This window comes from Brevundimonas sp. ZS04 (assembly GCF_001956865.1).
In the GTDB taxonomy this organism is placed as follows: Bacteria; Pseudomonadota; Alphaproteobacteria; order Caulobacterales; family Caulobacteraceae; genus Brevundimonas; species Brevundimonas diminuta.
Genome location: NZ_MTHE01000005.1, coordinates 167937 through 221486, shown reverse-complemented (window position 1 = coordinate 221486; position 53550 = coordinate 167937). Strand labels below are relative to the sequence as shown.

At 69.6% G+C, this 53550-nt stretch carries 59 protein-coding genes, 1 pseudogene and 1 riboswitch (2 of these 61 running past the window's edge); of the genes and pseudogenes, 19 read left to right on the top strand and 41 right to left on the bottom strand.

The annotated features are described in order from the left end of the window. A protein-coding gene (locus tag BJP32_RS09040; RefSeq protein ID WP_076223716.1) for a uracil-DNA glycosylase family protein crosses the window boundary here: on the top strand, positions 1-132 show its end. The gene continues 678 nt to the left of window position 1, outside the view; only the last 132 of its 810 coding nucleotides appear in the window; the start codon falls outside the window, past its left edge; the stop codon is at positions 130-132. A 95-nt stretch (positions 133-227) separates the two neighbouring features. Then, complete coding sequence (locus BJP32_RS09035) at positions 228-1943, top strand: lytic transglycosylase domain-containing protein (RefSeq protein ID WP_046652065.1); 1716 nt, start codon at positions 228-230, stop codon at positions 1941-1943. 196 nt (positions 1944-2139) lie between these two features. On the opposite strand, the gene BJP32_RS09030 is transcribed toward BJP32_RS09035, so the two are convergent. From BJP32_RS09030 to BJP32_RS17825, 6 genes and pseudogenes are all read right to left on the bottom strand, one after another. Further along, positions 2140-2796: a glutathione S-transferase gene (locus tag BJP32_RS09030; RefSeq protein WP_003165888.1), complete on the bottom strand. Its 657-nt coding sequence runs from the start codon at positions 2794-2796 to the stop codon at positions 2140-2142. A gap of 27 nt (positions 2797-2823) precedes the next feature. After that, on the bottom strand, positions 2824-3144 hold the full coding sequence (locus BJP32_RS09025; RefSeq protein ID WP_003165889.1) for a multidrug efflux SMR transporter: 321 nt from the start codon (positions 3142-3144) through the stop codon (positions 2824-2826). A 219-nt stretch (positions 3145-3363) separates the two neighbouring features. Continuing rightward, positions 3364-5739, bottom strand: coding sequence for a TonB-dependent receptor (locus tag BJP32_RS09020; RefSeq protein WP_046652067.1), 2376 nt, complete (start codon positions 5737-5739; stop codon positions 3364-3366). Positions 5740-5856: 117 nt separating this feature from the next. Next, entirely contained in the window at positions 5857-6081 is a 225-nt protein-coding gene (locus BJP32_RS09015; protein ID WP_223850897.1) for a hypothetical protein, read from the bottom strand. A 46-nt stretch (positions 6082-6127) separates the two neighbouring features. Beyond that, positions 6128-6604, bottom strand: a complete 477-nt coding sequence (locus BJP32_RS09010) for a hypothetical protein (protein ID WP_046652069.1) — start codon at positions 6602-6604, stop codon at positions 6128-6130. Positions 6605-7038: 434 nt separating this feature from the next. Further along, positions 7039-7167 (bottom strand): annotated as a pseudogene (locus tag BJP32_RS17825) (helix-turn-helix transcriptional regulator); the annotation flags it as partial. Between the two features lie 177 nt (positions 7168-7344). Here BJP32_RS17825 and BJP32_RS09000 point away from each other — a divergent pair. Further along, positions 7345-8136: an A24 family peptidase gene (locus tag BJP32_RS09000; RefSeq protein ID WP_046652073.1), complete on the top strand. Its 792-nt coding sequence runs from the start codon at positions 7345-7347 to the stop codon at positions 8134-8136. Here the strand turns inward: BJP32_RS09000 and BJP32_RS17345 are convergent. Continuing rightward, complete coding sequence (locus BJP32_RS17345) at positions 8133-9002, bottom strand: hypothetical protein (protein WP_046652074.1); 870 nt, start codon at positions 9000-9002, stop codon at positions 8133-8135. The two genes, BJP32_RS09000 and BJP32_RS17345, sit on opposite strands and share 4 nt — an antisense overlap. Before the next feature lie 320 nt (positions 9003-9322). On the opposite strand from BJP32_RS17345, the gene BJP32_RS08990 reads away from it, so the two are divergent. Next, complete coding sequence (locus tag BJP32_RS08990; protein ID WP_081461950.1) at positions 9323-9883, top strand: OmpA family protein; 561 nt, start codon at positions 9323-9325, stop codon at positions 9881-9883. A gap of 102 nt (positions 9884-9985) precedes the next feature. On the opposite strand, the gene BJP32_RS08985 is transcribed toward BJP32_RS08990, so the two are convergent. From BJP32_RS08985 to BJP32_RS08910, 16 genes are all read right to left on the bottom strand, one after another. Then, on the bottom strand, positions 9986-10471 hold the full coding sequence (locus BJP32_RS08985; protein WP_076223714.1) for a DUF411 domain-containing protein: 486 nt from the start codon (positions 10469-10471) through the stop codon (positions 9986-9988). A gap of 2 nt (positions 10472-10473) precedes the next feature. Beyond that, positions 10474-10671, bottom strand: a complete 198-nt coding sequence (locus BJP32_RS08980; RefSeq protein ID WP_003165896.1) for a heavy-metal-associated domain-containing protein — start codon at positions 10669-10671, stop codon at positions 10474-10476. A gap of 60 nt (positions 10672-10731) precedes the next feature. Beyond that, entirely contained in the window at positions 10732-11151 is a 420-nt protein-coding gene (gene cueR, locus BJP32_RS08975) for a Cu(I)-responsive transcriptional regulator (protein WP_003165897.1), read from the bottom strand. Further along, positions 11151-13646 carry a heavy metal translocating P-type ATPase gene (locus tag BJP32_RS08970; protein ID WP_076223713.1) on the bottom strand — a complete coding sequence of 832 codons (2496 nt, stop codon included), beginning with the start codon at positions 13644-13646 and terminating at the stop codon, positions 11151-11153. Before BJP32_RS08970 ends, cueR begins: the two co-directional genes overlap by 1 nt. A gap of 73 nt (positions 13647-13719) precedes the next feature. Beyond that, a complete protein-coding gene (locus tag BJP32_RS08965) occupies positions 13720-14097 on the bottom strand; it encodes a DUF1636 domain-containing protein (RefSeq protein WP_076223711.1) in 378 nt (125 codons plus the stop codon). Next, positions 14097-14714 carry a cob(I)yrinic acid a,c-diamide adenosyltransferase gene (gene cobO / locus BJP32_RS08960; RefSeq protein WP_076223710.1) on the bottom strand — a complete coding sequence of 206 codons (618 nt, stop codon included), beginning with the start codon at positions 14712-14714 and terminating at the stop codon, positions 14097-14099. The genes BJP32_RS08965 and cobO overlap by 1 nt, the downstream gene beginning before the upstream one ends. Further along, positions 14711-15229 carry a tyrosine phosphatase family protein gene (locus BJP32_RS08955; RefSeq protein WP_046652081.1) on the bottom strand — a complete coding sequence of 173 codons (519 nt, stop codon included), beginning with the start codon at positions 15227-15229 and terminating at the stop codon, positions 14711-14713. The genes cobO and BJP32_RS08955 overlap by 4 nt, the downstream gene beginning before the upstream one ends. Further along, positions 15226-15993, bottom strand: a complete 768-nt coding sequence (gene cobS / locus BJP32_RS08950) for an adenosylcobinamide-GDP ribazoletransferase (RefSeq protein WP_052747958.1) — start codon at positions 15991-15993, stop codon at positions 15226-15228. Before cobS ends, BJP32_RS08955 begins: the two co-directional genes overlap by 4 nt. Next, entirely contained in the window at positions 15990-17033 is a 1044-nt protein-coding gene (gene cobT, locus BJP32_RS08945) for a nicotinate-nucleotide--dimethylbenzimidazole phosphoribosyltransferase (protein ID WP_046652082.1), read from the bottom strand. Before cobT ends, cobS begins: the two co-directional genes overlap by 4 nt. Further along, complete coding sequence (locus tag BJP32_RS08940) at positions 17030-18502, bottom strand: cobyric acid synthase (RefSeq protein WP_076223708.1); 1473 nt, start codon at positions 18500-18502, stop codon at positions 17030-17032. Before BJP32_RS08940 ends, cobT begins: the two co-directional genes overlap by 4 nt. Beyond that, positions 18490-19437: an adenosylcobinamide-phosphate synthase CbiB gene (gene cbiB, locus BJP32_RS08935; protein ID WP_233126785.1), complete on the bottom strand. Its 948-nt coding sequence runs from the start codon at positions 19435-19437 to the stop codon at positions 18490-18492. The genes BJP32_RS08940 and cbiB overlap by 13 nt, the downstream gene beginning before the upstream one ends. Next, complete coding sequence (locus BJP32_RS08930; protein ID WP_076223707.1) at positions 19427-20203, bottom strand: ABC transporter ATP-binding protein; 777 nt, start codon at positions 20201-20203, stop codon at positions 19427-19429. Before BJP32_RS08930 ends, cbiB begins: the two co-directional genes overlap by 11 nt. Beyond that, the gene (locus tag BJP32_RS08925) at positions 20200-21183 is read right to left on the bottom strand and encodes an iron ABC transporter permease (protein ID WP_076223705.1); all 984 of its coding nucleotides are present in this window, start codon (positions 21181-21183) and stop codon (positions 20200-20202) included. The genes BJP32_RS08930 and BJP32_RS08925 overlap by 4 nt, the downstream gene beginning before the upstream one ends. Further along, the gene (locus tag BJP32_RS08920; protein ID WP_076223703.1) at positions 21180-22031 is read right to left on the bottom strand and encodes an ABC transporter substrate-binding protein; all 852 of its coding nucleotides are present in this window, start codon (positions 22029-22031) and stop codon (positions 21180-21182) included. Before BJP32_RS08920 ends, BJP32_RS08925 begins: the two co-directional genes overlap by 4 nt. Beyond that, positions 22028-23038 (bottom strand): threonine-phosphate decarboxylase CobD, encoded by a 1011-nt coding sequence (cobD, locus tag BJP32_RS08915; RefSeq protein WP_076223702.1) that lies wholly within the window; start codon positions 23036-23038, stop codon positions 22028-22030. Before cobD ends, BJP32_RS08920 begins: the two co-directional genes overlap by 4 nt. Before the next feature lie 4 nt (positions 23039-23042). Beyond that, positions 23043-25001: a TonB-dependent siderophore receptor gene (locus tag BJP32_RS08910; protein WP_076223700.1), complete on the bottom strand. Its 1959-nt coding sequence runs from the start codon at positions 24999-25001 to the stop codon at positions 23043-23045. A 131-nt stretch (positions 25002-25132) separates the two neighbouring features. Further along, positions 25133-25342: riboswitch (cobalamin riboswitch) on the bottom strand. Positions 25343-25381: 39 nt separating this feature from the next. On the opposite strand from BJP32_RS08910, the gene cobU reads away from it, so the two are divergent. After that, positions 25382-25903, top strand: coding sequence for a bifunctional adenosylcobinamide kinase/adenosylcobinamide-phosphate guanylyltransferase (gene cobU, locus BJP32_RS08905; protein WP_076223698.1), 522 nt, complete (start codon positions 25382-25384; stop codon positions 25901-25903). A gap of 10 nt (positions 25904-25913) precedes the next feature. Here cobU and BJP32_RS08900 read toward each other — a convergent pair whose 3' ends face one another. The 4 genes from BJP32_RS08900 to BJP32_RS08885 form a co-directional block, all read right to left on the bottom strand. Next, complete coding sequence (locus BJP32_RS08900; RefSeq protein ID WP_198935272.1) at positions 25914-26486, bottom strand: HNH endonuclease; 573 nt, start codon at positions 26484-26486, stop codon at positions 25914-25916. A gap of 152 nt (positions 26487-26638) precedes the next feature. Next, a complete protein-coding gene (locus tag BJP32_RS08895; RefSeq protein ID WP_076223694.1) occupies positions 26639-27037 on the bottom strand; it encodes an ASCH domain-containing protein in 399 nt (132 codons plus the stop codon). Positions 27038-27058: 21 nt separating this feature from the next. Beyond that, positions 27059-27721: a trimeric intracellular cation channel family protein gene (locus BJP32_RS08890; protein ID WP_003165917.1), complete on the bottom strand. Its 663-nt coding sequence runs from the start codon at positions 27719-27721 to the stop codon at positions 27059-27061. A gap of 61 nt (positions 27722-27782) precedes the next feature. Further along, entirely contained in the window at positions 27783-28436 is a 654-nt protein-coding gene (locus BJP32_RS08885; RefSeq protein WP_076223693.1) for a DNA-3-methyladenine glycosylase, read from the bottom strand. Between the two features lie 139 nt (positions 28437-28575). Between BJP32_RS08885 and BJP32_RS08880 the strand changes: the two genes are divergently transcribed. Genes BJP32_RS08880 through gluQRS form a run of 3 tightly spaced genes read left to right on the top strand, consistent with a single transcriptional unit; the run spans position 28576 to position 29959 of the window. Beyond that, entirely contained in the window at positions 28576-28827 is a 252-nt protein-coding gene (locus BJP32_RS08880; protein WP_076223691.1) for a type II toxin-antitoxin system ParD family antitoxin, read from the top strand. After that, positions 28824-29111, top strand: a complete 288-nt coding sequence (locus tag BJP32_RS08875; RefSeq protein WP_076223689.1) for a type II toxin-antitoxin system RelE/ParE family toxin — start codon at positions 28824-28826, stop codon at positions 29109-29111. The genes BJP32_RS08880 and BJP32_RS08875 overlap by 4 nt, the downstream gene beginning before the upstream one ends. Next, positions 29108-29959, top strand: coding sequence for a tRNA glutamyl-Q(34) synthetase GluQRS (gene gluQRS / locus BJP32_RS08870; RefSeq protein WP_076223688.1), 852 nt, complete (start codon positions 29108-29110; stop codon positions 29957-29959). The genes BJP32_RS08875 and gluQRS overlap by 4 nt, the downstream gene beginning before the upstream one ends. 13 nt (positions 29960-29972) lie before the next feature. Here the strand turns inward: gluQRS and fliE are convergent, their stop codons facing one another. From fliE to flgB, 3 genes are read right to left on the bottom strand one after another with little or no spacing between them, the layout of a single operon-like run. Next, the gene (fliE, locus tag BJP32_RS08865) at positions 29973-30296 is read right to left on the bottom strand and encodes a flagellar hook-basal body complex protein FliE (RefSeq protein ID WP_003165922.1); all 324 of its coding nucleotides are present in this window, start codon (positions 30294-30296) and stop codon (positions 29973-29975) included. A gap of 13 nt (positions 30297-30309) precedes the next feature. Beyond that, complete coding sequence (gene flgC, locus BJP32_RS08860) at positions 30310-30744, bottom strand: flagellar basal body rod protein FlgC (protein ID WP_233126784.1); 435 nt, start codon at positions 30742-30744, stop codon at positions 30310-30312. 13 nt (positions 30745-30757) lie between these two features. Next, entirely contained in the window at positions 30758-31162 is a 405-nt protein-coding gene (flgB, locus tag BJP32_RS08855; RefSeq protein WP_046652102.1) for a flagellar basal body rod protein FlgB, read from the bottom strand. Between the two features lie 152 nt (positions 31163-31314). Here flgB and BJP32_RS08850 point away from each other — a divergent pair, with 152 nt between their 5' ends. From BJP32_RS08850 to BJP32_RS08840, 3 genes are all read left to right on the top strand, one after another. Then, a complete protein-coding gene (locus BJP32_RS08850; protein WP_046652103.1) occupies positions 31315-31593 on the top strand; it encodes a flagellar biosynthetic protein FliO in 279 nt (92 codons plus the stop codon). After that, positions 31590-32405: a flagellar type III secretion system pore protein FliP gene (gene fliP, locus BJP32_RS08845; protein ID WP_046652104.1), complete on the top strand. Its 816-nt coding sequence runs from the start codon at positions 31590-31592 to the stop codon at positions 32403-32405. The genes BJP32_RS08850 and fliP overlap by 4 nt, the downstream gene beginning before the upstream one ends. A gap of 122 nt (positions 32406-32527) precedes the next feature. After that, complete coding sequence (locus BJP32_RS08840; protein ID WP_003165927.1) at positions 32528-32806, top strand: HU family DNA-binding protein; 279 nt, start codon at positions 32528-32530, stop codon at positions 32804-32806. A 75-nt stretch (positions 32807-32881) separates the two neighbouring features. Here the strand turns inward: BJP32_RS08840 and BJP32_RS08835 are convergent, their stop codons facing one another. Further along, the gene (locus BJP32_RS08835) at positions 32882-35725 is read right to left on the bottom strand and encodes a lipopolysaccharide assembly protein LapB (protein ID WP_076223686.1); all 2844 of its coding nucleotides are present in this window, start codon (positions 35723-35725) and stop codon (positions 32882-32884) included. Positions 35726-35965: 240 nt separating this feature from the next. On the opposite strand from BJP32_RS08835, the gene BJP32_RS08830 reads away from it, so the two are divergent. Then, complete coding sequence (locus tag BJP32_RS08830) at positions 35966-36337, top strand: DUF983 domain-containing protein (protein WP_083673950.1); 372 nt, start codon at positions 35966-35968, stop codon at positions 36335-36337. Between the two features lie 27 nt (positions 36338-36364). Here BJP32_RS08830 and BJP32_RS08825 read toward each other — a convergent pair whose 3' ends face one another. Continuing rightward, entirely contained in the window at positions 36365-37681 is a 1317-nt protein-coding gene (locus tag BJP32_RS08825) for an amidohydrolase family protein (protein ID WP_003165931.1), read from the bottom strand. A 126-nt stretch (positions 37682-37807) separates the two neighbouring features. Here BJP32_RS08825 and BJP32_RS08820 point away from each other — a divergent pair, with 126 nt between their 5' ends. Then, positions 37808-38509 carry a murein L,D-transpeptidase catalytic domain-containing protein gene (locus BJP32_RS08820; protein ID WP_076223685.1) on the top strand — a complete coding sequence of 234 codons (702 nt, stop codon included), beginning with the start codon at positions 37808-37810 and terminating at the stop codon, positions 38507-38509. 16 nt (positions 38510-38525) lie between these two features. Here BJP32_RS08820 and purD read toward each other — a convergent pair whose 3' ends face one another. From purD to BJP32_RS08805, 3 genes are all read right to left on the bottom strand, one after another. Continuing rightward, complete coding sequence (gene purD / locus BJP32_RS08815; RefSeq protein WP_046652109.1) at positions 38526-39803, bottom strand: phosphoribosylamine--glycine ligase; 1278 nt, start codon at positions 39801-39803, stop codon at positions 38526-38528. Positions 39804-39875: 72 nt separating this feature from the next. Then, on the bottom strand, positions 39876-40295 hold the full coding sequence (locus BJP32_RS08810; protein ID WP_052747959.1) for a hypothetical protein: 420 nt from the start codon (positions 40293-40295) through the stop codon (positions 39876-39878). A gap of 15 nt (positions 40296-40310) precedes the next feature. After that, a complete protein-coding gene (locus BJP32_RS08805; RefSeq protein ID WP_233126782.1) occupies positions 40311-40583 on the bottom strand; it encodes a hypothetical protein in 273 nt (90 codons plus the stop codon). On the opposite strand from BJP32_RS08805, the gene xseA reads away from it, so the two are divergent. After that, on the top strand, positions 40582-42180 hold the full coding sequence (xseA, locus tag BJP32_RS08800) for an exodeoxyribonuclease VII large subunit (RefSeq protein WP_046652770.1): 1599 nt from the start codon (positions 40582-40584) through the stop codon (positions 42178-42180). The two genes, BJP32_RS08805 and xseA, sit on opposite strands and share 2 nt — an antisense overlap. 63 nt (positions 42181-42243) lie before the next feature. Here xseA and BJP32_RS08795 read toward each other — a convergent pair whose 3' ends face one another. Beyond that, positions 42244-43419: a P1 family peptidase gene (locus tag BJP32_RS08795; RefSeq protein ID WP_046652110.1), complete on the bottom strand. Its 1176-nt coding sequence runs from the start codon at positions 43417-43419 to the stop codon at positions 42244-42246. Between the two features lie 85 nt (positions 43420-43504). Here BJP32_RS08795 and BJP32_RS08790 point away from each other — a divergent pair, with 85 nt between their 5' ends. Both BJP32_RS08790 and BJP32_RS08785 read left to right on the top strand, forming a co-directional pair. Next, complete coding sequence (locus tag BJP32_RS08790) at positions 43505-43714, top strand: DUF2093 domain-containing protein (RefSeq protein WP_003165936.1); 210 nt, start codon at positions 43505-43507, stop codon at positions 43712-43714. A gap of 59 nt (positions 43715-43773) precedes the next feature. After that, on the top strand, positions 43774-44271 hold the full coding sequence (locus BJP32_RS08785; protein WP_003165937.1) for a response regulator: 498 nt from the start codon (positions 43774-43776) through the stop codon (positions 44269-44271). Here BJP32_RS08785 and BJP32_RS08780 read toward each other — a convergent pair. Beyond that, positions 44268-45170, bottom strand: coding sequence for a lysophospholipid acyltransferase family protein (locus BJP32_RS08780; RefSeq protein ID WP_003165938.1), 903 nt, complete (start codon positions 45168-45170; stop codon positions 44268-44270). The genes BJP32_RS08785 and BJP32_RS08780 overlap by 4 nt on opposite strands. 46 nt (positions 45171-45216) lie before the next feature. Beyond that, positions 45217-45987, bottom strand: a complete 771-nt coding sequence (locus BJP32_RS08775; protein ID WP_076223683.1) for an SDR family NAD(P)-dependent oxidoreductase — start codon at positions 45985-45987, stop codon at positions 45217-45219. A 109-nt stretch (positions 45988-46096) separates the two neighbouring features. Here BJP32_RS08775 and BJP32_RS08770 point away from each other — a divergent pair, with 109 nt between their 5' ends. Together BJP32_RS08770 and BJP32_RS08765 are read left to right on the top strand one after the other, a co-directional pair. Continuing rightward, positions 46097-47365: an EAL domain-containing protein gene (locus BJP32_RS08770; protein ID WP_076223682.1), complete on the top strand. Its 1269-nt coding sequence runs from the start codon at positions 46097-46099 to the stop codon at positions 47363-47365. Between the two features lie 184 nt (positions 47366-47549). Further along, positions 47550-48239 (top strand): 2OG-Fe(II) oxygenase, encoded by a 690-nt coding sequence (locus BJP32_RS08765; protein ID WP_046652117.1) that lies wholly within the window; start codon positions 47550-47552, stop codon positions 48237-48239. Positions 48240-48453: 214 nt separating this feature from the next. Here BJP32_RS08765 and ileS read toward each other — a convergent pair whose 3' ends face one another. Continuing rightward, positions 48454-51375 (bottom strand): isoleucine--tRNA ligase, encoded by a 2922-nt coding sequence (gene ileS / locus BJP32_RS08760; RefSeq protein WP_046652119.1) that lies wholly within the window; start codon positions 51373-51375, stop codon positions 48454-48456. A gap of 285 nt (positions 51376-51660) precedes the next feature. On the opposite strand from ileS, the gene BJP32_RS08755 reads away from it, so the two are divergent. Beyond that, positions 51661-52227, top strand: coding sequence for a DUF3828 domain-containing protein (locus BJP32_RS08755; protein WP_046652121.1), 567 nt, complete (start codon positions 51661-51663; stop codon positions 52225-52227). A gap of 4 nt (positions 52228-52231) precedes the next feature. On the opposite strand, the gene BJP32_RS08750 is transcribed toward BJP32_RS08755, so the two are convergent. Together BJP32_RS08750 and BJP32_RS08745 are read right to left on the bottom strand one after the other, a co-directional pair. After that, positions 52232-52726 (bottom strand): hypothetical protein, encoded by a 495-nt coding sequence (locus BJP32_RS08750; RefSeq protein ID WP_233126781.1) that lies wholly within the window; start codon positions 52724-52726, stop codon positions 52232-52234. Positions 52727-52805: 79 nt separating this feature from the next. After that, positions 52806-53550, bottom strand: the 3' portion of a protein-coding gene (locus tag BJP32_RS08745; RefSeq protein ID WP_046652124.1) for a bifunctional riboflavin kinase/FAD synthetase. It continues 185 nt past the right edge of the window; the window shows 745 of its 930 coding nt (coding positions 186-930); its start codon lies beyond the right edge, outside the window — the gene reads right to left on this strand; the stop codon is at positions 52806-52808.

The following is a 53550-nucleotide window of genomic DNA, read 5'->3' as shown; positions in this document are numbered from 1 at the left end:
GCCGCCCCCGTCATGGCCACCCTTCACCCCGCCTTCCTGCTGCGACAGCCGCAGGCCAAGGGTTTGGTTTGGAAAGACATTCTAGATTTGTCCGCTCGCCTGCGCGGCGAAGTGGTTGAGCCGGGCGCCTGATTCAGGCATCCTGAACTCTTGGAGACCAGTCCGCAGAGCGTCGTAGAATCCCGAATCGAGACGGGACCGACGCCGACGAAGGGGGCCGCCGCGTCATGTATTCTTTCCGCCGGACGCGTCGTGCGTCTCTGTTCGCCTTCGCGCTTTGCGCCCTTGCTGCGACCGCAGCCCAGGCTGAAGATGTCGATACCTCCCGCCCCTATGCCGCCGCTGGCGCAGATTCCGGCGCAGATTCTGGCGCAGACGCCTCGCCGTCGCCCACGGCGCTGAGCAGCGAGGACCGGCTCAGCTACACCACCGCCTTCGACGCCCTGCGGCGCGGCGATCTGGAGCTGGCCCGCAACTCGGCGCGTCAGGCCAAGGACCGCGTCCTGCTGGGTCAGGTCGAGTTCGAGCGCCTGTTCCACCCCAGCCACGTCGCCACCTATGACGAACTCGCGGCCTGGCTCGAGACCTATTCCGACCTGCCGATGGCCGAGCGGGTCTATACTCTGGCGATGCGACGCCTGCCCGACGGCGCGGCCGAGCCCAAGCGCCCCGGCGGCTTGCTGACCCGCACCTGGGCCAGCCTGACCAATCCCGGCGACGGCGGCGTCAACGATCCAGCCAAGGCCGCGCGCGTGGCCCTGAACAACGACGACCTGCCCGGCGCCTACACGATGGGCCAGCAGATCGGCGACTGGTGGACGGCGGGTCTGGCCGCCTGGCGCATGGAGCAGCACGCCGACGCCTTCCAGGCCTTCGAGCACGTCGCCCAGGATCCGACCGAGGATCCGTGGGTCCGCTCGGGCGGCGCCTTCTGGGCGGCGCGGGCGGCGGGCCAGTCGGGCCGACAGGACCGCGTGAACGAATATCTGCGCCAGGCCGCGCGCTGGCCGGCCACCTTCTACGGCCAGATCGCCCTGCGTCAGCTGGGCGAGGAGCCGGTGATCGAGAACCAGGGGCCGCGCCCCTATGAGGCGACGCTGCAACGCGCCTCATTCACGCCCGAGCCGATCGGCGTGGATACGCGCGCGCTCAACGCCTTCATCCGCTCGGACGAGGACGCCCGCCGCACCGTCGCCCTGTACGAGGTCGGCCGCCGCAACGATGCTGAACTGGCCGCCCGCAACGGCCTGCGCGCCGCCAGCGGCGACAGCGCCGCGCGCCAGATGTGGGTCGGCCTGTATCGCCTGGTCGCGCCCGGCCGCGCCGCCCAGTCCGAGGCCAGCCGCATCGACGCCGTCCGCTATCCGATGCCGGACCTGCAGCCCATGGGCGGCTTCACCATCGAGAAGGCCCTCGTCTACGCCATCGCGCGCAAGGAGACGGACTTCAACGCCAACGCCCGTTCCGGCGCCGGCGCCTATGGCCTGATGCAGGTCATGCCGACCACGGCCGCGCACATGACCGGCGACCAGGGCTATGTCCGCACGCCCCAGCGCCTGCTGGACCCGGCGGTGAACATGAAGCTGGGCCAGGACTATGTGAACCGCCTGTTCCAGATCGAATCCTTCCAGGGCGACCTGCTGAAGGCGGTGGCCTCCTACAACGCCGGGCCGGGGCCGATGCTGGCGGCGATCCGCAAGCTGGGCGCCGACGCCGATCCCCTGCTGCTGATCGAGACCATCGACGTGCCCCAGGCGCGCGAATACGTCGAGAAGGTCGTCGCGGCCTACTGGATCTATCAGCGCATGATGGGCGGGCCGGTGAAGACGCTGGACGCCGTGGCATCGGGCGCGCGCGCCGTGCCGATCCGCCTGGATTACGTCGCGCCGCCCCCCGCCCCCTTGCAGGTGGCAGAGGCCGTGCTGGGCGGCGGCTCGCGCTGAAGCGCGATTAAGACGCCTCAGACCATCAAGGTCAGAAGCGACGTCCACACCAGGGCCATGACCACCGCCGCCAGGGCGTAGGCTCTGGCCGTGCGGCCCCAGTCGGTGTTCCTGCTGATCGTACGCATGGCTCCGCCCCTCCGAGAACAAGCTGGACTATAAGTCCGCTCTCTTAAACCCGCGTTCTCAGGATCGGTTAATCAACGTTAGATGACAGGGCCGCCGCCTCCCACTCGCGGAAGTGCGGCTGGGCCAGAAGGGCGGCGACATAGGCGGCGGCCGTCCCGTCGTCGCCGTGAGCCGACAGGTCGATCTGATAGTGGCGCACCCGCGCCGCCACGGGCGTGAAGAAGGCGTCGGCGATCGACCAGTCGCCGAACAGCCACGGCCCGTCCGCGCCGAAGCGGTCACGCATCTGTCGCCACAGCACGACCAGACGCGCCAGGTCGCGGTCCAGGCCCGGATCGGACGGCGCCGGGCTGCGCGCATCCCCGGCCATCGGATGATCCGGCCCCATGCCGCACAGGTCGCGCAGGGCGTGGAAGCCGGAGTGCATCTCGGCCGTCGCCGAACGGGCCAGGGCGCGCGCGATCGGATCGACCGGCCATAGATGCGCCTCGGGATAGCGTTCGGCCGCCCATTCGCTGATAGACAGGGTGTCCCAGATCGTCTCGCCCTCGACCTTCAGCAGCGGCACGAAGCCCGAGGGCGACAGGCGCCGCAGTTCAGCCTTTTCAGCCTCGGAGCGATACCAGACCTCGCGCGTGTCGAAGACGGCGCCCGCGCGCCTCAACACCAGCCACGGCCGCAAGGACCAGGTGGAGAAGAGGCGCGGTCCGACGATCAATTCCATGGCGAAGCTCCGAGGCTGTCGCCGTGATTAATGGCTGGAGGCGAGCTTCAGCACAACCAGGCCGCTGACGATCAGGACGGCGCCGATGACGCGCATCGGCGTGACGGGCTCGCCCAGCACGGCGATGCCGACCACGAAGGCCCCGACGGCGCCGATGCCGGTCCAGATCACATAGGCGGTGCCCAGCGGCAGGGTCTTCATCGAGATCGACAACAGGCCGAAGCTGACGATCATGAAGCCGATGGTGCCGATCGTCGGCCAGGGCTTGGTGAAGCCCTCGGAGGCCTTCATCAGGAAGGCCCAGACGATCTCGAACAGACCGGCGAGAAGAAGGAAGATCCAGGCCATGACTTGCTCCCTTGCATGGCGTGCCGGGTCGTCCCAGCGTCATGCCCAAGATGGGAGAGGTCGTCCTCTGACCCCGCCTATCTGGGACAGGCGGGTCTCAAGTCAAGGCTTGCCGCCCTCGGGGGCTTTCGCAGACGCAATATGCCATCAGGTGGAGGCCATTTTGCATCAGTGGAAGGGGGGAGCGGGCGATCCCTCGCCTGCTCCCCTCGCCCATCATCAGCGCATGATCCGCAGGGTCACGCCCACCGTGCGCGGCGCCCCCAGGAAGGCGCCCAGCGTCCCCGTCTGGAACGGCGCGCCGAAGGCCACCTGGCGATAGTCTTGATCGAACAGGTTGCGGCCCCACAGCTCGACGCTCCAGGCGTCATCGCGGGCTAGCGCGACGCGGCCGTCGACCAGCCAGAAGCCCGGCTGGCTCTTGGCCGGGTCCAGGTCCGAGCCGGTGTTGTATTCCGACGAATATTTGGCCGCCAGCGTCACCCGCCCGGTCAGCCCCGCCGCCACCGGCCGCTCATAGGTTCCAGCCAGAGACCCGCTCCACAAGGGCGCGAAATTCATCCGCCTGCCCGCCAGCAGCGGCAGGCCCGGCACCGCGTCGTCGCCATACTCCGTCTGAGCGTAGGTCAGGCCGCCCTGCAGCGACAGGCCCTCGAACGGCAGGAACATGAAGTCCGCCTCGACGCCCTTGGCCCGCACCTCGGGGATGGAGCGGACCAGGAAGGTCGTGCCCAGGAAGGTGTTCAGCTGGAAGTCGTCATAGGTCTGGCGGAAGGCGGCGGCCGAGACCAGCAGGCGCCGGTCCAGCATCACGCTCTTGATCCCCGCCTCGAAGGCGTCGGCGCTCTCGGCCGGGAAGGCGCGCGAGGCGTCGGGGACCAGATTGGTCTGCCCGCGATCCAGGTTGAAGCCGCCGTTCTTGCGGCCCCGCGACCAGGAGGCGTAGAGGCGCGTGCCCTCGGTCGCCTTAAACTCGGCGCGGGCCATGCCGGTCCAGGCCTCGTCCTTGACCGTCTCGGACTGGCTCAGGCCGTTGAAGGCCGGGTTCGACCACGGCAGGCACAGGATGGCGTTGCTGACGCCGTTGGCCAGCGCCGCCGCGCAGGCCCGGCCGCCGTCGGTGTTGTGATAGGCGGCCGTCATCTCCTTCTTCTCATGGGTGCGGCGCAGGCCCCCGGTCAGGGTCAGGCGGTCGGTCACGGCGTAAGACACCTGACCGAACAGGGCGGCGCTGCGAGCGGTCTGCCAGTAGCGATCCAACTGGCCCTCGCCCTCGACGAAGCTCTGGCCGACGGGAAGCCCCGTGATGCTCGACACGAAGGCCGGATCGCCCAGCGGGTTCGACGCCGAACGCGACAGCAGGCGGCTGACATAGCCTTCGTAATCTGCGCCGTAGAACAGGCTGTCGCGACGGGTCAGCTTCTCATCGGCGAAGAAGGCGCCGGCCGACCAGTCCAGCTTTCCGCGCTGGCCCGACAGGCGGAACTCCTGCGTCAGGGTGCGGAAGCGGTTCGACCAGCTGCCGTCGTCCGGGCGATAGGCCAGGTCGGCCGAGGTGAAGTCCCAGTCCTGGCTGATGACGCCGCGCCAGTCGCGCACCGCCGAGGTGCTGTCCAGCCTCGCCCAGCCCAGATCGGCGCTCAGATGCAGGGCCAGGCCCTTGTCGCGGATGCGGGTGTTGGTGTCGCGGTTGGAATAGGCTGTGCGATCCCACGGCTTCGGCGTCGCCGCCACGCCGCCGTCGGGCGCAAAGGTCGCCAGCAGGGGCGCGGTGGTGCCCGTGACCAGTTGCACGCCGACGCAGCAGCGTTCGTCCCGCTCGGTCCAGTCGGCGGTCAGGCGGGCGGTCAGGTTCGGCGTGGCGCGCCACAGCAGCTGACCGCGCACGGTGTCGTAGTGTTCGGTCTGATCGTCGGTCGAGGTGCGCGGGCCCTCCCCGATCTTCACGTCATAGAGGCCGTCGCGGCGACGCGCGGCGACATACAGCCGCCCGGCCAGAACCTCGTCCACGATCGGGCCGGTCAGGGAGACCGAGCCGCCGTGCGTTCCATAGTCGCCGAAGGTCGCCTCGCCCGCCATGCGCGCGTCGAACGAGGGGGCGGCGGTGACGACGTTGATGACGCCCGCCGAGGTGTTCTTGCCGAACAGGGTCGCCTGCGGGCCCTTCAGCACCTCGACGCGCTCGACCTCGCCCAGATCGCCCAGGGCCGCGCCGTTGCGGGGGCGATAGACGCCGTCGATCATGACGCCGACCGAGCTTTCGACGCCCGGATTGTCGCCCACCGTGCCGACGCCGCGGATGCGGGCGGTGGTGAAGGTCTGGTTCGAGGTCGAGGCCACGATCAGGCCCGGCGCCAGGATCTGCAGATCCTTGATGTCGCGCACGCCGACGCCGTCCAGCAGGGGCTGGCTCGCCACCGTCAGCGACAGCGGCGTCGCCGCCAGAGGCGCCTCGCGCCGCTCGGCCGTCACCACGATCTCGGACACCTGGGTCGGTCCTTCGTCAATGGCCGCCTCGGCCATGACGGGCGCGGCCAAAGCGAGCACGGACAAGGAGGCGGACGCGAGAGACGCGGCGCGAACAGCAGAAATCATGGGAGGAAAAACCGCTTTGCGGAGCGACGGCGCAAGGCTTCGTCGCGGACTGTCAGCGGATGTAACAGCCCCGTCGGCGGGGCGGAACCCCGGCCGACGATCATCAAACGATGACTTTCAGGCCCGCCCGGCCAGCGGTCCCGAAGCGCGCGGAGCGAAGCTGTGCTCCACCCGGCTGCGGTGGAAATCAACGTCATTGCGGACCGCGCCGCCGACCCGGCAGAGCTGCTCCAGGCCCCGGCCGCCGCCGCTCTGATGCGACGTGATCAGATCCAGAAGACGCTCGGCTTCGGCCAAGGTCTCCGGCCGCTGCTCCAGAAGCCAGACCTCAAGCGCGCCCAATTCAACCGTCAGCCCTCCTTCACGAACGGAGGCCTCCAGCCGATTGTCATTCCATTGACGGAGCAGCGCGCGCGCGGCCTCCATCGTCCAGTGTCGAGCCATCTCGCCCCCCCAGGGCGTAGCGCCGGTCGGCCTCGACCTCCCAGACGCCAAAAAATAATGTGAGCACGATCAGGAACCACAGCCCCCAGATCAGCGTGAACAGCGCCCATGCCAGAGGCTCCGACGACAGGAGCGGGGCGCAGTAGGCCAGAACACCCACAAGCTGAAACGCAGACGCCAGAACGATCCACCAGCGACCCGCACGCTCTGCGATCAGCCACAGCGCCACGAAGGCCAGGCTGTCGACGAGCATCAGACCGAAGTAGAGCCCGTTCCATGTCAGATCCTCGACGGCATAGGAGGCGGCTACGGTCATCAGCATGACGGCGGCGGCCGCACGGTCGCCAGGACCGCCTCGCCACAACAGCAGGCCCAGCCCCGCGAAACCGAGGAACAGCAAAGCCAACTGAACCAAGTCCATCAACGCCTCCCGCAGGCCGGCCTAACCAGGCGCCTAGCCGCTATTTCCCATCATTCACGCGCTCCTTCGCCTTATTTGAAGCGTCAGCGCAGGCTGTGGATCATCTCCAGGACGGGAAGCACCAAAGAGGCGGCGACCACGGCGATCAGGATCCAGGCGAAAGCCCACCCCAAGATCAGCCACAAGACCGAGCCTCCGATCTTTCGAGGCCGCCGCCAAGCTCTGAGACTCGCATATGACCGAAAGAAGGGTGTCGGCCACGGCGTTTTCCCGTCCCCGACATGTTCCGCGGAACCTGCAAGGACGCCCCTTTCTGCCGATACGGCGGGGGGCGGCGACAGTGGGATTGATCCCCCTGAGTAATGATCACTCAGGAGCCGCGCCGCCTGAATCCGGTTGGAGACGCCCAGCTTTTCATAGGCTCGGTGCAGGTGGTTCTGAACCGTCCGGGGCGAGAGGTTCAGCTGCTGCGCGATCTCCTTGTCGCCCAGACGGCTGGCGGCGAGGCGCAGGATTTCAAGCTCGCGCGGCGTCAGGCTGTCGATGGGAGAAGGGCTTTTCACAACAGTTGACTATCTACGACACGCGCCTGGCGTCCAGTCCCCCGTCCCCGGCGCGCGCCGATCGGGCCAGGGTGTCACCGCGACGCGACACAACTCGCGCGCGAGGCGGCATTTTGATTGCGTCCCTTCGGTTCGGCGTCGCATTAGGGGATCATTCAAACGGGGGAACCGACTTCTATGTTGCTGGCGCTTCTGATGGGCGGGCTGGGGCTGATCGTCGGCAGCTTCCTGGGTCTGGTCAGCCTGCGCCTGCCGCGCGGCGAGGATATCGTGGTCAGCCGGTCGCGGTGCGGCGGCTGCGGGCGCCCGCTCAAGCCCTGGCGGATGATCCCGGTGGTCAGTTGGGCGTTGTCACGCGGCAAGTGCGGCGACTGCGGCGCCGTCATTCCCCTGCGCTATCCCTTGATCGAACTGGCGTCCGGCGCCGTCGGCGTCTGGGCGGCCTTGTGCTTTCCCGATCCGGCCTGGGCGCTGGCCGGGGCCGTGCTGGGCTGGCAGTTGCTGCTGATCGCCGTGATCGACGCCGAGCATTTCTGGCTGCCCGACGCCCTGACCCTGCCCCTGTTCCTCAGCGGCCTGTTCGCCGCCGTGGCCCTGGACCCGGCGAATGTGCAGAGCGGGCTGCAATGGTCGCTGATCGGGCCCCTGAAGACGCCCCTGATTGGGGCCGCCGCCGGTTTCGGCGGACTGTGGCTGCTGGCCTTCCTCTACAAGCGACTGCGCGGACGCGACGGTCTGGGCGGGGGCGACCCCTTCCTGCTGGGCGCGATCGGCGCCTGGGTCGGGTGGATGGGTCTGCCCAGCGTGCTGCTGTGGGCGTCGCTGACCGGCCTCAGCCTTGTGGCGGCCAAGCTTGTGCTGCGTCGCCCCGTCGCCTCCACCGACCGCCTGCCGTTCGGCGTCTTCCTGGCCGTCGGCGCCTGGCTGACCTGGCTCTATGGCCCCTTGGGTCTGGGCTTCGGCGCCTAGAGCGACAGCAGGTCGGACCAGCGCCAGCGCCCGCCGCCCAGCGCCACGCGCGGCGCGCCCGGCTGGTCGCTGAGCGTCAGCAGCACATAGCCGTTGACGGTCTCGGCCTTGCAGGCGCGCGACGAGAAGCCGACCGTCACGGCGATGGCCTGACGCACCCCGGCCAGACCCTTGCCCTCTTCGCCGGGGCTTTGCAGCCAGTCGCCGTTCCACATCAGGATGGCGCGGCCCGAGGCGCCGGAGGTGCGATAGGCCTGGCCGATGGCGGCGTTGATCCGCGCGTCGTTGCGCAGGGCGTCCTGGATGCGCTTGACCATATCGCATCCCTGACCCGAGCCGCCGCCCACGCCCGAACCGGACCCGCCGCCGCTGCCGCCGCCGACGCCCGCCCCTGCGCCGCCGCCCCCGCCTGAGCCTTGTCCTGCGGTCAGGGCGCCGCTCAGAGCCCCCTCGCCCAGCAGGACGAAGGAGACGCTGGGCTCCGGCGCGGAGATGGGCAGAGGCTCGATCGGCGCCGGGCGCGGCGTCGGACGGCTGGGCCGCGGGGTCGGCGGCGTCGGCGCGGTGCGCCGCGCCTTCTCGGGCGTCTGAGCGGGAACGGGCGCGGGCGCGGCGGGCGCCGGTTCCGGCTTGGGCGCCGGCGCAGGCTCCGAGCCGCCCGCAGGCGCGTCGCCCGGCGCAGGTTCTGAAGGCGGCGGCGGCGGAGGCGGCTCGACCAGCATCACCTCGACCACCGGCGGAACCGGAGCCAGCGGCGGCCGTTCAACCGGCGCAGCAATGATCAGCGCCAGGATCAAACCGTGCGCGATCAGGCTGCCCAGGATCGGGCCGACCTTGTTCCGACGGCGACGAGGCCCCGCCTTCACCTAAAGGCTCCCCAAGCCTTGCCGTCATGGGCCTTATAGTTGTCGGCGGCCGCAAACACCAAAGCTTTCAATAGATTCTCCTCGCCCTTTGATATTCGACAATGACCATCCCAGCACGTCAGGAAAATGGCGCCAACAAGCCAGACCATAAATCGGCGTAGAACAGCAAAAACGCCGATTGTTGAAATTTTTTTACAGTCAAGCTGAACCTTTTCACTTCTTCGCGCGTCTTTGCTCCGCCGTTTTGCAACCGACACCGGTGCGGCGCGTAACATCCCCCGGAGTTGGGCCGGGCACGAAGGAGACTGAATTTGATCAAATTGGCATCTAGGACCGCTGTCATCGGCGCCGTCGCCGTTCTCGGCATCGCCGTCAGCGGCTGCGCCAGCCACCGGTTCGTCCGCGACAACGTTCAAGTCGTGAATGAGCGTGTCGACGGCGTCGACGCTCACGTCACCCGGGTTGAAGGCACGGCGGGCGAAGCCCTGGCCCGCGCCAACGCCGCGCATAAACTGGCCCAAGGCAAGTTCCTGTACGAGGTCGTGCTGTCGGACGACTCGGTGAAGTTCCCGGTCAACCACACCGAGCTGTCGCCGGAAGCCGAGCAGCGTCTGGCCGAACTGGTCCAGCGCCTGCGCGCCGAGAACGCCAACGTCTATCTGGAAATCCAGGGCCACACCGACTCGACCGGCAACGACCAGATCAACGAGCGTCTGGGCCAGGAGCGCGCTGAAGCTGTGCGTCGTTTCCTGAGCGATCAGGGCATCGCCTTGAACCGCATGGCGACCATCTCCTACGGCGCCTCCAAGCCGGTGGCTCCCAACAACACCCGTGAAGGCCGCGCCCAGAACCGCCGCGTCGCCATCATGGTGCTGGCCTAACGGCCGAAGGCTTTCGTTCCGGCCTCATGCCCCGGCCGGAACGAAAAACGGCGGCGTCCCGCAGGGGGCGCCGCCGTCGTCGTCTTCAGCTCAGAACCGACGTCAGGCCGGATCAGCGCCCACGAAGGTCATGAAGCGCGCCGGCGCGCCCTCGCCGAAGGTCATGACGTCATAACGGTCCGGCGCATAGCCGGGCGCTTCCATGCCGGGCGAGCCGGTCGGCATGCCGCCCACGCCGATGCCCCGCGCCTGGCCGGGCTTTTTCAGGAAGGCCTTCACGCCCGCCGCCGGGACGTGGCCCTCGATGACCTTGCCGTCGATCACGGCCGTATGGCAGCTCCACAGCGACTGCGGGACGCCCAGCCGCTGCTTGACCGGCGCCAAGTCGTCGGTTGCGACCACATTCACCTCTATGCCCGAGCGCCGGATGTGATCGACCCAGCCGCCGCAGCAACCGCAGGAATCGCTCTTGTAGACGGTCATCTCGGCCGCCTCGGCGGGCCGGGCGAAGCCCTCGGCCAGAAACACGCCGCCGCCGACGGCCAGCGCCCCGACAGCGATCGCCGCCAGCTTAACAGGCATCTTCATCTTCAGTTCTCCTGAACGGGATAGCCGGCCGCCGCCAGGGCGTCGGCCAGGGATTGAGGGGACGCCGTCGTCTCGACCTCGACCCGGCGCGCCGGAATATCGGCCGTGATCTTGGCCGCCGGATCAACGGACAGGACGGCCTTCTCGACCGAGGCGACGCAACCGCCGCAGCGGATTTTCGGGATGTTGAGCGAGATCATGACGATGCTCCTTTTCTGGATACGCGACGGTTCATTGGACCCCTTGCCGCGATAGGGAGGTCAAGCGGTCGCACCGGCCGCGTCCTGCGACGTATCGCCCGCCAGGTCGGACAGGATCGGGCAGTCCGGCCGTTCGTCCCCGGCGCAGCAATTGGCCAGATGACGCAGGGTGTCGGCCATCTCGCGCATCTCGAGGATGCGGGCGTCCAGATCGACCAGGTGTTTCTGCGCCATCGCCTTGACCTCGCGGCTGGGCCGCGAGTTATCGCGCCATAGCGACAGCAGGCGGCTGATCTCCTCGATCGAGAAGCCCAGCCCCCGCGCCCGTCGGATGAAGCGCAGGTCGTTCAGGTCGCGCTCGCTGAAATCACGATAGTTGCCGTCGGTCCGATCCGCCGGGCGGATCAGCCCTTGCGCCTCATAGTAGCGGATCATCTTGGCCGTGACCCCGGTCGCCTGTGCAGCCTTGCCGATGTTCATCACGCGGCTCCCTTCACGCTGTTCGAACCGATATGGGGTTTGAAGGCCCGCAGGCGCAGGGCGTTCAGCACCACGCTGACGCTGGACAGGGCCATGGCCCCCGCCGCCAGCATGGGCGACAGCATCAGGCCGAAGACCGGATAGAGCACCCCCGCCGCCACCGGGATCAGCAGCACGTTGTAGCCGAAGGCCCAGGCCAGGTTCTGGCGGATGTTGTTCATCGTCGCCCGCGACAGGCCGATGGCGCTGACCGCGCCGCGCAGGTCGCCGCCGGTCAGGACCACGTCGGCGCTCTCGATCGCCACGTCCGAACCGCCGCCGACCGCCAGACCCACGTCTGCCGCCGCCAGAGCCGGGGCGTCGTTCACCCCGTCGCCGACGAAGGCGACCCGGCGCTCGCCCGCCTTCAGCGCCTCGATCACCGCCACCTTGCCGTCCGGCATGACCTCGGCGTGGACTTCGTCGATGCCCAGACGACGCGCCACGGCGGCGGCGGTGCGGCGGTTGTCGCCGCTGATGACCGCCACCTTCAGCCCCAGCTCGTGCAGGGCGGCGATGGCCTCGGCCGTCGTCGCCTTGACCGGGTCGGCCACGGCGATGATGGCGGCCAGTCGACCGTCCACGGCGGCGTAGAGCGGCGTCTTGCCCTCGTCGCCCAGACGGGCCGCCGCCTCGGCGAACACGGCCACGTCGCAGCCCAGCTCGGCCATGTAGCGGTCGGCGCCGACGGCGACGCGCGCGCCCTCGACCAGACCCGTCACCCCCTTGCCGGGGATGGAGGCGAAGTCCAGCGGCCGGGCCACCGTCACGCCGCGCGCCTCGGCGGCGGCGACCAGGGCGCGGGCCACCGGATGCTCGGAGCGGATCTCCAGCGCCGCCACCTGGGCCAGCACCGTCGTCTCGTCAAAGCCCTCGGCCGTGACCAGATCGGTCAGCGTCGGCTTGCCTTCGGTCAGGGTGCCGGTCTTGTCGAAGGCGACGACGTCCACGCCCTGAAGGGCCTGAAGCGCCTCGCCCTTGCGGAACAGCACGCCCAGCTCGGCCGCACGGCCCACGCCCACCATGATGGAGGTCGGCGTCGCCAGACCCATGGCGCACGGGCAGGCGATGATCAGCACGGCCACGGTCGCGACCAGGGCCATCCCCAGCGCCGGGTCCGGCCCGAACAGGAACCACACGGCGAAGGTCAGGGCCGCGATGCCCATGACCGCGGGCACGAACCAGCCCGTCACCTTGTCCACCAGCGCCTGGATCGGCAGCTTGGCCCCTTGAGCGGCCTCGACCATCTTGACGATCTGGGCCAGCACGGTCTGCGAGCCGACCTGACGCGCCTCGAAGCGGAAGGCGCCCGTGGTGTTCAGCGTGCCGCCCGTGACGTCGGCGCCGGCGGTCTTCTCGACCGGGATCGGCTCGCCCGTCAGCATGGATTCATCGACGAAGGAGGCGCCGTCCGTCACCACGCCGTCGACGGGCACCCGCTCGCCGGGGCGCACCACGACCACGTCGCCGACCTTGACCGCATCGACGGCCACGTCCTGCTCGACGCCGTCGCGCACCACGCGCGCGGTCTTGGCTTGCAGCGACATCAGGCGACGGATCGCCTGGCCGGTTCGGCCCTTGGCCCGCGCCTCGATCCAGCGCCCGACCAGGATCAGGGTGACGATCACCGCCGCCGCCTCGAAATAGATGTTGGCCGTGCCCTCCGGCAGCCACTGCGGCGCGAAGGTCGCCACGGTCGAGAAGGCCCAGGCCGCCGTCGCGCCCAGCACGACGAGAGAGTTCATGTCCGGCGCCCAGCGCAGCAGGGCGGGCACGCCCTTGCGATAGAAGATGATCCCCGGCACGAACAGCACGAAGGTCGCCAGCACGAAGCTGATCACCTTCCAGTTGAAGGCGCCGATGGTCTCACTGACCCAGTGATGCATCCCCGGCACGAAGTGCGAGCCCATCTCCAGCACGAACAGCGGCAGGGTCGCCGCGCCCGCGATCAGCACCGCGCGGCCCAGCTTCTTGATCTCGGCGTCGCGAGCGGCCTGTTCGCGGTCGCCGGCGTCCGGCCCGGCGTCCTCGGGCGCCTCCAGCACATAGCCGGCCTGTTCGACGGCGGCGGCCAGATCCTGGAAGGTCGTCGCTCCCGACAGGAAGCGCACCGTCGCCCGCTCGGTCGCCAGATTGACGCTGGCCGACAGCACGCCCGGCACGGCGGCCAGCGCCTTTTCGACGCGGCCGACACAGGAGGCGCAGGTCATCTCCCGCACGGGATAGACGACCTCCTCCTCCATCGGCTCATAGCCGGCGCTCTTGATGGCGGCCGCGACGGCGGCGGCGGAACCCTCCGACGACAGCGACACCTGCGCCCGTTCGGCGGCCAGGTTGACCTGGGCCTCCGTCACGCCCGGCACGGCGCGGATGGCCTTTTCGACGCGCCCCACGCAGCTGGCGCAGGTCATGCCCAGGACGGGCAGATCCAGTGTTCTCAAGCCTTCGGCGGCCATGACGTCGTCCTCGTAAACCTTTGACGACGACACCTGTAAACCTTCCCATCAAGGGAAGGTCAAGCGCGCTAAATCAGGCGTCCTGGGGCAGGCGAGCGATGAAATGGCCCTTCATCCCCTCGGGCCAGTCGCGATAGGGCACGGCGCCGTCCGAGCTGGCGACGTAGCGGCGCGCGAAATCGACGATGGCCTCGGCGGCCTCGGCGGTCGGCGTGAAGGTTCCGGCCAGGTAGCCGGGCTTGCCGCCCTGGGCCAGATAGACGGTGCAGTGGCTGCGGCAGGCCCACAGACAGGCCTGCTCCTCGACCCGCAGTTCGGGCGCGCCCCGCGCCGCCGTCGCCACGGCCTGAAGCAGCAACCGCCCGCCCGAGACGCCGTCCACATCCACGGGCTCGTCCGGCGACAAACGGCAGGTGGTGCAGACGACCAGTCGCGCCGTCGCCTCTGTCATCAGAACTCCACCCCGGCCTGGGCCTTCACCCCGCTGCGGAACGGGTGCTTGACCATCTGCATGTCGGTGACGAGATCGGCCGCCGCGATCAGGGCGTCCGGGGCGTTGCGGCCGGTGATGACGACGTGGGTGTCGGCCGGGCGGGCGGCCAGAACCTCCAGCACCTCCTCGACCGGCAGGTAGTCGTAGCGCAGGGCGATGTTTAGCTCGTCGCAGACGACCATCTTCCATTCCGGGTCCATGATGCGCGCCTTGGCGGCCTCCCAGGCGCGGCGGACGTTGGCGATGTCGGCGGCCCGGTCCTGTGTGTCCCAGGTGAAGCCCTCGCCCATCGGCCGCATCTCGACCAGCTCGGGAAAGCTATCGAACAGGGTCTGCTCGCCCGTCTCCATCGCCCCCTTGATGAACTGGATGATGGAGGTCTTCATCCCGTGGCCGATCATGCGGCAGACCATGCCCATGGCCGCCGTCGACTTGCCCTTGCCCGTCCCGGTGTGGACGATGACCAGGCCGCGCTCGACCGTCTTGGACTGCATCATCCGGGCGCGGGCGGCCTGGATGCGCTTCATCTTCTCGGCGTGGCGGGCGTTCAGTTCGACGTCGTGCGGGTCGTTCATCGGCGGCCGTCTCCTTCGGCGGTCAGGTCCAGTTCAAAGGGCGCGCCCCAGTCGGTCTCGGCGCCCCGGCCGATGGCTTCGACGGCGCGGACCATGGCGCCGCCGCGGTCCAGCAGGCGGTCGGCCAGGGCGACGATCAGGGGGTTGGGCGTGGCGGTCGGCGCGGCGTCTCGCAGACGCGCGGCCCACTCGCCCTCGCGCCCCGGCGCCGTGCGGGCGCAGGCGACGACATAGGCCGCCGCCGTCGAGCGGCTGACCCCCGCCCAGCAGTGGACCAACAGGGGCCGCGCGCCCCTCCACCCCTGCGCGAACGCCAAAAGGGCCTCGACGTGTTCGAGCGACGGCGCGACCAGCCCCTCGCGCGGGGCGGCGATGTCGTTGAAGCGCAGGTCCAGCCGATGCTCGGCGTCAAAGCCCGCTTCCGCCCCCGGCGAGGCCAGCGTCACCAGATGCGACGGCTGATGCTCGACCAGCAGCCGCTCGACCTGCGGCAGGGGCGAGACGATCAGCCTCATGCCGCCAGCAGCCCGGCGACGGCCAGCAGGAAGCCGACCTCGAACATCTGCTCGACTGCGCCCAGCACGTCGCCGGTGCGCCCGCCGATCAGCCGCTGCGCCTGCCAGGCCGGAACCGCGCCGACGACCAGGCCCGCCGCCACGCCGACCACGCCCGCCGCGACCGGCAGCAGGGCCAGCGGCCACAGGGCGACCAGCACGGCGACGGCCAGCCCCGCGATCGAGGCCCGGTCCGGCCTGCCCTCCTTGGCCATGCCGGGGTCGCCGCCATAGGGCATCAGCGCCATCGCCCCGACCGCCGCCGCCCGGCCCAGGCCATGCGAGGCCACCAGCGCCGCCGCCGCTATCCACGGCGAGACGGCGACCAACATCGCCAGCGCCGCAACCCGCAGCGCCAGCGTCAGCCCCAGCGTCAGCGCGCCGTATGAGCCGAGGCGGCTGTCTTTCATGATCTCCAAACGCCGCGCCCGCGTCTGGCCGCCGCCCAGACCGTCGGCGGTGTCGGCCAGCCCGTCCTCGTGGAAGCCGCCGGTCAGGGCCACGCCCGCCGCCACGGCCAGCAGGGCCGCGATCCACGGGCTCCACACCTGCGCCGCGCCATACAGGATCGCCGCCGCGATCAGCCCCACCACCTGCCCGACCAGCGGGAACCAGCGCGCGCTCTGCTGGATCCACTCGGGCTGGAAATCGCGCAGCGACGGCGTCGGCAGGCGCGTCAGGAACTGCAGGGCGCAGACGAACAGCCGCGCCTCGCGCCCGATCATCGCGCGGCCTCCAATATGTCCTTCAGCTCGGCCACGTCGGACAGCAGGGCGCAGGCCGCCTTCAACAGCGGCACGGCCAGCAGCGCGCCCGTCCCCTCGCCCAGCCGCATGTCGAGGCCCAGCAGGGGTTGCGCCTCCACCGCCTGCAGCATCCGACGATGCCCCGCCTCGGCCGAAGCGTGGGCGAAGATGCAGTAGTCGCGGGCGTTCGGCGCCAGCCGGATCGCCAGCAGGGCCGCCGCCGAACCGATGAAGCCGTCGACGACGACGGGCACGCCCGCCTTGGACGCGCCGAGCAGGGCCCCGGCCATCATGGCGATCTCGAAGCCGCCGAACTGGGTCAACACCTCCAGCGGAGCCGTCGCGCCCGACCGGACGGCGGCCCTGGCCAGCACGGCCTGCTTGCGCGCCATGCCCTCGGGCGAGTGGCCCGCCCCCTGCCCCACGCAGTCGGCCAGAGGCGCGGGCGCCAGCCGGTGCATCAGCAGGGCCGCCGAAGCGCTGTTGCCGATGCCCATTTCGCCCAGGGCGATCACATCGGCGCCCTCGTCGATGGCGGCCCGCGCCATGGCCGCGCCTTCCAACAGGGCGGCCTCGGCCTGATCACGTGTCATGGCGGGCTCGACCGAGGCGTCCTTCGTGCCCGACGCAACCTTGGCGTGGATCAGGCCCGCACGGTCCGACAGGTCGGCGGCGACGCCCGCGTCGATCACCTGCACCTCGGCCCCGACGACCCCGGCGAAGGCGTTGGCGCTGGCCCGCCCCGTCAGCAGGGTGTCGACCATGGCCACGGTCACGCCCGACGGATAGGCCGCCACGCCCGAGCGCGTCAGCCCGTGATCCCCGGCGAAGACCAGCAGCACCGGCTGGGTCACGGTCGGACGCAGAGTCTGCTGGATCAGGCCCAGCGTAAGGGCCAGATCCTCGATCCGCCCCAGGGCGCCGACCGGCTTGGCCTTGCCGTCCAGCGCCTGCCGCAGCGGCGCGCGCAGCCCCTGATCCAGCGGCGGAACGGAGAAAAGCTCGGTCAGTTCGGTCATGTCAGTCCTGCGATCCGGGCCAGCGCCGGAATGTCGAAATGGGTTTCCAGAACGGCGGCGATGCGGTCCAGCGCCTGATCCACCCGCGCGCCCTGATCCACGCCGTCGGATGCGGCCCCGGCCTCCGCCAACAGGGCCGCCCGCGCCTCGGCCCGGTCGAACAGGCCGTGGACATAGAGGCCCGCGATCCGCCCATCGCCCGAGCGCGCGCCGTGCGCCGCTCCGTCGATCACGGCGACCGGGCGGGCCGTATCCGGGCCGTCGGTGCAGCCGATGTGAATCTCATAGCCCTGAACCGCCGCGCCGGAGGGCGTCAGCCGTCCCTCGACCCGTCGCAGGGTCTTGGCCCCCGCCAGCACCGTCTCGACGTCCAGCAGGCCCAGCCCCGGCGCCGAACCCGCCACGCCCTCGACGCCGTCCGGGTCGCTGATCGTGCGGCCCAACATCTGATAGCCGCCGCACACGCCCAGCACCCGCCCGCCGCGCCGCACATGGGCGGCGATGTCCACGTCCCAGCCCTGCGTCCGCAGAAACGCCAGATCGGCCAGCGTCGCCTTGGTTCCCGGCAGGATGATCAGGTCGGCATCCCCCGGCAGGGCCTGCCCCGGCGGCACGAAGCCGAAGTCCACGCCCGGCTCATGCCGCAACGGATCGAAGTCGTCGAAATTGGCGATGCGCGACAGCATGGGCACGGCGATCAGCACTCTTCCGCCGCGCGCGCCGCCCGACCGTTCCAGCACCACGGCGTCCTCGGCGGGAAGCGACCGCGCATCCGCCAGCCACGGCGCCATGCCCAGATCCGTCCAGCCTGTGCGCCGTGTGATCTCGGCCCTGCCCTGATCGAACAGGGCCGGATCGCCGCGAAACTTGTTGATGATGAAGCCCCGGACCATCGCCCGATCCTCGTCGTCCAGCACCGCATGGGCGCCGACCAGAGAGGCGATGACATGGCCCCGGTCGATGTCGCCGATCAGCACCACCGGTACGTCCGCCGCGCGGGCGAAACCCATGTTGGCGATATCCCCGGCGCGCAGGTTGGTCTCGGCCGGACTGCCCGCGCCCTCGACGATCACCAGATCCGCCTCGGCCTGAAGACGGCGGAAGCTGTCCAGAACCACGTCGAGCAGGGCGACCTTGCGGTCTTGATAGCCCGCCGCCTGCCACACGCCTTCGACCTGACCGCGCACGACCAGCTGGGCGCCCGTGTCGCTCTGCGGCTTCAGCAGGACAGGGTTCATGTCTACGGTCGCCGGGGTGCGGCAGGCCAGAGCCTGAAGCGCCTGGGCGCGGCCGATCTCGCCGATGCGGCCCTCAGGATCGGGCGCAGTGACGGCGGCGTTGTTGGACATGTTCTGCGGTTTGAACGGCCGCACTGTCAGGCCGCGATTGGCGAAGACGCGGCACAGACCGGCGACCAGCACCGACTTGCCCACGTCCGAGCCGCAGCCCTGGATCATCAGCGCGGCCATGCGAAGCCCCCGCCGATCAGCAGCATCAGCAACAGGGCGCAGGCGACGCCGTAAACCTTCAGCCCGCGTTTCAGATCATGGGCGGACGGCGGCGCCCAGTCGCCGAAGACAGGTCGGTCGGTCATGACGCCGTCATAGCGGACCGGCCCGCCCAGTCGAACCCGCAGCGCGCCCGCCATCGCCGCCTCGGGCCACCCGGCGTTGGGCGAGGCGTGCGCGCCCGCATCGCGCCACATGATGCGCCAGCCGCCCGCGCCGCCTAGAGCGATCAAGGCGCCCGCGATCCGCGCCGGGATCCAGTTCATCACATCGTCGGTCCGCGCCGCGGCCCAGCCGAAGGCTCGCCAGCGCGGCTCCCTGTGGCCGATCATGCTGTCGGCGGTGTTGATCGCCTTATAGACGAACAGCCCCGGCAGGCCGCCGATCACGAACCAGAAGACCGGCGCGACCACTCCGTCGCAGAAGCTCTCGGCCAGGCTTTCCAGGGCGGCGGTCGCGATCTCGTTCTCGTCCATCGCCTCGACGTCGCGGCCGACGATCATGCCGACCGCCAGACGCGCGGCGGACAGGTCGCCCGCCTTCAGCGGCCGAGCCACGGCGCGGACGTGATCGAACAGGCTGCGCGCCGCCAGCCCCGTCGCGCCGTAGACCAGCAGCAGCGCCACCCCCGGCCAGAAGGACGAGGCGGCGGCCAGCGCCTGCACGCCCCAGCCTGCGCCGCCTGCGACGGCGATCAGGGTCAGGACCGTGACGACGCCCAGAGCGCGGCGCGCGCCCTCGGACCGCTCCGCCCTGTTCCAGCGCCGTTCCAGCACCGCGATCAGGGCGCCGATCCACGCCACCGGATGCGACAGGCGCCGGGGCCAGCCGACGACGCCCTCGACCAGCAGGGCGCCCGCGACGATCCAGGGCGTGGGCAGGCTGCTAACGGGCACGGCCGACCATCTCCAGCACCGGGCCGCGCGCGCCGTCCAGGGTGCGCGCCTCGACGCCGTACGCCGCCTTGAGCACCTCGGGCGACAGGGCCTCGGCCGGGGCGGCGTCGGCGATCACCCGCCCCTCAGCCAGGACGATCACCCGATCCGCCACGCGCAGGGCGGCGTCCAGATCATGCAGGGTCAGGACGACGCCCCGCCCCTCTTCATCCGCCAGCCGCCGGAACAGGTCGCAGGCGTCCAGCACATGGCCGGGATCAAGGCCCGCCAGCGGCTCGTCCGCCAGCAGCCATTGCGGCTCTCCGGCCAGGGCGCGGGCGATCAGCACGCGCGCCCGCTCGCCGCCCGACAGGGTCGAGACGACGCGGTCGGCGAAGGCGTCCACCCCCGCCACGGCCATGGCGCGGGCCACGGCGGCGCGATCGTCCGCCCTCAGGCCCCAGGCGCCGACGTAGGGCGTGCGGCCCAGGCCGACGAAAGTGCGCCCCTCGACCGCCCAGGCTATCTCGGCGTTCTGGGGCAGATAGGCGATGCGGCGCGACCGCTCACGCGCAGGCAGGTCACGCAACGCTCGGCCGTCCAACGTCACCCGGCCCGCGTCGGGTGTCCGCAGAGCCGCCAGACAGTCCAGCAGCGTCGACTTGCCCGCGCCGTTCGGTCCGACGATCGCCGTCACCAGCCCCGGCGCGAAGGCCGCGTCGACACCGTTCAGCACCGCCTTGTCGCCCAGTCGGACGGACAGGTTCTCCGCGCTCAGGATGCTCATGCCAGCTTCCTTCTCATGCTGATCAGCAGGGCCAGGAAGAAGGGGCCGCCCAGGGCCGCCATGGCCACGCCTAGCTTGATCTCGGTCGAGGCGGGCGTCAGCCGCACCAGAATGTCCGCCGCCAGCGTCAACGCCGCGCCGCCCAGGGCCGAGGGCAACAACAGGCCGCTGGGCCGTGCGCCGATCAGGGGCCGCAGCAGATGCGGCACGATCAGGCCGACGAAGCCGATCGACCCCGTCACCGCCACCGCCGAGCCAACCGCCAGGGCCGCGCCCAGCGCCAGCATCATGCGCCCGACGTCCAGCCGCACGCCCAGCGACCGCGCCCCCGCCTCGCCCAGGGTCAGGGCGTCCAGCGTCCGCCCTTGGGTCAACAGCAGCAGGCAACCCAGGACTATGCCCGGCGCCGCCAGCCTCAGCTCGACCACGCTGCGGTCGGCCAACGACCCCATCAGCCAGTTGACGATCTCGTTCACCGCCCAGGGGTTGGGCGCCAGGTTCAGCGCCAGGGCCACGCCCGCCCCGGCCATGGTCTGGATCACCACCCCGGCCAGGATAAAGGTGACGACGCTGCTGGTCGCCCCCGCCAAGGCCAGCAGCAGCAACACGCCGCCCCCCGCCCCGATCATGGCCGCGGCCGGCAGCACCCACGGCGCGCTGGCCGCCGCGCCTAGATAGAAGGTCAGCACCGCCCCCAGCGCCGCCATGGTCGACACGCCCAGGATCGCCGGATCGGCCAAGGGGTTACAGGTGTAGCCCTGCAGCGCCGCGCCGGTCAGGCCCAGCACCGCCCCGACCATCAGGGCCAGCACCGTGCGCGGCAGGCGCAGCTCGAACAGGATGGCCCAGGCGGGATCGCCGCGCTGGCTCGCCCAATCGCTCCAGGGGATCCAGACGCGGCCGGCGCTCATGCTGGCGACGGACAGGGCGACGATCAGGAGCAGAAGCCCGATCATCACCAGAGGACGCGGCAGGGTCATGTCAGAGCCTCCAGCGCCGTACGGCGCGCGCGCGCCAGGGCGGCGGCGGTCTGGATCAGCACCGGCCCGCCGCAATAGAGCAGCTTCTCTTCCAGTTGCGCCTGCACCATCCGGCCGGACAGGGACTTCAGCGCCGGATGTCGCATGACCCGGTCGGCCCATGTGCGCGAGCCGCGCACCGGCACGCCGCTGAGCAGCACCTGCGGCGGGTCGGCCAGCAGGCGCTCGACCGGCACATTGCCCCATTTGCCCAGGCCATAACGGGCGGCGACGTTCTGAAACCCGGCGCGGGTCATCATCTCGTCCATCAAGGTGCCGCGCCCGGCGGCGAAACCGTTGGGCTGGTAGATCAGGGCCGTCAGCGGCGGCGATCCGGGCGGCGGGGCGGCGGCGGCGATGGCCGCCTCGATGCGGGCGATCAGGGCCTGGCCCCGCGCCGGACGGCCGACCAGACGGGCGACCTCGCGCACCTGATCCAGACTGGCCGCCACGCTGTCGGGCACCGAGAACAGCTCGGTCTGGATGTTCAGGCGGCCCAGGACATTGCGGGTGGCCAGGGCGCTGTGGCGGCTGGTCAGCACCAGATCGGGGCGCAGGGCGATGACCTCCTCCGCCGTCTCCCAGGTGAAGGGCAGGGTCTTGGCCACCTCGGAAATGGTCGAGCCGACCGGCTCGCGCGCATAGTGGCTGAGGGCGACGATCTGCCTCCGGTCGGCGACGTGGACCAGAACGGCGTCGAGGCAGGCGTTCAGCGACACCACGCGGCGCGGGGCGGCGTCGGCCGCAGCCGGTCCGGCGACCAGCATCGCCCCCGCGCCCGCCAACGCCTGTCGCCGGGTCGCCCTCATCCGAAGGTCTCCAGCGCGCGTCGCAATCGGGGGAAGTCGCGCTGGGCCGGAACGCCGAAGCGCAGGGCGTCGGGCGTGTGATCGAACGGCCGGGTCAGGACGCCCGCGCGGCACAGGTGCTGGAACCAGCGCGCGGCGTGGGGCGTGCGCGTCATGCGAAACAGACTGGTCCCGCCGATGATCTGGAACCCCGCCCGCGCCAGCAGGTCGTCCAGCCGGTCGGCCCGTTCGGCCAGGGCCGCCTCGGTCCGGCGCCGCCAGGCCTCGTCAGCATAGGCGCCCAGCCCCAGCGTCAGGGCGTCGGCGCCGACCGGCCAATCGCCCTGAAGCGCGCGCAATCGCCGGATCAGCTCGGGCGCCGCCAGCATGAAGCCCAGCCGCACCCCGGCCAGACCGTAGAACTTGCCGAACGAGCGCAGGACGATCAGCCCCGGCTCGGCCAGATCCGACACGCTGTCGCCGGGCGCGCATTCGATGAAGGACTCGTCCGCCACCAGCCAGCGGCCCGCCTTGGACCGCGCCCGGGCCATGGCGATCAGATCGGCCCGGCGGGTCAGGCGGCCGTCGGGATTGTTCGGATTGACGACGACCAGCACGCCCGCCTGCGAGGCCGCCGCCTGATCGGGCGCGATCAGGCGCGTCGCCACGCCCGCCGCCCGCCAGGCCTCGGCGTGGGCGCCGTAGGTCGGGCCGACGACCTCGACCGCCCGCACGCCCAGCAACAGGGGCAGAAGACGGATCGCCGCCTCGGCTCCCGCGACCGCCGCCGTCCGCTCGGGCGCAGCGCCGAAGGCGGCTGCGGCGACCGTTTCCAACGCCGCCAGGGCGGCGGGATCGGGCAGGCGGTTCAGCGCCTCCTCCGACGCGCGCGGTCCCCGCCACGGTTCGGGATTGATCCCCGTGGACAGGTCCAGCCAGGGCTGGGGCGCGTCGGGATAGGCGGCGGCGGCCGTCATCAGGCCGCCGCCGTGCCGGGTCGCCGTCGTCAGGAACGCGGCGTCCTTCATCGCCTCAGAACCGGACGCGAACGCCGCCGAACACGCCGCGTCCCGGCGCGCCGTAGTTCAGGACCGTCTGATAGTCCTCGTCGAAGGCGTTCTCGATTCGGCCATAGACTTCGAGGGTGTCGTTGATCGGATAGGAGGCGCGCAGATCGACCAGAGTGTAGGCGTCGACCTTCACCGTGTTCGTGTCGTTGTTGAACGTCTCGCCGACGTAACGCACGGCCACGCCCGTCTTCAGACCGAAGGCGAAGGCGTAGTCGGCGGCGAAGTTCGCCATATGCTCGGGGCGGCGCGTCAGGCGCTTGCCGTCCGTGGCGCCCGAGGCGCTCTTGGCGTCGGTCCAGGTGTAGTTGGCGCTGACGTTCAGACGCTCCGTCACATCCATGCGGCCGACCAGTTCGACGCCTTGCGCCTCGGTCTTCTGGACGTTGCGGTAATAGCCCCAGCGGCCGGCGCCGTTGACGGTGCACAGCGGGTCCGTCGAGGGCGTCGAGCAGCCATTGTAACGGATCTCATTGTCCGCCTGGCGGTTGAAGTAGGTCGCCGAGACGACAGCGCGGTCGAACAGGCGCTGTTCGACGCCGATCTCCCAGCTGTCGAACTCTTCCGGCTGCAGGTTCAGGTTGCCGTACTCGCTGTACAGCTCATACAGGCCCGGCGCGCGGAAGCCCTGACCCCAGCTGGCGCGCACCACCGTATCGCCCTCGTTCAGGGCCCAAGCCGCCGCGACCTGGCCCAGCAGGTTGTCGCCATATTGCGCATGGTCGCCATAGCGCAGGCCGCCGGTCAGGGTCAGGCCGTCCAGCACCGTCCACTGCACCTGGCCATAGGCGCTGTTCAGCTCGGCCTCGCCGCGACCGAAGGCCGGGTTCGGGTTCCAGTCGCCGGGCGAGCGGGTCTTCATCTCCGACTTCTCGTGCTCCAGGCCGAAGGTCGCGTTCAGCGCCTCGGTGAAGGCGAAGGCGCCCTGATATTCCCAGCGGCGGTTCTGGCCTTCGGCGTCGAAGGTCAGGGTCTGGACCTTGTTGTCCGGGTTGAAGTTGCGGCGGTCCGTGTCGGTGTGGGCGTAGCCGATGCGGTTGCGGAACCGGCCGTCCAGCAGGTCGAAGTTCAGACCGGCGTAGGCGACCAGCTCCTGGGTCTTGCCGTATTCGCGGCTGTCGCCGTTGAAGGCGTCGAAGTCGTTGCGGCCGCTGGACCAGACCGAGCGCAGGTCCAGCGAAACAGCGTCCGTCACCTTGACGTTCAGGCGGCCCGACAGACCGGTGTTGGCATAGCCGTCGTCCTCGGTCCCCTTGGCGAAGGCCGAGAAGCCGTCGGTGTCATAGCGGCTGGCGGCCAGGTGCCAGCTCAGGCGCTCATTGGCGCCGCCGACGCCGCCGCGGAAATAGGTCGTGCCGCGCGCGCCGACCTCGGCGTCGAGACTGCCTTGCAGGGCTTCGGTCGGTTCGGCGGTGACGATGTTGACCACGCCGCCGATGGCCTGGCTGCCCCACAGGGTCGACTGGGCGCCGCGCAGCACCTCGATGCGCGCGGTGTCGCCGACCAGCAGATTGCCGAAGTTGAAGCCGCCCTGGGTCGAGGACGGGTCGTTCAGCTTGACCCCGTCGATCAGGACGACGGTGTGCTGGCTCTCGGCGCCGCGGATGTTGACGCCTGTCGAGGTGCCGACGCCGCCGTTGCGAGTGAAGCTGACGCCGGGCGTCTGGGCCAGAAGCTCGACCATGGCCGGGGTCTGGCGCGCCTCGATGGCGGCCTGGGTCAGGACGGTGACCGAAGCCCCGACGCGCTCGATCGGCTGGGCCGAGCGGTTGGCGGTGACGACCACGTCCTCGACGGCGGTGGCGCCGGCGCGGCCCGCCACGTCGGGGGCGGCGGCCTGCTGGTCGAGGACTTCTGCGGCGAAGGCGGGGGCGGCGGCCAGAAGGCTGGCGGCGGCCAGGGTAGCGAAGGCGGTCCGGTTCATTCCGGTTCTCCATATGACGACGCCGCGCCGGACCGCCCGCCGCCCGAATGAGCGAAGGCGGCCGCTGACGCGGCTGGTTTACGACTGTCGTCACACGAGTTGCCTCGACCGCCCGGCACATCCCGACCGCGCGGAGAACGACGGCGACAGGCAGGTCTCCTGGCTCGCGGATCAAGGCCGGTGCGCGTCGCCTTCCCAAAAGTCGTTCAGGCCGTGGCCTTCCGGACCGCCAGTGGCGTATGACGCGCGGGCTAGCCGCTTACAGTTGCGGGAACAGCCGGAGTTTCGCACTCCGTTCCCTTTCAATCCCCTTTCGGGGAACCTGACGCGACCGTGGCAGTAGGACCGTGCGCCGTTCAGGTCAACCGGAGAGACGACGCATGACCCTGACGCTGGTTCTCGGCGGTGCCCGCTCCGGCAAGAGCGGCTACGCCCAGCGGCAGGCGGAACGGGCGGCCGAGGCGGCGGGCCGCCCGCCCGTCTTCATCGCCACCGCCGAGGCCTTCGACGACGAGATGCGCGACCGCATCGCCCGCCACCAGGCCGAACGCGGCCAGGGCTGGCGCCAAGTCGAGGCGCCGCTGGACCTGGCCGAGGCCGTGCGCGCCCTGTCGGCTAAGGACGTGGCGGTGGTCGACTGCCTGACGCTGTGGCTCAGCAATCAGATGCTGGCCGAGCGCGAATTGGCCGCCGCCGTCGACGACCTGGCCCAAGCCCTGGCCGCCTGCCCCGCCACGCTGTGGGTGGTCAGCAACGAAGTCGGCTGGTCGCTGGTGCCCGACAACCCGCTGGGCCGCCGCTTCCGCGACGAAGCCGGCCGCCTGAACCAGCGCATCGCCGCAGTCGCCGACGCGGCCTGCCTGATCGTTGCGGGCATGCGCCTGCCGCTGGAGCGGATCTGACCGCAACCGCCTAAGGCTCCAGTTCGATGTCCCAATAGAGGTAGTCGAGCCAGCTCTGGTGCAGGAAGTGGGGCGGGAAACGCCGCCCCGCCTGCTGAAGCTGCCAGGCGCTGGGCTGGTGGGCGGTGCGGCGCAGAGGCATCTGGGCCTGACCGGGCGTGCGGCCGCCCTTGCGCAGGTTGCAGGGACCGCAAGCGGCGACGATGTTCTGCCACGTCGTGCGCCCGCCGCGCGAGCGGGGGATGACGTGGTCGAAGGTCAGATCCTGGGCCGTGCCGGGCGCGCCGCAGTACTGACAGGCGAAACCGTCACGCAGAAAGACGTTGAAGCGGGTGAAGGCCGGCTTGCGGTCCTGATCCACATAGGACTTCAGGCAGACCACGCTGGGCAGCTGCATCTCCAGCGAAGGGCTGCGCACGACCTTGTCATAGGTGGCGACCACGTCGACGCGATCCTGCCACACGGCCTTGACCACCTCTTCCCACGGCCACAGCGACAAGGGGAAGTAGGACAAGGGCCTGAAATCAGCGTTCAGCACCAGGGCTGGAAAGCCGGACGGCGGGCGGGACAGGACCTGCATCAGGCCCTCCCGCTCATACGGGGGGTTATCGACGCGACAGGACTGAAGACACGTCTCCTTCCTTGGTCTGATGCGAAAATCCTACGCCTGATTCCCCCGCATCGCCATGACGGATACGACGCGTTTTCGTGACGCCGTCGTTCTTGACGCCCCTGTCAGAAGACCTCGACCAGTTCGAACCGCTCACACACGAGCGGCATGTCCGGCGCGAACACGCCCTCGCGCTCGAAATAGGTCTGATGGCCCTCGCGCCAGTATTGGGCCGACAGGTCGCCTTCGCCCTCGGCTCGCATGAAGTCCTCGTCGACCTGATCAAAAGCCAGGATACGGACCTCGGTCGTGCGGATCACGCAGGTCGGACGACCGCCCCCGTCGAGGATGACGCTGAGGTCGCCCACAGCCGGCATCACGTCCGCCTGACAGGAGACCAGGGAGGAACAGGTGGCGCGCTTGCGTCCGTCCAGCACCAAGGCCAGCAGTTCATCAGCCAAGCCGGGGTTGTCGCCAAAGGGCCAACGGGGCGCGGCCGCATAGGCGGGGGGAATATCGTTCATCTGCGTTCTCGTCAGTTGGATTCAATATCGCGAAGCGGCGGTCGGGAAGGCGGGCAGGCTCCAGCCCCACTTCAGGGCGCCGGCGCGCACGCCGAACCCGGCCACGACGGCCACCGCCACGGCGGGCCATGTGGGCAGGCTCACGGCCTTCAGGCCGACGAACAGGGCCGCCGACACCAGGGCGGCGGTGATGTTCAGTTCGCGCCGCAGCAGGATGGAGGGCTGGTGCGCCAGCACGTCGCGCACAATGCCGCCGAAGCAGGCCGTCAGCACGCCCATGACGATGCAGATCAGCGGCGTCACGCCATAGGAGGCCGCCTTGGCCGCCCCCATGACGCCATAGGCCGCCAGCCCGACCGCATCCAGCCACAGCAGGGCGCGGAAACGCCACGACCGCGCGCCCAGCATCCAGAAGCCGACGGCCGCCACCATGCAGACGGCGACATAGCGCCAGTCCTGCACCCAGAAGACCGGCGCTCCGATCAGCAGGTCGCGCAGGGTGCCGCCGCCCATGCCGGTCACGGCGGCGAAGAAGGCGAAGGTCAGGACGTCATGCTTCTCGCGCGCGGCGGCCAGGGCCCCGGTGGCGGCGAACACGGCCACGCCCGCGAAATCCAGCAACGGCAGAACCGCAGCCGGACGAACCAGGTCTGCGCCCGCGATCGGCTCCAACATCGTCATCATCCCCAGGGCGCCGCGCGGCGCCGTCTTCGGGGTCGCCCCCAGCCTTCATCAATGCCGAAGGCTAGAGGCCTTCGTCCAGCGCGATCTCGCCGCGCCGAACGCCACCATACCACCCCCAGAGCAAATGCGCCGCCACCGCGCGATGCGGCCGCCAGATCTCGGCGCGGGCATAGGCCTGTTTCTCGTTCGGACGGGCCTCGGCGCGGTCGGCCCAACGCATGGCTTCCTGAAGCGCCACGTCGCCGCCGGGAAAAACGTCCCCTCGCCCCTCGCAGAACATCAGGAAGGTCTCGGCCGTCCACTTGCCCACCCCCTTGATGGCGACCAGGGCGGCGATAGCCTCGGCGTCGTCCAGCCGCTCCAGATGATCGAAGTCGATGTGACCCTCCGCATGGGCGCGGGCGATCTCATGGCCGTACTTCGCCTTCTGCCCCGACAGGCCGAAGGTGCGCAGCGTCTCCACATCGCGCGCCAGCACGGCCTCGGGCGTCACCTGACCGTCCAGCCCCTCCACCACCCGCTTCCAGATCGAGGCCGCCGCCGCCACCGACACCTGCTGCTCGACGATCATGCGGAACAGGCCCTCATAGCCGCCGGTCCGCAGCCGCCATTCGAACACGGGCGTCGAAGCGTGCGCGCGCGCCAGCGCCGGATCGGCGGCGGCCAGAGCCTCACGGGCGGCGGCGACGGAAGCGGGAGACGGAGCAAGGGCCATGAGGCCATGCTAGGCTGACGCCCCGCCTCTCGAAAAGAGCCGTTCGACGCCCGGTTCTGACCACGGCCGGAAACCGCCACTCATGGAGAGCTCTGGCGCACCGGCCCTCTAACATCTATTATTAGAGCAGGAGATCGCCATGACCATGACCGTCGAACTCGGCGCCCTGGAGCAGGTCGTCGACAATCTGGTGAAGCAGGGGCGCTACGGCTCCAAGAGCGAGGTGCTGCGCACGGGCGTCCGCCTGGTTCAGGAACATGAAGCGCGCCTGACCGAACTGCTCGGCAAGCTTGAAGCCGGCGTGACCCAGGCAGAGCGCGGCGACGTTATCTCGCTGAACACGGCGGCCGAGAGGCTGCGTCAACGCTTCGAGCCTTCCACCCCGGAATGAAGGTCGTTCTGACCCGCCTGGCCGAGTCGGATCTGGCTCAGAGCGGCGACTGGATCGCGCGCGACAATCCGCGCGCCGCAGGCCGCGGGATCGAGAGCGCGCTGACGGAATGTGAAAGCCTGTCCGCCAACGCCGAGCGCTATCCGCGCATCGGTTTCGCCGATCTGCGCAAACGCCCCTTCGGCGACTATGTGATTTTCTATCGCGTGACGGATCGGGTCGAGATCATCCGCGTGCTGCACGCCGCCCGCGACTGGGCGTCGCTGCTAGGCGACGCGCAATGACGTTCGTCACCCGCTTCGCCCCCTCCCCCACCGGCCGCCTGCATAAGGGGCACGCCTTTTCGGCCCTGACGGCGTGGCGGGCGGCGAAGGAGGCCGGCGGGCGCTTCGTCCTGCGGATCGAGGATATCGACCCGACGCGGTGCAGGCCCGAGTTCGAGGCGGGCATCTATGAAGACCTGGCCTGGTTGGGGCTGGACTGGGAGACGCCGGTGCGGCGCCAGTCCGATCACCTGGCCGACTACGCCGCCGTGGTCGAGGCGCTGGACCGGCGCGGCCTGCTCTATCGCTGCTTCCGCACCCGCAAGGAGATATTGGACGCCATCGGCGACGCCCCCCACGGCCCCGCCGAGGCGGCGCGCCCCGGTCCGCATCCGGCCGAGGAAGAAGCCCGCCTGCTGGCCGAGGGACGCCCTTTCGCCTGGCGACTGTCGCTGGATCGGGCGAAGGAGGCTCTGGGCGGCGCGGCCTGGGACGCACTCAGCTTCATCGAGGAAGGCTCAGGCCCCGATGGCGAGACCGGCCGGGTCAAGGCGCGGCCCGAAACGGCGGGCGACGTGGTGCTGGCGCGCAAGGACGCCGGGACCGCCTACCATCTGGCCGTGACGCACGACGACGCCCTGCAGGGGATCAGCCACGTCATCCGGGGCCAGGATCTGTTCGAGGCGACGCATATCCAGCGGCTGATCCAGGCGCTGATGGACTGGCCTGCGCCCGTCTATCGCCACCACCGCCTGCTGGCCGGACCGGACGGCCGCCGCTACGCCAAGCGTGACCGCTCGGTCACGCTGGCGGAACTGAGGGAGGGCGGCCTGACGCCCGAGGCGCTGAGGGCGAAACTGGGGTTCTAAGACCGAACCGCCGTCAGATCGGCATCCGCATGATTTCCTGATAGGCGGAGATCACCTGATCGCGCACCGCCATGACCGTCTCCAGCGAGGCCTCGGCCGAGGAGATGGCGGTGACGACGTCGATCAAATTGCCCTGCCCCTGGACCGACTGGGCCATCTGCGTCTCGGCGGCGCGAGTCTGTTGCGTCGTCTGGGTCATGACGTTCTGCAGCAGGTCGGCGAAGCCTCCGGCCGCGTTCGGGCCGGTGCTTGCAGCCGCATTGGCCGAGGTGGCGACATTGACGCCGCCCCCGCCCTGAACGGCGGCGTAGGCGCGGGCGGCCATGATGGGGTTCATGCCCTAGACCCTCTTACTTCTTGATGATGTCGAGCGTGCGGGAGTCCATGTTCCGCGCCGTCTCGATGACGTTCAGGTTGGCCTCATAGGCGCGCTGCGCCTCGCGCATGTCCATCGCCTCGACCAGGGTGTCGACGTTGGGCCGCTGGACATAGCCTTCCGCGTTCGCCGCCGGGTGCGAGGGGTCGTAGTCCATGCGGAAGTCGCTCTGGTCCGGCCGCACCTCGGCCAGGACCACGCCGGTCGCGCCGTCGACGTTGCGGGCCTGAAACACCGGGGTCTGGCGGCGATAGGGCTGGCCGCCCGCGACGTTGGCCGTGGATTCCGCGTTGGCGATGTTTTCGGCGATGATGCGCATCCGCGACTGCTGCGCCTTCAGCGCGCTGGAGGCGACGGCCATGGCGGTGTTGCGCGGGGTGATGGGGCGACCGTTGATCGGATCAGGCATGGCTCACTCTCCCTCAGGCCGCGGGCTTCTTGGCCGCCAGGCGGATCATCTGCATCGACTTCTGGTAGAAGCCGATGGCGGCGTCATAGGCCATGCGGCTCTCGGCCATCTTGAGCATCTGTTCCTCGACCACGACCGAGTTGCCGTCCAGCGTGGTCTCGGAATCCGGGGCCCTGGTCGCCTCGAACCGCGCCGCCTGGCCGGGCGGCGAGATGTGCCGGGCGTTGGTCGCCGTCATGCGCAGGCCGCCGCCCGTCCGCATCGCCTCGGCGAAGTCGGTCGGCGTCTTCAGGTCGCGCGCGACATAGCCGGGAGTGTCGGAATTGGCGACGTTCTGAGCGATCACCCGCTGGCGGTCGTCCAGCCAGCCCAGGCGGCCCTTGATCTGATTCAGCAGCGGCAGGTCGGTGACGGACACGCGAATCCCTCGGACGGTGATCGGCAGAATTTGCCGCCTGCATGGTTAATATCTCGTATCCCTAAACGCGCCGTTAACCACGTCCGTTGAAACATGCCCCCGAAGCGCCGCGTCCGCGCGCCGCCGCCGTATGCGTTTGGGGCTGCATCCGCATGAACTTCCTCGATCTGTTCCGGGCGATCTTCGGCCTGGCCATCACCCTGGGCATCATCGGCCTGGCCGCCTGGGCCGCGCGGCGCTATGCGCCCGAGATCCTGGCCCGCTTCCAGGGACCGCAGGGCCAGGTGCGGCGCATGAAGGTGGTCGAGACCCTGGTGCTGGACCCGTCGCGCCGCCTAGTGCTGATCCGCGTCGACGACGAAGAACGGCTGATCCTGCTGGGCGAAGGCCGCGAACTGATCGAGCCCCGCCAGCCGGGAGGCGTGAAATGAAACGCCCCGCCCTGTTCGGCATGCCGACCCGCGACGAGCTGAAGCGCGCGGCCCTGCTGTCCCTGATCACCACCGCCCTGTGCCTGATCTGGCCGCTGGGCGCCCTGGCGCAGGAGGCGGCGCAGGGCGGATCAGCCATCAACATCGACCTGGGCAGCGGCGCCGGCCTGACGCAGCGCGTGGTGCAGCTGGTCGGGCTGATGACGGTGCTGTCGCTGGCGCCGTCCATCGTCATCATGACCACCAGCTTCGTGCGAATCGTCGTGGTGCTGTCCCTGCTGCGCACCGCGCTGGGGATGCAGCAGTCGCCGCCGAACGCCGTCCTGGTGTCCCTGGCCCTGTTTCTGAGCGCCATCGTCATGGGTCCGACGTGGCAGGACGCCTATGATTCGGGCATCCGCCCCCTCATGGATCAGCAGATGGAGCTGCCTCAGGCCTTCGATGCGGCGTCCGAACCGGTAAAAACCTTCATGCTGGCCCAGGTGAAGCCGGACGACCTGGCGTTGTTCACTCGCCTGTCGCGTGTGGAGGCCCCGGCCGACGTGCAGGATCTGCCCCTGCGTGTGGTCACTCCGGCCTTCATGATCAGTGAGTTGAAGACCGCCTTCACAATCGGATTTCTTCTTTTTGTTCCGTTCCTTGTGATCGATCTGGTGGTCGCCAGCGTGCTCATGTCCATGGGTATGATGATGCTGCCGCCGGTGGTGGTCAGCCTGCCCTTCAAGCTGATCTTCTTCGTGCTGGTGGACGGGTGGCGACTGGTCGCCGGAAGCCTGGTCGAGAGCTTCCAGAGAGCCTCCGGAACCGGATAAATCCCCAGCCTGCAAGGCCTGCGCGCCGATGCGCACTTGCCAAGCTCCCCAAAACCGTCGTTGATCCCCCGGTCCTCGTCCGGCGCTTCTTTCCGGGCGACCACCATTGGGAAAATACCCTCATGACCACTCAAGCTGAACTGATCGCCGCCGTCGCCAAGGACGCGGGCGTTTCGCAAGCTGACGCCGGCAAGGTGCTGACCGCCATTGTCGAAAACATCCACAAGTCGCTGAAGTCGGGCGGCGACGTCCGCATCTCGAACCTGGGCGTGTTCGACACCGCCGAGCGCGCCGAGCGCGAAGGCCGCAACCCGGCCACCGGCGCCACGATCAAGATCCCGGCCTCGAAGGCCGTGCGCTTCCGCGTGTCGAAGCCGCTGAAGGACGCCGTCAACGGCTAAGCCTTTCAGGCGCGTTCGATCCTCCTTGCGGGGATAGACGCATAAAGACCCCTCTCCCGCCGGGAGGGGGGTTTTTTATTGGGCGGCGCCGCTCTTGGCCCGGAACTCGGCCTTGGTCTGGGCGATCCAGCCGGCGTAGGCGTCAGCCCCGGCGCTGAGGGCGGCGAAGTCCTGCGGGCGGCCCGAGCCGTCGGCGCCGTCCAGTCCCGCCAAAGCCACCCGAATCGCGCCGGGCGAACGCGCCCCCTCGGCGAAGCGGGCGTAGTTCTTCGACAGTCGGTTCAGCGCGGCCGCGTCGCGCGCCAGGGAATAGCCCGCGCCTGCACGGATCAGGCGCGTCTCCTCGACCTCGCTGAGCGGCACGGCCGTCTCCTTCCAGCGGTCGCCCAGACGCTGTTCATAGAGGGCGGCGGCCGCCCCCCACTGTTGCTGCTTCCACAGGATGTCGGCGCGCACGTCCCGCGCGGCGGGCGAGGCGTCCTTGCCCAGCACCTCCAGCGCGTGATCGTAGCGACCCAACTCCATCAGGGCGCGAGCCTCCAGCGCGCGGCGCTCCAGGTTCATCGCCGTCGGCAGCAGGGTCGTGCGCGACGACCACAGGGCCTTCAGCGCCTCTTCCGGTTGGCGGTTCATCAGATAGACGGCGGCCAGATTGGTCGAGACCTGGGCCTTGGCCACCCCGTCCAGTCGGTTCTCGGCCTGATACTTCAGCAGCTCAGCCGCCTGATCCAGCAGGTCGACGTCGATCAGGCGCCGCGCCAGGCGCCGCACCATCTCGTCGCCGTCGGCGCCCACAGGCGTCAGTTCGCGGAAGTCGAAGAACAGGGCCAGGGCCTGCACCGGCTGCAATCCGTCGGCCGCGCCTTCGAGGAACAGGGCGCGGAAGGCGTTGTCGAGATCGGCCTGAAGCCGGTCGCCGCCCGGCAGAGTGACGATCTTCGACCCGGCCGTCTTCAGCGTGGTCAGCGCCTCGCGATAGCGGCCCTGCGACAGATACAGTTCGCCCAGGGTGCGGATCACGGCCAGCTCGGTCGCATCCCCGCGCCAGCGCCATTTCAGCGCCTCCAGCTGGGCGGCGGCGGCGTCGGCCTTCAGCGTCCCCTTGGCCATCTCCAGCTTGATGACGCCCAGACGCGCGGGCGTGGCGATGCCGTCCAGCGGGGCGCGCGCCACCGCCTTGTAGATCGCCAGGGCGCGCTCGGGGTTCTGATCCAGCTCGAACAGCCGGGCCTGCACCAGGCGAGCGGTCAATTGGTCGGGGGCCGAGACGTTCGGTTGGCTGAAGACATAGGCCAGCAATTCGCGCGCGGCGTCGGCGTCGCCGGTCTCGACCGCCGCCATGGCGTGAGCGGCGCCGAAGCGGGCGCGCCATTCGGGGGCGAAGCCGTCGACCACGCCCGCCCCGGCCGCAAACAGCCGCCGGGCGTTGGCCCAGTCGCCCTGCTGGGCGGCGATATAGCCCTGCCACACCTTGGTCGAGGGATCGCCCGCCAGGGCGCCGGACGAGAAGTCGGCCTCGGCCTCGGCGAAGCGGCCGATGGAGGCGCGGGCGGCGCCGCGCAGGCCGCGCACCTCGGCCACGCCCTGCATGGCGGGGGTCTGCTTGATCAGGGCGTTTAGCACCCCGACCGCCTCGAACCCCAGACCGTGCCCGACCAGGAAACGGGCGTAGGCCAGCCGCGCCTCAATGGGCGCGCGCGGATCGTCGACGGCGCGGCCGCTCTCGCGCTCGGCGGCGTCCTGAAGGGCGCGGTGGCGGGCGGTGAAGCCGCCCTCGCCCGCATCGGCGGACCAGTCGGCCAGGATCAGGGCCGGGCGCGACGCGGCGCGCGGCGCGTCGCCGCCTTCGATCGCCGCCTCCAACCCGGCCGTGGGCGAAGACAGGGTCAAACCGCGCGGCCGCGTCACCGTCACCAGATCGCCGTCAGCGGTGACGCTCAGATCGTCCGTCGGCGTCTCGATCGCCAGGCCGTGAGCGGTGGGCAGGAAGCCCGCGTCCACCGTGCGGCGTGCCGTCTTCAACCCCTTGCCGGGGGCCAGGGCGGTGACGGCGGCGAAGCGGTCGCCGATCATCGGGTCGGTCAGCCAGACGGTGCGGGTGGCCCCGGCCATGCGCGCGGTCAGCGACGCCTTGACCGCGTCGTCGCGCTCGATGTCCACGCCGCTGGGCGAAGGCGCGGTTCCGCCGATGGTCACGACCCAGGTCGAGCCTTCGGCGCGGGCGGCCACGGCCTGGCCCGGCTCGACCGGAATGCGCACCGCGGTGAAGTCGGGTCCGGCGGCCCAGCGGGCGCCGTTCAGCCCTTCGCCCTTCATCTCCATGCGGGCGGCGTGGTCGAAGACGGCCCAGACCGCCTCGCCGCGCCGGAAGACGGCGGCGCCGACCGGCCCGTTCCAGGCGAAACGCATCACCGTCTGCTGGCCCTTGACCTCGGCCGCCACCGGCACCGCCCCGCCGATCGGCACGGGCGAGGGGCGCGAGCCGTCCGCCCGCGCGCCCGGCGCATACAGGTTCAACCAGACAGCGCCGTCGGCGGTCCCGCTGGTGGCGCCCGCCCCCTCGGCCAGGGTCAGGACCAGTTCGGTCGCCCCCTGGGCGGCGCGGGTCTCGATCTTCTCCAGCCCCTTGGGCGGATCGACGCGCAGGCGGCTGACGTCGGGGGCGGCGGTCGTGCCGATGCGGACCACGACGGTGCGGCCGTCCTGGCGCACCCGCGCGCGCGATCCCACGACCCCGGCGAACTCGATCTTGGTGAAGCCTGCGTTGGCGCCGATGCGGATCTCGACCGGCGCGCCGGCCTGAGGCTGTCCTTGGGCCAGCGACGGCGCCGGAGCCAGGGGCGCGAAGACGACGACGCCCGCCGCGGCGGCCGCCACGGTCGTCTGCAGAACGCGCTTCTTGGCGGTGGCCCCGGACATATCGCGCGCATGCTCGCGCGAAGGGCTTTAATCGCGGTTAACGGGGCTTGAATCGCGGAAAAACACAACCTTCCCACGCGGATAGGACAAAACACCCGCTTGCGTCGTGGCGCCCGAAGGCCGAAACCGTCAGCCATCGTTCTTTTCAGGAACAGTCCCGTGTCCGACCCTGTCTATCCTCCGCTGAGCCCGCTCAAGACCGGCCTGCGCGGCCGCTGCCCGCGGTGCGGCGAAGGCCCCGTGTTCAAGGGCTATCTGCAGCTGCGCGAATCCTGCCCCGAGTGCGGCCTGGACTACGGCTTCGCCGATCCAGCGGACGGCCCGGCCTTTTTCGTGATGTGCGCGGTCGGCGTCGTCGGCATGGTCGCCTTCATGATCTTCGAGTTCACCGTGCACCCGCCGATCTGGGTCCACTTCGTCGTGACCTTCCCGATCCTGGCCGCCATGTGCCTGTCGGTGCTGCGCCCCTTCAAGGGCTGGATGGTGTCCGAGCAGTATTTCCACAAGGCGGAAGAAGCCACCTTCGTCAGCGTCGGCAAGCATGGCGACGGCTACGGCTGGCGCGGCCAGGCCGAGCGCGCCGCCAAGGCCGCCGCCCGCGACAAGGGCTGAGCGGCGGCCTCTTTCTAGGCAGTCGGATCAGTCGGCCCGGAAGACCTGGCCGCCCTTCATCACGAAGCGCACGCGCTCCAGTTCGGTGACGTCCGTCAGCGGGTCGCCGCCCACCGCGATCAGATCGGCGGGCATGCCCGGCGCCAGACGACCGGCTTCGTTGGAGATGCGCAGGTGTTCGGCGGCGCCGACCGTGGCGGACTGGATCGCCTGAAGCGGCGTCAGACCGGCGCGGACCAGCAGGGCGAACTCCTGGGCGTTGTCGCCGTGGGCCGAGACGCCCGAGTCGGTGCCGAAGGCGATCTTGACCCCGCCGCGATGGGCGCGCGCGGCCATGTCCAGCATCTTGGGTCCGGCTTCCAGCGCCTTGGCCGTCTGGGCCGGGGTGAAGAAGTTGTCCGGGCTGGAGGCGACGCGGGCCACGAAGTCGCCCGCCATGAGGGTCGGCACCAGCCAGGCGCCGTTCGCCTTGAACTGGCGCATGGATTCATCATCCAGATAGGTGCCGTGCTCGATGGAGTCGCCGCCCGCCTTCAGGAAGGCGTTGATGCCGTCGCCGCCGTGGGCGTGGGCGGTGACCTGACGGCCCATGCGGTGGGCGACCTCGACGATGGAGGCCAGTTCATCCTCTGTGAACTGTTGCGCCAGGCCTGCCGCCGTATTCGACAGCACGCCGCCCGTGGCCGTGATCTTGATGATGTCGGCGCCCGCGCGCACCTGCATACGGACGGCCCGACGGCAGTCTTCCGGCCCCGAACAGATGCTCTCGGGCGACATCAGGTGCAGGATGTCGTCGCGATAGCCGTTGACGTCGCCGTGGCCCCCGTGGACCGAAACGGCCGAGCCGGCGGCGATGATGCGCGGTCCCGGCACGTCGCCGCTGCGGATGGCGTCGCGCAGGGCGAAGATGGATTCGTTCGTCGCCCCCAGGTCCGCCACCGTGGTGAAGCCCGCATTGAGCGTGCGCCGCGCATACCGCGCGCCGACCATCGCCTGGGCCGCGTTGGATTGCGTCAGTCCATCGAGACGCGAATTCGGGTTCGATTCGAAGGTCAGATGGACATGGCTGTCGATCAGTCCCGGCAGGACGAAGGCCGAGCGCAGGTCGACGACGTCGCCCTCGCCGACGAAGCCGTCGCGGATCTCGACGATCTGGTTCCCTCTGATCACGAGAGTTTTATCGCGCAGCACCCGGCCACTGGCCGGATCGGCCAAAAGCCGCCCCACTTGAACGAACTTCGTCGGCTGTTCGGCCGAAACCGACGCCGGCGTCGGGGTTTGGCGCGCTTCGGCGCCGGTCGCGGCCAGAACGGCCGCGGTCACAATCAGGGCAAGCTTTTTCATTCATCCCTCCCGTTACTGAGGCGCGCAACATAACCGTTCCAATCTTTGCGCCAAGGCCAAGGTTGCCTTGCACGGATGGTTCATGAAACAAGCCGATACAGTTGTTTAACGTGCGAGGGGCGTCGCATGCGGCTTTCCAGACGTGGCTTGATCCTGGGCGGTTCGGCCCTGTTGGCGGGGTGTTCCTCCGCCGCCTCCACCACCACCAGCCTTCAGCTCGCCGGAGCCGTCGCGCCTACGCTTCCGACTCTGCCTGAGCGGGCGGCGGCGGCTCATGTCCAGGTCGCGGAGGCTGGAACGACGATCGATCCCCACGGCGTCGTCCGCAAGGATCTGCTCGAACGCGCCCGCGCCGCCATGGACGTGCACGGCCACAAGATCAGCCGCCGCGACCGCATGTATCTGGTCGATTTCCAGAAGTTCTCGGGCGAGGACCGCTTCTACGAGGTCGATCTGGAAGGCGGCTGGGTCACGGCCTATCGCACCAGCCACGGGCGCGGCTCGGACCCGGCGCATTCAGGCTATGCGCAGCAGTTCTCAAACCGCCCGGACAGCCATATGTCGTCCATCGGCGCCTACGCCACGGCGGGCGCCAGCTGGGGCAGCCAGCAGGGACCGAACGTCCTGCTGGACGGGCTGGAGTATTCCAACAATCTGGCGCGCGAACGGGCCATCATCATCCACGGCGCCGACTACGCCGATCCCGCCTTCCTGGCGCGCCAGGGCAAGCTGGGCCGCTCCTACGGCTGCTTCTCCGTGTCCCACGCCGACCTGGTCCCCTTGCGCGAACGGATGGGCGAAGGGCGGCTGCTGTTCGCCATGACCTAAAGCACGGCGGAGCCGCTTAGCGCGGCTCCAGCGCCCGCCAGCCGATGTCGGTGCGGTGGAAACCGCCCGGCCAGTCGATCTTGGCGATGGCCTCATAGGCGCGCTCGCGCGCCTGGGCCACGTCGTCGCCATAGGCGCAGACGTTCAGCACCCGGCCGCCCGCCGCCGCCAGGGCGCCGTCGTCGCGCAGCTTGGTCCCCGCGTGGAAGACCTGGACGTGGGGGCCGAAGTCCTGGTCCGCGCCCCGGATGACCGAGCCTTCCAGCGGGCTGTCGGGATAGCCCTTGGCCGCCAGCACCACGCAGATCACCACGCCCGGCTTGAAGGCCGGCGCCGGCGCCTGGGTCAGGTCGCCGCGCGCGCAGGCCAGCAGCAGCGGCACGACATCGCCGTCGAACCGCATCATCAGCACCTGGCATTCCGGGTCGCCGAAGCGGGCGTTGAACTCGACCACCTTGGGGCCTTCGGCCGTCGCCATCAGCCCGACATAGAGGACGCCGCGATAGGGGGCGCCTTCCTCGGCCATCTTCTGAATGGTCGGAACGACCACGCGGTCGTTCGCCGCCTGGGTGAAAGCCGCCGTGAAGACGGGCGCGGGCGAATAGGCGCCCATGCCGCCGGTGTTGGGGCCCAGATCGCCGTCGAAGGCGCGCTTGTGGTCCTGGGCGCCGCCGAACAGCACGGCCCGCGTCCCGTCCGACAGGGCGAAGAGGGAGCCCTCCTCCCCGTCCATGAATTCCTCGATCACCACGCGCGACCCGGCCGAGCCGAACCGGCCGCCCAGCATCCGCTCGATCTCGGCCTCGGCGTCGGCGCGATCGGGGCTGATGGCCACGCCCTTGCCCGCCGCCAAGCCGTCGGCCTTGATGACATAGGGGGCCGAATACTGATCCAGCGCCGCCTTGGCCGAGGCGACGTCCTCATAGACGCCATAGCCCGCCGTCGGGACGCCATGTCGTTGCAGGAAGGCCTTGGAGAAGGCCTTGGACGTCTCCAGCTGCGCCGCCGCCTGCGTCGGGCCGAAGCAGGGGATGCCCGCCGCGTTCAGCCGGTCGGCCAGGCCCTCGGCCAGCGCCGATTCCGGGCCGACGACGACCAGATCCGCCTTCATCTCGCGCGCCAGGGCCGCCAGGCCTTCGGCGTCGGTCGCCTTCAGGTCAGGGCGCATCTCGCCCAGCTTGGCCATGCCCGGGTTGCCGGGCGCGACGACGAGCCGCGTCACCAGCGGCGACTGGGCGATCTTCCAGGCCAGGGCGTGTTCGCGCCCTCCCGATCCGACGAGCAGAATGTTCATGAAGGCGGAATGGCCGCACGCGCCGTCCCGGTCAAGCGCCGGAAAGGGTTAGCGGCCCCTCGCCTCCTGAAATCAAGGCATCCAGGCAGGCAAGGCCTTCAACTGCGCCAGCGTCATGGTCGACACCAGGTCGTAGGCGTCGCCCTCCTTCCGGGGCGTCAGACCGTCCAGCGGAATGCGCACCCAGTGCGGCCCGCCCTCGCCTGCCGGCTCGATGATCAGGCCGGTGACGGCGCCCGAGGCGTCCACGTCGACCCGCTGAACGTCGCCCAGATCGACGCCCGCCGGCGTGATGAGGTCGGCGTCCTCCAACTGGGCCACGGTCAGGCCCAGGGCCATGGCCCCCGCCGGGGCGGCGGGCTCGCCATGAACGGTCGGCGCCGAGGCGGCGTCGGGCGAAGCCTCGGGCGTTCTGTCCGGCTTGGCCGGCGGCTGCGAACAGGCCGCCAGCAGGGCCGCGGCCGAAGCGGCCGCGAACAAGGTCTTCATCATCGAACCCTCCTGTCTCTAGATCAGGGCCGAGACCACATAGACGCCGGCGCCGGCCAGAAGAATCAGCCCCAGCACCAGCCACGGGCTGAGCGTCGGATTATGACTGCGGCGCGCCAGTTCGCGCTCGCGCGCCTGGTCGGGCGGCAGGTCGTCGGCCGTCGGCTCTTCCGGAAACGGGTCTGAAGACTGCACCATGATCGGCGAACGCGCGCGGGGACGCGGCCGTTCCGCCACGCTTGCCCGCCATGTCTTTGCGGGCGCGGCGACGGCGGCTAGGGTGCGCGCCATGACCTCCGACGACGACTACGCCTTCGAGGGCGCGGCCCCGCAGCCCGCGCGCGACAACAATCCGCCGCTGTCGATCTCGGAGCTGAGCTTCGCCCTCAAGCGCACCCTGGAGGAACGCTTCGGCCATGTGCGGCTGCGCGGCGAGATCTCCAAGGTGAACCGCCACGCCTCGGGCCACGTCTATCTGACGCTGAAGGACGACAAATCCGCCATCGACGGCGTGATCTGGAAGGGCGTGGCGCGCGGCCTGGGCGTCCAACCCGAGACGGGGCTGGAGGTCATCGTCACCGGCAAGATCACCTCCTATCCGGCGCGGTCCTCCTATCAGATCGTGATCGAGAGCATGGAGGCGGCGGGCGCAGGCGCCCTGCTGGCCCAGCTGGAGCGGTTGAAGGTCAAGCTGCGGGACGAGGGTCTGTTCGACCTGGCGAAGAAGAAGGCCCTGCCGACCTTCCCCGCGACCATCGGCGTCATCACCAGCCCGACCGGCGCCGTCATCCGCGACATCCTGCACCGGATCGCCGAACGCTGGCCCTGCCGCGTGATCGTCTGGCCGGTGGTGGTCCAGGGCGACGCCGCCAGCGGTCAGGTCGCCAACGCCATCCGCGGCTTCGACCAGATGACGCCGGGCGGGCCGATCCCCCGCCCCGACCTGCTGATCGTCGCGCGCGGCGGCGGCTCGGTCGAGGATCTGTGGTGCTTCAACGACGAGGCTCTGGCGCGCACGGTCGCGGCCGCCCGCATCCCCATCATCTCGGCCGTCGGGCACGAGACGGACACCACCCTGATCGACTTCGTGTCGGACCGCCGGGCCCCGACCCCGACCGGGGCGGCCGAGATCGCCACGCCGGTTCTGGCCGACCTGCGCTGGGCGCTCAGCGATCTGGAGGGGCGGCTGTCGCGCGCCGGGGCGCGGATGCTGGAAGACCGCCGCACCCGCCTGCGCGCCGCCGCGCGCGGCCTGCCCGCCCGGCCCGAAGACCTGCTGGCCCTGCCGCAGCAGCGGCTGGACCACGCCGCCAGCCGTCTGGGCTCAGGGCTGCACCGCAACGTCGCCGTGCATGAGCGCCAGCTGGCGGTCGCGGCGGGTCGGCTGACGCCCGGCCTGCTGCGCGCCCGCGTCGAGCGCGGACAGGACCGCCTGCGCGGCGCCGCCGACCGTCTGGGCTCTGCGCTTCAGGCGGGCGTCGCCCGCAATGAGCGTCGCCTGCTGCAGACCGCGGGCCGCCTCAGCCCTGCGCCCCTGCACCGCCGCCTCGATCAGCGGCAGGCGCGGCTGGAGGCGCTCACCTTACGTCTGGACAGCGTCATGCCGCGTCGGCTGGAGCGCGCCGAGGACCGCCTCGCCGCCCTGTCCCGCGCCCTGACGACGCTGAACCCCAAGACGCCCAAACCCGGCTTCGCCCGCATCGAGGACGCCGAGGGCGCCATGATCGCCTCGGCCGCCGCCCTGTCGCCGGGGCAGGCGGTGCGGATCGTCTTCAACGACGGCGCCAAGGACGCGACCATCGACGGCGAGGGCGCGACGCCGCGCCCGACGCCTAAGCCTGCCCCGCGCCCCAAGGCCCCGCCCGCAGGCCAAGGCGACCTGTTCTGACCCCTGAAAATTCCGCTCATCCCGAGCGTCCGCCGGGATGAGCGGGTTTAGAGGGGCGGCGCCCTAACGGCTGGCGGTCTCGGCCAGCACCGCCTTCACCGCCTCGATGTCCAGCGCCTCGACCGTCACCGTCTTGCCGTCGATCACCGAAGTCGTCGTCTGCGCCTTCAGCAGGGAGTTGAGGATGGCCTCCTCCGTCGCCTCGGCGACCGCGACGAACAGGGGCGACATGCGGTCGTTCGGCCAGTCCGCGACCATCGCCTGCCCCGCCCGGCGCTCAGGCGTCCGCCGCACGCCCTCCGCCGTCGAAAAGGCGATCGCATAGTCCCCCGACCCGTTCGAGAACGCCGCCCCCGTCCGCGCCAGACCAGCGAAGGCGCGGTTCGCCAGCCGCTCCAGATTGCGGTCCGACAAGGGCGCGTCCGTCGCCACCACGATCATGATGGAGCCGTCGGCGCGCTCATTCTCCACCTCTTCGCGCAGGTAGTAGCGGCCCAGCCGCACCCCGACCGGCGCTCCGTCGATGCTCAACACGCCGCCATAGTTCGACTGGACCAGCACCCCGACGGTGAAGCCGCCCAGACTGTCGGGCAGTTTGCGCGAACTCGTCCCGATCCCGCCCTTGAAGCCGAAAGCGATGGTTCCTGTCCCGGCGCCGACCGCGCCCTGCTCCACCGGCCCTGGCGTCGCCGTCTCGATGGCCCGCACCACGTCGGCGGCCGTGACGACGCGCGCGCGGATGTCGTTCAGCCCGCCGTCGTTGGTCTCGCCCACCACGGCGTTGACCGAGCGGATGTCCTCATGCCCCGGCTGTTTCAGCGTCCAGTCCAGAACGCCGTCGATCCCCCGCGCCACGGACAGGGTGTTGGTCAGGACGATGGGCGTCTCGATCTCGCCCAGCTCCATGATCTGGGTCGCGCCCGCCAGCTTGCCGAAGCCGTTGGCGACCGACAGCCCGGCCGGAACCTTGTCGCGGAACAGGGAGCCGCCGTGCGGCACGATGGCGGTGACGCCGGTGCGGACGCTGTCGCCCGAGCGCAGCGTCACCTGCCCCACCTTGACCCCCGCCACGTCGGTGATGGCGTTCAGCGGCCCCGACGACAATATGCCCGGCGCCCGGTCCAGGTCGCGAATGGTCGGCCGCTCGGCCGCTCCGTCCTGAGCGTTCGCGCCAGGCGCGGCGACCAGAACGGCCGCGGAAACGGCGGCGGCCAGGATGTCGGCGGGCGATCGAGACATGGAACATCCGATTTTGTGACGTCAGACGCTCAGATGACGGCGATTCGCCTGTCGTCCCGCACAAGCTTCGCGTTATGATGACGACATGAGCACCCAGCCTCCTTCTTCCGCCCCCAGCGAAGCGGCCTGCCTGCACTACGGCGACGGCGAGTTCGCCGTCCTGTCGGCCGGCGCCTTCGTGCGGTGCGCCGTCAGCGGCGCAGCCATCCCTCTGGCCGCACTGCGCTACTGGTCGGTCGAGAAGCAGGAAGCCTACGCCGGACCGCGCGAGTATCTGACGGCCGCCGGGCGCTGAGCCCTTTTCCGATGTCATGGCCGGATCGTTTCCGGTCGCCCTGTTCTCGGTGTCCTGAGATGTCCGCCCTGAGTTCGGTCCACGTCCTGCTGGTCGACGACAATCCCAATATGCGCGCCATCGTCGCCGCCATGCTGAAATCCGTCGGCGTCGGCCGCCTGAGCGAGGCTGAGGACGGCGTCGTGGCGCTGGAGCTGTTGCGCCGCGCAGCGATCGACATCGCCATCGTCGATTTCCGCATGAAGCCGATGGACGGCGCCGCATTCACCCGCGCTGTCCGCAGTGAAGGCGACAGCGCAAACCCCTATCTGCCGGTCATCATGATGACAGGGCACTCCGAAAAGAGCCGCGTGACCGAGGCGCGCGACGCGGGCGTGACCGAGTTCGTGGCCAAGCCGGTCAAGGCCCAGACCCTGCTGACGCGGATCGAGGCAGTGATCCTGCGTCCCCGCCCCTTCGTGCGTTCGCCCAGCTATTTCGGGCCGGATCGCCGCCGCACAGGGACGAAGGACTATGCCGGTCCTTTCCGCCGCGCCGATGACGGCGTGCTGGATTAGGCGTCCGACGCCCGCAGCGCCTCATAGACCTGAGGCGGCCAGCGCTTGTGGACCCAGAACCAGTCGACCGGATGCTCGCGCACCCGATCCTCCACAAAGCGGTTGGCGGCCTGCACGCCCGCCAGCACATCGGCCGCCTTGTCGCCCGTGTCGGGCACGTCGATCGGCTCGTGCGCGGTCACGCGGAAGCGCACGCCGGGCAGGCGCACTACCGACAGCGGCTGCATCACCGTGCCGAACTTCAGCGCCATGCGCGCCGCGCCGGGCGAGGCGTTGACCGGCTGGCCGAAGAACTCGACCTCCGGCCCCTGACTGTATTTCTGATCGACCAGCAGGGCGATGGATTCGCCCCGCTTCATCCCCGCCATCAGCTCGCGCGTGCCGTCGCCCTTGGGCGCGAACAGCTTGATGCCGTAGCGCTCGCGGCTCTGGCGGATCAGGGCGTCGACATAGGGGTTGTTGGCCGCGCGATAGGTCACCTGACACGGCACGCCTGCCGCCATGATGACCGCCGCCATCACCTCGAAATTGGCCAGGTGGCCCGAGATCAGCACCACCGGCTTGCCGCTATCGCGCACGGCGTGCAGCCGCTCCAGCCCGACGATGTCGATGCGCCCGCTTTCCGGCGTCAGCCTGTCCATGACGGCCAGTTCGGCGAAGGTGCGGCCCGTCTGCTCCCACTGATCCACGGCCAGGCGGTCACGTTCGGCGGCGCCCATGTCGGGGAAGGCGATGCGCAGATTGCGCGTCACCGTCTTGTGCGTGCCGGTCAACGGCCCCAGCGTCCGCAGCAGCTTGCCGCCGAAGCCCGAGGCCCGCTCGACGCCGAGCAGACGCAGGAAGCCGAACAGCCCGCGAAACGCCGCCGCCTCCAGCCGCCAGACCAGATCCTGGCTCATTTTTGCAGCGCCGCCGCTCTTCGGGCGGCTTGAGCGCGTTTGATCTTCACCAGGCAATCGTCAGTCCGCCGTCCACCACCAGGGTCTGGCCGGTCACATAGGCCGACGCAGGGCTGCACAGATAGACCGCCGTGCCCGCGATTTCATCCGGCTGGCCTATCCTTTTCAGCGGCGCGGGGTCGGTGACGGTCTTCAGCAGCTCCGGGTTCTCCCACAGGTATTTGGCGAAATCGGTCTGAACCAGACCCGGCGCGATGCAATTCACCCGCACGTTCGACGGCCCGTATTCGACCGCCAGATTGCGCGCCAGCTGCATGTCCGCCGCCTTGGAGATGTTGTAGGCGCCGATCAGGGCGTTGCCGCGCAGGCCCCCGATGGAGGAGATCAGCAGGATCGCCCCATCCTTGCGCTCGACCATCTCCGGCGCGACCATCTGGATCAGCCAGTGGTTGGAGATGACGTTGTTCTGAAGGATCTTTTCGAACTGCTCGTCGCTGATGCCCGCCATCGGCCCGGCGTAGGGATTGGTCGCTGCATTGCACACCAGAATGTCGATCCGGCCGAAGGCGGTGCGCGTGTCGTCCACCAGCCGCTGCAGGTCTTCCTTGGAGGCGATGTTGGCGGGAATGGCAACGGCGCGGCCTTCGCCGTGCTTCTCATTGATGGCGACGGCGACCTCTTCGCACGGCCCGGCCTTGCGTGAGGAGATGACGACGCGCGCGCCGTGTTCGGCCAGACGCTCGGCGATGGCCTTGCCGATGCCCTTGGAGGAGCCGGTGATGACGGCGACCTTGCCGCTCAGATCGAACAATTCCATGCGTTAACCTCCTTTTACCGCCCGTTTATCCGCGCGGACCCTAGCCGTTAGCCTTCGTTAACGTGATACTTGATCGATTCTATAGGGAAAGGCGGTTCTGACCGGCCCCATGCGAAAGATCACCGGCGGCTTCCTGTTCTTCGGCTACCTGTTCCTCGCCCTGACCATCGGGGCGGCGATCTGGCGCGCCGGTCTGGGCGGCGGCGCGGGCGCGGCCGGGGTGCTGGGCACGCTGGGGATCATGGCCGGCCTCCACGCCCTCGTCACCGGCATGGCCGACCGTCGCGCCCTGCGTCTGGAGATCGGCAAGGTGCGCGAGGCCCACCGTTTGTTGGCCGATGCGATGGAGTCGACCCAGGGCGCCCTGACCGAACTGGCGCAAGCCATCGAGACCGGCGCCCTGTCGCGCACCGACGCCCTGACCGGCGAGGTGCGGATGCTGGAAGGCCTTGTCCAGCAGATGAGCGCCTCGATCGAGGAGCGGCTGGCCGCCTCCACCCTGACCGCCGACACCTTCGAGGGGCGCCGTCAGGTCCAGTCGAACACCCTGCTGAAGACCGTCCACGACGCTCTCAGCGAGAACCGCGTCGACCTGTATCTTCAGCCGGTCGTGACCCTGCCCCAGCGGCGGACGGTCTATTATGAGAGCTTCACCCGCCTGCGCGACCCGTCGAACCGGGTGATGATGCCCGCCGAATACCTGTCGGTGGCCGAGGGCGAGGGCCTGCTGCCCGCCATCGACAATCTGCTGCTGTTCCGCTGCGCCCAGATCGTGCGCCGTCTGGCCGGGCAGGACCGCAAGGTCGGCGTCTTCTGCAACATTTCGCTGGCGTCTCTGGGCGACGAGACCTTCTTCCCGCAGTTCCTCGACTTCCTGAGCCAGAACCGCGACCTGAAGGACGCCCTGATCTTCGAACTGGGCCAGGCGACGTTCGACGCGCGCGGCGCCATCGAGGCGCGCAACATGGCCAAGCTGGCCGACCTGGGCTTCCGCTTCTCCATCGACAAGGTGCAAACGCTGGATCTGGACTTCGCCGACCTGCAACGCTCGGACGTGCGCTTCATCAAGGTGGCGGCCGACCTGCTGATCGAACAGCTGCTCGATCTGGACGGCGCCGCCCCCCTGCCCAGCCAGCCGGACATCCGCGCCGGGGACTTCGCCCCCCTGACCCGCCGCCACGGCCTCGAACTGATCGCCGAAAAGGTCGAGAGCGAGAAACAGGTCGTCGACATCCTCGAACTGGATGTCGCCATGGGCCAGGGCCATCTGTTCGGCGAGCCGCGCGCCATCAAGGAAGCCGTCCTGGCTGAGACCGACCCGCCCGCCGACTTCGTCCGCTCGACGCTGAAATCGGCCGAGCAGAGAGTGCGGTTCTGATCCTGCTTTCCTCCCCACCTTGTGGGGAGGGGGACCGCGTAGCGGTGGAGGGGCTACGACGGCGGAACAAGCCGCCCCTCCGTCTCGTCGGCCTCGCCGCCGATCCACCTCCCCATTTCATGGGGAGGAGAGATACGACCGAAAACCGCCAGACACGACGCACGCGGCCCGCGCAAATGCGCCCATGACCGACGCCGCCCTCGACTGGCCCCGCATCGCCGCCGACCTGAACGCTCAGGGCTGGGCCATGACCGGCCCCCTGCTGACGCCCGCGACCTGTAAGGCCCTGCAAGCCCTCTATGACCAGCCCGAGCGATTCCGCAGCCGCATCGTCATGCAGCGCCACGGCTTCGGTCAGGGCGAGTATCAGTATTTCGCCGAACCCCTGCCCGATCCCCTGCCCCGGCTGCGGGCGCATCTCTACGAAGGTCTGGCGCCGATCGCTGACGACTGGGCGAGGCGGATGGGGCGACCAGGCTTTCCGGGGCAACTGGACGAACTGACCGCCCGCTGCCGCGCGGCGGGACAGACGCGGCCGACCTCGCTGATACTTCGCTACGGCCCCGGCGACTACAATCGACTGCATCAGGATCTGTACGGCGAACTGGTCTTCCCGCTACAGGCGGCCATCCTGCTGAGCGATCCGGCCGAATTCGAAGGCGGCGAGTTCGTTCTGGTCGAGCAGAAGCCCCGGTCGCAGTCGCAGGCCCATATCGCGCCGCTGAAACAGGGACAGGCGGTCATCTTCGCCGTACGCGAACGCCCGGTGGCCGGCACGCGCGGCGACTATCGCGTCCAGATGCGCCACGGCGTCAGCACGGTGCGCGCGGGCAAGCGGATGACGCTGGGCCTGATCTTCCACGACGCCGCCTGATCCCTTCTCCCCTTGTGGGAGAAGGCGGGCGCCCAAAGCGCTCGGATGAGGGGTGTCGGCGCAGCGTTTGACGTTCTGGCGGTTCGTGCGCCGTGGCAGCCGTTCAGGCGGAGGCGCACACACCCCTCATCCGTCAGGCTCCGCCTGCCACCTTCTCCCACAAGGGGAGAAGGAAGAAAAAGGCCCCTCCGTCAGAACGGAGGGGCCTGATCCTTTAGGCTTTCTGCGCGTCCAGCCACCGCACCGCGTCGGCGTCGCGAGCCGACAGGTCGGGATAGTCGGCGTCGGAGCCGACGTCCGGCACGCGTCGCCAGGAGCGGGCGCATTTGGGATAGTCCGCCGTCTTCACCTCGACCGTCACCGCCTCGCCGCCGGCCTTGAGCTCAGCGCCCGAGGTGCGGAACACCTCGGCGGCGTCCAGCCCTTCAAACGGCGCCAGCAGTTCGGCCGGGGCCGTCACCACCGGCCAGGCGTCCAGCGCCCCGCCGATGACCTTGTCGCGACGCGCGGCTTCCAGCGCCTCGTTGACCACTTCCAGCACCGTCTCGACATTGGTCCAGCGTTCGGCCTCGGTCGTGTTGCGCCACTGCCCCGGCGTTTCGGGGATCACCCGCGCGCAGTTGGTGCCCGCTTCCGGGAAGCGCGTGGTCCAGGCCTCGTCCATGGTGAAGGGGGTCAGCGGGGCCAGCCAGGCGGTCAGGCGGCTGAACACCTCGTCCATCACCGTGCGGACGGCGCGGCGCTTGATGCTGTCGGGACGGTCGCAATAGAGGCTGTCCTTGCGCACGTCGAAATACAGCGCCGACAGGTCGCCGGAGCAGAACTCCAGCACCGGCCGCACCACGTCCTGGAAGCGGTATTCGGCATAGGCCTGACGCACCTGACCATCCAGCTCCCACAGGCGGTGCAGGATGAACTTCTCCAGCGGCGGGAACTGGTCGTAATCGGTCAGGCGCTCGGCCTCATCGAAGCCGTTCAGCGCGCCCAGCAGATAGCGCACGGTGTTCCTCAGCTTGCGATAGGCGTCGACCGTGGTCTGCAGGATCTGCTTGCCGATGCGCTGGTCGTCCGAATAATCGACCAGGGCCACCCACAGACGCAGGATGTCGGCGCCCGACTCCTTGATGATGGTCAGGGGATCGGTGGTGTTGCCCCGCGACTTCGACATCTTCTCCCCGTTCTCGTCCAGGGTGAAGCCGTGGGTCAGGACGGCGTTGAACGGCGCGCGACCGCGCGTGCCGCAGCCTTCCAGCAACGACGACTGGAACCAGCCGCGGTGCTGGTCCGAGCCTTCCAGATAAAGGTCGGCGGGCCAGTGCGACGGGCGGTCGCCCGTGTAGCCGCTCGCCGCCGTGCGCGGGTCCAGAGTGAAGGCGTGGGTCGAGCCGCTGTCGAACCAGACGTCGAGGATGTCGGTGACCTTCTCGAACCGCTCCGGGTCGTGCGCGCCCAGGAAGTCGGCGTCAGGCGCCGAGAACCAGACGTCGGCGCCGCCCTCGGCCACGGCCTTGACGATGCGAGCGTCGACCTCGGGATCGTGCAGGGGCTGGCCGGTCTGCTTGTCGACGAACATGGCCAGCGGCGTGCCCCAGGCGCGCTGACGGCTGATCAGCCAGTCGGGACGGCCCTCGACCATGGAGCGGATGCGGTTCTTGCCCGCCGCCGGGTGGAAGGCGGTGGCGTCGATGGCGTTCAGGGCGCGGTCGCGCAGGGTCGCGCCGTCTTCCAGCTCTTCATCCATGCGGATGAACCACTGGGGCGTGTTGCGGAAGATGATCGGCGCCTTGGAGCGCCAGCTGTGCGGATAGGAGTGCTCCATCCGGCCGCGCGCCAGCAGGTTGCCCGCCTCGATCAGCTTCTCCATCACCGCGCCGTTGGCGGGGCCGAACTTGCCGGTCTTCTTGCCCTCAGTCTCCAGCACCTTCAGCCCCGCGAACAGCGGCACGTGCTCATAATAGGCGCCGTCGGGATCGACCGTGTCCGGCACCTCGCGATGACCGTGGGCCAGCCAGACGGCGAAGTCGTCCGCGCCGTGGCCCGGCGCCGTGTGGACGAAACCCGTGCCCGCGTCGTCGGTGACGTGATCGCCGGCCAGCAGCGGCACTGAAAAGCCGTAGCCGCTGTCCAGGGCGGCCAGCGGATGGGCGCACTCCAGGCCCGACGGGTCGATGTCGTAGACGCGCGTCCAGGCGGCGATCTTGGCGGCCTTGAACACCTCTTCAGCCAGTTTGTCGGCGAGGATGAAGCGGTCGCCCGGCTTGGCCCAGGGCTCATAGTCCAGCCCTTCCTCAAGGGCCGTGACCTCATACAGGCCGTAGTTGATCTCGGGGCCGTAGCTGATCGCCCGGTTGGCCGGGATGGTCCACGGCGTGGTCGTCCAGATCACGATCGAGGGCGTCGCCGCGCGGAAGGTCAGCAGGTCGTCCGGGTGGCTGTCGGTCGCGCCGACCACCGGGAACTTGACCCAGATCGTGGGCGAGACGTGGTCGTGATACTCGACCTCGGCGTCGGCCAGGGCCGTGCGCTCGACCGGCGACCACATCACCGGCTTGGAGCCGCGATACAGCTGGCCCGAGTTCTTGAACTTGTGGAATTCCGCGACGATGGCCGCCTCGGACGTGAAGTCCATGGTGGCGTAGCGGTTGGCGAAGTCGCCGGTGATGCCCAGACGCAGGAATTGGTCGCGCTGCAGGTCGATGTACTTGCCGGCGTATTCGCGGCAGGCGGTGCGGAACTCTTCCTTCGACACCTCGTCCTTGCGGCGGCCCTTGGCGCGGAACTGCTCCTCAATCTTCCATTCGATCGGCAGGCCGTGGCAGTCCCAGCCGGGGACGTAGTCGACGTCATAGCCCAGCAGGAAGCGCGAGCGGACCACGAAGTCCTTCAGCGTCTTGTTCAGGGCGTGGCCGATGTGGATGTCGCCGTTGGCGTAAGGCGGGCCGTCGTGCAGCACATAGAGCGGCGCCTTCTGCGACTGACGCAGGGCGCGCAAGGTTCCGTACAGGTCGCCCCACTGGGCCAGGATTTCCGGCTCCTTCTTGGGCAGGCCGCCGCGCATCGGGAACGGCGTCTCGGGCAGGAAGACGGTGTCGCGATAGTCGCGGCCGGAAGGGGTCTGAGTGTCGGCGTCGGCCATGGAATGTCTTTTCGTCTTTGCGCGCGCGGCCGTTTGGAAACGGCGTCGGGCGTCAGTCTAGCGTGAAGGCGCCGGACGGCCCATGCCTTGATGTCTCAAGGCGGCGTCGTCTCGGCGAAATGTTTCGAGAAATCCCGACGTGCGCGGGGCTGTCAGCCCTGCAGCGCTACGCCGGGCGGCTAATCGAAATCGGACGGATCACGCGAACGGTCATGCTGGGAAAGCTCTAGCAGACCGCACGCCCCCTGCGCCATAGTCCAGGCGAACAGACGGGAGACGGATCGGATGCGACTTCAGGCCCTGGCGACGGCGGCGGTGCTGGCCCTGACGGCGGCCGCCTGCTCGGCGGAAAAGGAGGCGCCCGCTCCGGCCGAGGCCGCCGCGTCGGCCCTGACCGGCCGCGCCGCCGTCTATGCCGCGGGCGAAAAGGACGCCGAGGCCTTCGTGCGCGCCCTCTACGCCCGCGCGGCGACGCCGCAGACGACGCCGGACCCCGCCGAGGCGGCGATCACCCCCGGCCGCGACCCGCTCTATTCACGCACCCTGAACGCCCTGATCGGCGTCGACTTCCGCGAGGCTCAGTCCCGCGACGAAGTCCCCTATCTGAATTATGATCCCGTCTGCGCCTGCCAGGACGCCGACGGCTTCGCCCTGAAGACGGTGACGATGACGCCCGACGGCCCCCAGGCCGCGACCGCCGACGTCGTCTTCACCAACCACGGCCGCGAGCATCGCCAGACGCTGAAACTGGTGAAGGAAGGCCCGATGTGGCGCATCGCCGACATCATCGACGACAAGGGCAAGTCGCTGCACGACGTCCTGATGGCCATCGCCGAGAAGGCGGAGAACTAAAGCCTCAAGCGAAGGCCCAGACGCCCGCCGGTCCGTCGGCGTCGCTGGAAGACGGCGGCGTCTTCGGCCGGATACGGCGCGCCCGACTTCTGAGTTTCAAGCGGCGCAACGGCTGCATGAGCGCCGTCACGCGCCGCGCCATCGCCGCCCTGACCGGCGCCAGCCGCGCCTGGGCGGTCATCAGGCTGACCGCCGTCAGAACTTCGAGATAGGCCAGCACGTCACCGGCGGCGAACAGGGCCAGTTCCAGGCCGACGGTCTGCCACAGCATCATCACGCCGATCATCACCAGAACGAGCCGCAACGCCGAGCCAGACAAGGCCCACGACAGCTTGCCCTCAACCCAGCGCCGGGCCTCGCCGTTGACGCCGAAAATCAGGGCCAAAGCGCCGATCAACAGCGGCGCCGACACGCCTGTCCCAGCAAGCGCCGCCGCCACGGTCCACAGGGCGCAAACACCCGCCACGGCGAACCACAGGTTTGAATTTCGGTCTGTCACGGCCCCTCCCGCCAACATTGTTCCGTAGAGCTGGGGGCTGCTTGGTCCGCCTGCAATAGCGCAGACCGTGCGAACGGCTTCAGCCCAGAAGCGCGCGGGCGGCGGCGGCGTCGGCGTCGATCTGGACCTTCAGCGCGTCCAGGCCGTCGAACTTCATCTCACCGCGCAGGAAGGCGACCAGCTCGGTCTCCAGCACCTGGCCGTAGAGGCTTTCGTCGAAGTCCAGCAGCCAGACTTCCAGCAGGGGCTCTTCGATCTCGAACATCGGACGGACGCCCAGATTGGCGACGCCCTTGACCACCCGCCCGTCCGGAAGGCGGGTGCGGGTGGCGTAAACTCCATAGGCCGGGCGCATGTACTCGCCCATGGCGATGTTGGCGGTCGGCACGCCGATGGTGCGGCCGCGCTTGTCGCCGTGAATCACCTCGCCCTGGATGGCGAAGGGGCGGCCCAGGATGGCGGCGGCGCGGTCCATGTCGCCCGCCTTCAACGCCTCGCGCACGGCGCTGGACGACAGCTTCAGGCCCGAGGCGTCGTCGATGCGGTCGGTGACGGAGACGCTGAAGCCTTGCGTCTCGCCATAGGCTTGCAGCAGAGCCGGCGAGCCGGAGCGGCCCTTGCCGAAGGTGAAGTCGAAGCCGACGGCGGCGTGTCTGATCCCCAGGCCTTCCGACAGCACGCGGCGAGCGAATTCCTCGTCGGACATGCCGGCCATCTCGCGATCGAACGGCAGCAGATACAGGCGGTCGACGCCCAGCGGCGTCAGGGCGCGCGCCATCTGGTCCGGCGTCATCAGGCGAAAGGGCGCGGCCTCGGGCTGGAAC

Coding starts and splice junctions, on each gene's coding strand:
- cueR (WP_003165897.1), bottom strand. CDS start 11,151: ATGAACATCGGCAAGGCTGCACAGGCGACCGGGGTCACGGCCAAGATG.
- BJP32_RS08825 (WP_003165931.1), bottom strand. CDS start 37,681: ATGAAAAAGCTTGCCCTGATTGTGACCGCGGCCGTTCTGGCCGCGACC.
- BJP32_RS08805 (WP_233126782.1), bottom strand. CDS start 40,583: ATGGCGCGCACCCTAGCCGCCGTCGCCGCGCCCGCAAAGACATGGCGG.
- BJP32_RS08925 (WP_076223705.1), bottom strand. CDS start 21,183: ATGACCCTGCCGCGTCCTCTGGTGATGATCGGGCTTCTGCTCCTGATC.
- fliP (WP_046652104.1), top strand. CDS start 31,590: ATGAAACGCCCCGCCCTGTTCGGCATGCCGACCCGCGACGAGCTGAAG.
- BJP32_RS08970 (WP_076223713.1), bottom strand. CDS start 13,646: ATGGCCGCCGAAGGCTTGAGAACACTGGATCTGCCCGTCCTGGGCATG.
- BJP32_RS09030 (WP_003165888.1), bottom strand. CDS start 2,796: ATGGAATTGATCGTCGGACCGCGCCTCTTCTCCACCTGGTCCTTGCGG.
- BJP32_RS08985 (WP_076223714.1), bottom strand. CDS start 10,471: ATGAAGATGCCTGTTAAGCTGGCGGCGATCGCTGTCGGGGCGCTGGCC.
- BJP32_RS08980 (WP_003165896.1), bottom strand. CDS start 10,671: ATGATCTCGCTCAACATCCCGAAAATCCGCTGCGGCGGTTGCGTCGCC.
- cobT (WP_046652082.1), bottom strand. CDS start 17,033: ATGACCGAACTGACCGAGCTTTTCTCCGTTCCGCCGCTGGATCAGGGG.
- cobU (WP_076223698.1), top strand. CDS start 25,382: ATGACCCTGACGCTGGTTCTCGGCGGTGCCCGCTCCGGCAAGAGCGGC.
- BJP32_RS08940 (WP_076223708.1), bottom strand. CDS start 18,502: ATGGCCGCGCTGATGATCCAGGGCTGCGGCTCGGACGTGGGCAAGTCG.
- xseA (WP_046652770.1), top strand. CDS start 40,582: ATGACCTCCGACGACGACTACGCCTTCGAGGGCGCGGCCCCGCAGCCC.
- gluQRS (WP_076223688.1), top strand. CDS start 29,108: ATGACGTTCGTCACCCGCTTCGCCCCCTCCCCCACCGGCCGCCTGCAT.
- BJP32_RS08835 (WP_076223686.1), bottom strand. CDS start 35,725: ATGTCCGGGGCCACCGCCAAGAAGCGCGTTCTGCAGACGACCGTGGCG.
- BJP32_RS09020 (WP_046652067.1), bottom strand. CDS start 5,739: ATGATTTCTGCTGTTCGCGCCGCGTCTCTCGCGTCCGCCTCCTTGTCC.
- BJP32_RS08885 (WP_076223693.1), bottom strand. CDS start 28,436: ATGGCCCTTGCTCCGTCTCCCGCTTCCGTCGCCGCCGCCCGTGAGGCT.
- BJP32_RS08790 (WP_003165936.1), top strand. CDS start 43,505: ATGAGCACCCAGCCTCCTTCTTCCGCCCCCAGCGAAGCGGCCTGCCTG.
- BJP32_RS09025 (WP_003165889.1), bottom strand. CDS start 3,144: ATGGCCTGGATCTTCCTTCTTCTCGCCGGTCTGTTCGAGATCGTCTGG.
- BJP32_RS08755 (WP_046652121.1), top strand. CDS start 51,661: ATGCGACTTCAGGCCCTGGCGACGGCGGCGGTGCTGGCCCTGACGGCG.
- cobD (WP_076223702.1), bottom strand. CDS start 23,038: ATGAAGGACGCCGCGTTCCTGACGACGGCGACCCGGCACGGCGGCGGC.
- BJP32_RS08770 (WP_076223682.1), top strand. CDS start 46,097: ATGCGAAAGATCACCGGCGGCTTCCTGTTCTTCGGCTACCTGTTCCTC.
- BJP32_RS08840 (WP_003165927.1), top strand. CDS start 32,528: ATGACCACTCAAGCTGAACTGATCGCCGCCGTCGCCAAGGACGCGGGC.
- BJP32_RS08875 (WP_076223689.1), top strand. CDS start 28,824: ATGAAGGTCGTTCTGACCCGCCTGGCCGAGTCGGATCTGGCTCAGAGC.
- BJP32_RS08785 (WP_003165937.1), top strand. CDS start 43,774: ATGTCCGCCCTGAGTTCGGTCCACGTCCTGCTGGTCGACGACAATCCC.
- BJP32_RS08965 (WP_076223711.1), bottom strand. CDS start 14,097: ATGACAGAGGCGACGGCGCGACTGGTCGTCTGCACCACCTGCCGTTTG.
- BJP32_RS09035 (WP_046652065.1), top strand. CDS start 228: ATGTATTCTTTCCGCCGGACGCGTCGTGCGTCTCTGTTCGCCTTCGCG.
- BJP32_RS08910 (WP_076223700.1), bottom strand. CDS start 25,001: ATGAACCGGACCGCCTTCGCTACCCTGGCCGCCGCCAGCCTTCTGGCC.
- BJP32_RS08850 (WP_046652103.1), top strand. CDS start 31,315: ATGAACTTCCTCGATCTGTTCCGGGCGATCTTCGGCCTGGCCATCACC.
- BJP32_RS08765 (WP_046652117.1), top strand. CDS start 47,550: ATGACCGACGCCGCCCTCGACTGGCCCCGCATCGCCGCCGACCTGAAC.
- purD (WP_046652109.1), bottom strand. CDS start 39,803: ATGAACATTCTGCTCGTCGGATCGGGAGGGCGCGAACACGCCCTGGCC.
- BJP32_RS08920 (WP_076223703.1), bottom strand. CDS start 22,031: ATGAGGGCGACCCGGCGACAGGCGTTGGCGGGCGCGGGGGCGATGCTG.
- fliE (WP_003165922.1), bottom strand. CDS start 30,296: ATGAACCCCATCATGGCCGCCCGCGCCTACGCCGCCGTTCAGGGCGGG.
- BJP32_RS08820 (WP_076223685.1), top strand. CDS start 37,808: ATGCGGCTTTCCAGACGTGGCTTGATCCTGGGCGGTTCGGCCCTGTTG.
- BJP32_RS08880 (WP_076223691.1), top strand. CDS start 28,576: ATGACCATGACCGTCGAACTCGGCGCCCTGGAGCAGGTCGTCGACAAT.
- cobS (WP_052747958.1), bottom strand. CDS start 15,993: ATGATCGGGCGCGAGGCGCGGCTGTTCGTCTGCGCCCTGCAGTTCCTG.
- BJP32_RS08955 (WP_046652081.1), bottom strand. CDS start 15,229: ATGAGGCTGATCGTCTCGCCCCTGCCGCAGGTCGAGCGGCTGCTGGTC.
- BJP32_RS09010 (WP_046652069.1), bottom strand. CDS start 6,604: ATGGACTTGGTTCAGTTGGCTTTGCTGTTCCTCGGTTTCGCGGGGCTG.
- BJP32_RS08810 (WP_052747959.1), bottom strand. CDS start 40,295: ATGATGAAGACCTTGTTCGCGGCCGCTTCGGCCGCGGCCCTGCTGGCG.
- ileS (WP_046652119.1), bottom strand. CDS start 51,375: ATGGCCGACGCCGACACTCAGACCCCTTCCGGCCGCGACTATCGCGAC.
- BJP32_RS09000 (WP_046652073.1), top strand. CDS start 7,345: ATGTTGCTGGCGCTTCTGATGGGCGGGCTGGGGCTGATCGTCGGCAGC.
- BJP32_RS08775 (WP_076223683.1), bottom strand. CDS start 45,987: ATGGAATTGTTCGATCTGAGCGGCAAGGTCGCCGTCATCACCGGCTCC.
- flgC (WP_233126784.1), bottom strand. CDS start 30,744: ATGCCTGATCCGATCAACGGTCGCCCCATCACCCCGCGCAACACCGCC.
- BJP32_RS08890 (WP_003165917.1), bottom strand. CDS start 27,721: ATGATGACGATGTTGGAGCCGATCGCGGGCGCAGACCTGGTTCGTCCG.
- BJP32_RS08930 (WP_076223707.1), bottom strand. CDS start 20,203: ATGAGCATCCTGAGCGCGGAGAACCTGTCCGTCCGACTGGGCGACAAG.
- cobO (WP_076223710.1), bottom strand. CDS start 14,714: ATGAACGACCCGCACGACGTCGAACTGAACGCCCGCCACGCCGAGAAG.
- BJP32_RS08780 (WP_003165938.1), bottom strand. CDS start 45,170: ATGAGCCAGGATCTGGTCTGGCGGCTGGAGGCGGCGGCGTTTCGCGGG.
- BJP32_RS08895 (WP_076223694.1), bottom strand. CDS start 27,037: ATGAACGATATTCCCCCCGCCTATGCGGCCGCGCCCCGTTGGCCCTTT.
- BJP32_RS08795 (WP_046652110.1), bottom strand. CDS start 43,419: ATGTCTCGATCGCCCGCCGACATCCTGGCCGCCGCCGTTTCCGCGGCC.